Source organism: Methanoregula sp. (assembly GCF_052325125.1).
Classification (GTDB): domain Archaea; phylum Halobacteriota; class Methanomicrobia; order Methanomicrobiales; family Methanospirillaceae; genus Methanoregula.
The window spans coordinates 1-56,970 of the sequence record NZ_JBKQWO010000001.1 but is presented as its reverse complement, the minus strand read 5'-3'; the positions used below and the strand labels follow the sequence as shown (position 1 = coordinate 56,970).

General features: G+C 56.5%; 57 protein-coding genes (1 of these 57 only partly in view). 43 read left to right on the top strand and 14 right to left on the bottom strand.

Annotated features, from left to right (window positions below):
- Positions 1–616: the 3' portion of a radical SAM protein gene (locus tag ACLQMU_RS00285; RefSeq protein ID WP_422150600.1), read on the top strand. The gene continues 470 nt to the left of window position 1, outside the view; the window shows 616 of its 1,086 coding nt (coding positions 471–1,086); its start codon lies off the left edge, out of view; the stop codon is at positions 614–616.
- A gap of 23 nt (positions 617–639) precedes the next feature.
- Here ACLQMU_RS00285 and dapF read toward each other — a convergent pair whose 3' ends face one another.
- Positions 640–1,458, bottom strand: coding sequence for a diaminopimelate epimerase (gene dapF / locus ACLQMU_RS00280; protein ID WP_422150599.1), 819 nt, complete (start codon positions 1,456–1,458; stop codon positions 640–642).
- Between the two features lie 130 nt (positions 1,459–1,588).
- Entirely contained in the window at positions 1,589–2,551 is a 963-nt protein-coding gene (locus ACLQMU_RS00275) for a ribose 1,5-bisphosphate isomerase (RefSeq protein ID WP_422150639.1), read from the bottom strand.
- A 59-nt stretch (positions 2,552–2,610) separates the two neighbouring features.
- Between ACLQMU_RS00275 and ACLQMU_RS00270 the strand changes: the two genes are divergently transcribed.
- From ACLQMU_RS00270 to ACLQMU_RS00220, 11 genes are all read left to right on the top strand, one after another.
- Positions 2,611–3,441, top strand: a complete 831-nt coding sequence (locus tag ACLQMU_RS00270) for an HAD family hydrolase (RefSeq protein WP_422150598.1) — start codon at positions 2,611–2,613, stop codon at positions 3,439–3,441.
- 62 nt (positions 3,442–3,503) lie between these two features.
- On the top strand, positions 3,504–5,123 hold the full coding sequence (atwA, locus tag ACLQMU_RS00265) for a methyl coenzyme M reductase system, component A2 (protein ID WP_422150597.1): 1,620 nt from the start codon (positions 3,504–3,506) through the stop codon (positions 5,121–5,123).
- A gap of 9 nt (positions 5,124–5,132) precedes the next feature.
- Positions 5,133–6,659 (top strand): methyl-coenzyme M reductase-associated protein Mmp3, encoded by a 1,527-nt coding sequence (mmp3, locus tag ACLQMU_RS00260; protein ID WP_422150596.1) that lies wholly within the window; start codon positions 5,133–5,135, stop codon positions 6,657–6,659.
- A complete protein-coding gene (locus ACLQMU_RS00255) occupies positions 6,656–7,114 on the top strand; it encodes a methanogenesis marker 6 protein (protein WP_422150595.1) in 459 nt (152 codons plus the stop codon). The genes mmp3 and ACLQMU_RS00255 overlap by 4 nt, the downstream gene beginning before the upstream one ends.
- 2 nt (positions 7,115–7,116) lie before the next feature.
- Positions 7,117–7,563 carry a methanogenesis marker 5 protein gene (locus ACLQMU_RS00250; protein WP_422150594.1) on the top strand — a complete coding sequence of 149 codons (447 nt, stop codon included), beginning with the start codon at positions 7,117–7,119 and terminating at the stop codon, positions 7,561–7,563.
- Entirely contained in the window at positions 7,560–8,813 is a 1,254-nt protein-coding gene (locus ACLQMU_RS00245) for a methanogenesis marker 15 protein (RefSeq protein WP_422150593.1), read from the top strand. The genes ACLQMU_RS00250 and ACLQMU_RS00245 overlap by 4 nt, the downstream gene beginning before the upstream one ends.
- Complete coding sequence (locus ACLQMU_RS00240; RefSeq protein ID WP_422150592.1) at positions 8,800–9,381, top strand: methanogenesis marker 17 protein; 582 nt, start codon at positions 8,800–8,802, stop codon at positions 9,379–9,381. The genes ACLQMU_RS00245 and ACLQMU_RS00240 overlap by 14 nt, the downstream gene beginning before the upstream one ends.
- A complete protein-coding gene (locus ACLQMU_RS00235; RefSeq protein ID WP_422150591.1) occupies positions 9,378–10,316 on the top strand; it encodes a methanogenesis marker 7 protein in 939 nt (312 codons plus the stop codon). The genes ACLQMU_RS00240 and ACLQMU_RS00235 overlap by 4 nt, the downstream gene beginning before the upstream one ends.
- Positions 10,317–10,325: 9 nt before the next feature.
- Entirely contained in the window at positions 10,326–10,820 is a 495-nt protein-coding gene (locus tag ACLQMU_RS00230; RefSeq protein WP_422150590.1) for a carboxymuconolactone decarboxylase family protein, read from the top strand.
- Between the two features lie 518 nt (positions 10,821–11,338).
- Entirely contained in the window at positions 11,339–13,174 is a 1,836-nt protein-coding gene (gene asnB, locus ACLQMU_RS00225) for an asparagine synthase (glutamine-hydrolyzing) (protein ID WP_424040837.1), read from the top strand.
- 102 nt (positions 13,175–13,276) lie between these two features.
- Positions 13,277–14,626: a mannose-1-phosphate guanylyltransferase/mannose-6-phosphate isomerase gene (locus ACLQMU_RS00220; RefSeq protein ID WP_424040838.1), complete on the top strand. Its 1,350-nt coding sequence runs from the start codon at positions 13,277–13,279 to the stop codon at positions 14,624–14,626.
- 68 nt (positions 14,627–14,694) lie between these two features.
- On the opposite strand, the gene ACLQMU_RS00215 is transcribed toward ACLQMU_RS00220, so the two are convergent.
- The 5 genes from ACLQMU_RS00215 to ACLQMU_RS00195 all read right to left on the bottom strand — a co-directional run bounded on the left by ACLQMU_RS00215 (position 14,695) and on the right by ACLQMU_RS00195 (position 20,787).
- Positions 14,695–16,536 (bottom strand): YgiQ family radical SAM protein, encoded by a 1,842-nt coding sequence (locus tag ACLQMU_RS00215; RefSeq protein WP_443673478.1) that lies wholly within the window; start codon positions 16,534–16,536, stop codon positions 14,695–14,697.
- A 22-nt stretch (positions 16,537–16,558) separates the two neighbouring features.
- Positions 16,559–17,152: a PPC domain-containing DNA-binding protein gene (locus tag ACLQMU_RS00210; RefSeq protein ID WP_422150586.1), complete on the bottom strand. Its 594-nt coding sequence runs from the start codon at positions 17,150–17,152 to the stop codon at positions 16,559–16,561.
- A gap of 135 nt (positions 17,153–17,287) precedes the next feature.
- Positions 17,288–19,117 (bottom strand): DUF2207 family protein, encoded by a 1,830-nt coding sequence (locus ACLQMU_RS00205; RefSeq protein ID WP_422150585.1) that lies wholly within the window; start codon positions 19,115–19,117, stop codon positions 17,288–17,290.
- Between the two features lie 14 nt (positions 19,118–19,131).
- On the bottom strand, positions 19,132–19,701 hold the full coding sequence (locus tag ACLQMU_RS00200; RefSeq protein ID WP_422150584.1) for a LemA family protein: 570 nt from the start codon (positions 19,699–19,701) through the stop codon (positions 19,132–19,134).
- A gap of 114 nt (positions 19,702–19,815) precedes the next feature.
- A complete protein-coding gene (locus tag ACLQMU_RS00195) occupies positions 19,816–20,787 on the bottom strand; it encodes an EF-Tu/IF-2/RF-3 family GTPase (RefSeq protein WP_424040842.1) in 972 nt (323 codons plus the stop codon).
- 164 nt (positions 20,788–20,951) lie between these two features.
- Here ACLQMU_RS00195 and ACLQMU_RS00190 point away from each other — a divergent pair, with 164 nt between their 5' ends.
- From ACLQMU_RS00190 to ACLQMU_RS00180, 3 genes are read left to right on the top strand one after another with little or no spacing between them, the layout of a single operon-like run.
- Positions 20,952–22,124 (top strand): hypothetical protein, encoded by a 1,173-nt coding sequence (locus ACLQMU_RS00190; protein WP_443673477.1) that lies wholly within the window; start codon positions 20,952–20,954, stop codon positions 22,122–22,124.
- Complete coding sequence (locus ACLQMU_RS00185; protein WP_422150581.1) at positions 22,124–22,735, top strand: class I SAM-dependent methyltransferase; 612 nt, start codon at positions 22,124–22,126, stop codon at positions 22,733–22,735. Before ACLQMU_RS00190 ends, ACLQMU_RS00185 begins: the two co-directional genes overlap by 1 nt.
- Positions 22,736–22,767: 32 nt before the next feature.
- A complete protein-coding gene (locus ACLQMU_RS00180) occupies positions 22,768–23,133 on the top strand; it encodes a GtrA family protein (RefSeq protein WP_424039048.1) in 366 nt (121 codons plus the stop codon).
- A 105-nt stretch (positions 23,134–23,238) separates the two neighbouring features.
- On the opposite strand, the gene ACLQMU_RS00175 is transcribed toward ACLQMU_RS00180, so the two are convergent.
- From ACLQMU_RS00175 to ACLQMU_RS00165, 3 genes are all read right to left on the bottom strand, one after another.
- Entirely contained in the window at positions 23,239–24,348 is a 1,110-nt protein-coding gene (locus ACLQMU_RS00175) for a glycosyltransferase (RefSeq protein ID WP_422150579.1), read from the bottom strand.
- Between the two features lie 18 nt (positions 24,349–24,366).
- Entirely contained in the window at positions 24,367–25,899 is a 1,533-nt protein-coding gene (locus ACLQMU_RS00170; protein ID WP_424039046.1) for a glycosyltransferase family 39 protein, read from the bottom strand.
- 100 nt (positions 25,900–25,999) lie between these two features.
- Positions 26,000–26,872 carry a nucleoside 2-deoxyribosyltransferase gene (locus ACLQMU_RS00165; protein ID WP_424039044.1) on the bottom strand — a complete coding sequence of 291 codons (873 nt, stop codon included), beginning with the start codon at positions 26,870–26,872 and terminating at the stop codon, positions 26,000–26,002.
- Between the two features lie 30 nt (positions 26,873–26,902).
- On the opposite strand from ACLQMU_RS00165, the gene ACLQMU_RS00160 reads away from it, so the two are divergent.
- The 7 genes from ACLQMU_RS00160 (at position 26,903) to cgi121 (ending at position 34,532) form a co-directional block, all read left to right on the top strand.
- Positions 26,903–27,394, top strand: a complete 492-nt coding sequence (locus ACLQMU_RS00160) for a DUF367 family protein (protein ID WP_422150576.1) — start codon at positions 26,903–26,905, stop codon at positions 27,392–27,394.
- A 780-nt stretch (positions 27,395–28,174) separates the two neighbouring features.
- Positions 28,175–29,206 (top strand): type II glyceraldehyde-3-phosphate dehydrogenase, encoded by a 1,032-nt coding sequence (locus ACLQMU_RS00155; RefSeq protein ID WP_422150575.1) that lies wholly within the window; start codon positions 28,175–28,177, stop codon positions 29,204–29,206.
- 25 nt (positions 29,207–29,231) lie between these two features.
- On the top strand, positions 29,232–30,173 hold the full coding sequence (locus ACLQMU_RS00150; RefSeq protein ID WP_422150574.1) for a tyrosine--tRNA ligase: 942 nt from the start codon (positions 29,232–29,234) through the stop codon (positions 30,171–30,173).
- 38 nt (positions 30,174–30,211) lie between these two features.
- On the top strand, positions 30,212–30,991 hold the full coding sequence (locus ACLQMU_RS00145; protein ID WP_422150573.1) for a serine protein kinase RIO: 780 nt from the start codon (positions 30,212–30,214) through the stop codon (positions 30,989–30,991).
- A gap of 82 nt (positions 30,992–31,073) precedes the next feature.
- Complete coding sequence (locus tag ACLQMU_RS00140; protein WP_422150572.1) at positions 31,074–31,619, top strand: KH domain-containing protein; 546 nt, start codon at positions 31,074–31,076, stop codon at positions 31,617–31,619.
- 216 nt (positions 31,620–31,835) lie between these two features.
- On the top strand, positions 31,836–34,007 hold the full coding sequence (locus tag ACLQMU_RS00135; RefSeq protein ID WP_424039469.1) for an ATP-dependent DNA helicase: 2,172 nt from the start codon (positions 31,836–31,838) through the stop codon (positions 34,005–34,007).
- A 3-nt stretch (positions 34,008–34,010) separates the two neighbouring features.
- Positions 34,011–34,532 (top strand): KEOPS complex subunit Cgi121, encoded by a 522-nt coding sequence (cgi121, locus tag ACLQMU_RS00130; RefSeq protein ID WP_422150570.1) that lies wholly within the window; start codon positions 34,011–34,013, stop codon positions 34,530–34,532.
- Between the two features lie 204 nt (positions 34,533–34,736).
- Here cgi121 and ACLQMU_RS00125 read toward each other — a convergent pair whose 3' ends face one another.
- Positions 34,737–35,225 (bottom strand): MogA/MoaB family molybdenum cofactor biosynthesis protein, encoded by a 489-nt coding sequence (locus ACLQMU_RS00125; protein ID WP_424039467.1) that lies wholly within the window; start codon positions 35,223–35,225, stop codon positions 34,737–34,739.
- A gap of 636 nt (positions 35,226–35,861) precedes the next feature.
- On the opposite strand from ACLQMU_RS00125, the gene ACLQMU_RS00120 reads away from it, so the two are divergent.
- The 11 genes from ACLQMU_RS00120 (at position 35,862) to ACLQMU_RS00070 (ending at position 44,076) form a co-directional block, all read left to right on the top strand.
- Positions 35,862–37,139, top strand: coding sequence for an ORC1-type DNA replication protein (locus ACLQMU_RS00120; protein ID WP_422150568.1), 1,278 nt, complete (start codon positions 35,862–35,864; stop codon positions 37,137–37,139).
- Between the two features lie 22 nt (positions 37,140–37,161).
- A complete protein-coding gene (locus tag ACLQMU_RS00115) occupies positions 37,162–37,653 on the top strand; it encodes an Lrp/AsnC family transcriptional regulator (protein ID WP_422150567.1) in 492 nt (163 codons plus the stop codon).
- A 9-nt stretch (positions 37,654–37,662) separates the two neighbouring features.
- Positions 37,663–38,820 (top strand): aminotransferase class I/II-fold pyridoxal phosphate-dependent enzyme, encoded by a 1,158-nt coding sequence (locus ACLQMU_RS00110; RefSeq protein WP_422150566.1) that lies wholly within the window; start codon positions 37,663–37,665, stop codon positions 38,818–38,820.
- A gap of 155 nt (positions 38,821–38,975) precedes the next feature.
- On the top strand, positions 38,976–39,989 hold the full coding sequence (locus ACLQMU_RS00105; RefSeq protein WP_422150565.1) for an adenylosuccinate synthetase: 1,014 nt from the start codon (positions 38,976–38,978) through the stop codon (positions 39,987–39,989).
- Entirely contained in the window at positions 39,986–40,165 is a 180-nt protein-coding gene (locus ACLQMU_RS00100; RefSeq protein WP_424039465.1) for a methytransferase partner Trm112, read from the top strand. Before ACLQMU_RS00105 ends, ACLQMU_RS00100 begins: the two co-directional genes overlap by 4 nt.
- A 12-nt stretch (positions 40,166–40,177) precedes the next feature.
- Positions 40,178–40,753: a hypothetical protein gene (locus tag ACLQMU_RS00095; protein ID WP_422150563.1), complete on the top strand. Its 576-nt coding sequence runs from the start codon at positions 40,178–40,180 to the stop codon at positions 40,751–40,753.
- The gene (gene cbiB, locus ACLQMU_RS00090; RefSeq protein WP_424039463.1) at positions 40,735–41,691 is read left to right on the top strand and encodes an adenosylcobinamide-phosphate synthase CbiB; all 957 of its coding nucleotides are present in this window, start codon (positions 40,735–40,737) and stop codon (positions 41,689–41,691) included. Before ACLQMU_RS00095 ends, cbiB begins: the two co-directional genes overlap by 19 nt.
- A complete protein-coding gene (gene pdxS / locus ACLQMU_RS00085) occupies positions 41,688–42,584 on the top strand; it encodes a pyridoxal 5'-phosphate synthase lyase subunit PdxS (RefSeq protein WP_422150561.1) in 897 nt (298 codons plus the stop codon). Before cbiB ends, pdxS begins: the two co-directional genes overlap by 4 nt.
- Positions 42,574–43,170 carry a pyridoxal 5'-phosphate synthase glutaminase subunit PdxT gene (gene pdxT, locus ACLQMU_RS00080; protein WP_424039462.1) on the top strand — a complete coding sequence of 199 codons (597 nt, stop codon included), beginning with the start codon at positions 42,574–42,576 and terminating at the stop codon, positions 43,168–43,170. The genes pdxS and pdxT overlap by 11 nt, the downstream gene beginning before the upstream one ends.
- 18 nt (positions 43,171–43,188) lie before the next feature.
- On the top strand, positions 43,189–43,869 hold the full coding sequence (locus ACLQMU_RS00075; protein ID WP_422150559.1) for a 4Fe-4S dicluster domain-containing protein: 681 nt from the start codon (positions 43,189–43,191) through the stop codon (positions 43,867–43,869).
- A gap of 54 nt (positions 43,870–43,923) precedes the next feature.
- The gene (locus tag ACLQMU_RS00070) at positions 43,924–44,076 is read left to right on the top strand and encodes a hypothetical protein (protein WP_422150558.1); all 153 of its coding nucleotides are present in this window, start codon (positions 43,924–43,926) and stop codon (positions 44,074–44,076) included.
- A 12-nt stretch (positions 44,077–44,088) separates the two neighbouring features.
- Here ACLQMU_RS00070 and ACLQMU_RS00065 read toward each other — a convergent pair whose 3' ends face one another.
- Together ACLQMU_RS00065 and ACLQMU_RS00060 are read right to left on the bottom strand one after the other, a co-directional pair.
- Entirely contained in the window at positions 44,089–44,799 is a 711-nt protein-coding gene (locus ACLQMU_RS00065) for a DNA alkylation repair protein (protein WP_422150557.1), read from the bottom strand.
- 150 nt (positions 44,800–44,949) lie between these two features.
- On the bottom strand, positions 44,950–45,348 hold the full coding sequence (locus ACLQMU_RS00060) for a winged helix-turn-helix transcriptional regulator (protein WP_422150556.1): 399 nt from the start codon (positions 45,346–45,348) through the stop codon (positions 44,950–44,952).
- A gap of 175 nt (positions 45,349–45,523) precedes the next feature.
- Between ACLQMU_RS00060 and ACLQMU_RS00055 the strand changes: the two genes are divergently transcribed.
- From ACLQMU_RS00055 to ACLQMU_RS00030, 6 genes are all read left to right on the top strand, one after another.
- Positions 45,524–46,114: a flavin reductase family protein gene (locus tag ACLQMU_RS00055; protein WP_424039459.1), complete on the top strand. Its 591-nt coding sequence runs from the start codon at positions 45,524–45,526 to the stop codon at positions 46,112–46,114.
- A gap of 3 nt (positions 46,115–46,117) precedes the next feature.
- Entirely contained in the window at positions 46,118–46,936 is an 819-nt protein-coding gene (locus tag ACLQMU_RS00050; RefSeq protein WP_422150554.1) for a nitroreductase family protein, read from the top strand.
- 53 nt (positions 46,937–46,989) lie between these two features.
- On the top strand, positions 46,990–47,775 hold the full coding sequence (locus ACLQMU_RS00045) for a carboxymuconolactone decarboxylase family protein (RefSeq protein ID WP_422150553.1): 786 nt from the start codon (positions 46,990–46,992) through the stop codon (positions 47,773–47,775).
- 64 nt (positions 47,776–47,839) lie between these two features.
- Complete coding sequence (locus ACLQMU_RS00040) at positions 47,840–48,424, top strand: flavodoxin family protein (protein WP_422150551.1); 585 nt, start codon at positions 47,840–47,842, stop codon at positions 48,422–48,424.
- 70 nt (positions 48,425–48,494) lie between these two features.
- Positions 48,495–49,148 carry a flavodoxin family protein gene (locus ACLQMU_RS00035; RefSeq protein WP_422150550.1) on the top strand — a complete coding sequence of 218 codons (654 nt, stop codon included), beginning with the start codon at positions 48,495–48,497 and terminating at the stop codon, positions 49,146–49,148.
- Between the two features lie 72 nt (positions 49,149–49,220).
- Complete coding sequence (locus tag ACLQMU_RS00030) at positions 49,221–49,787, top strand: nitroreductase family protein (protein ID WP_422150549.1); 567 nt, start codon at positions 49,221–49,223, stop codon at positions 49,785–49,787.
- 265 nt (positions 49,788–50,052) lie between these two features.
- Here ACLQMU_RS00030 and ACLQMU_RS00025 read toward each other — a convergent pair whose 3' ends face one another.
- Positions 50,053–50,877, bottom strand: a complete 825-nt coding sequence (locus ACLQMU_RS00025) for a hypothetical protein (RefSeq protein WP_424039456.1) — start codon at positions 50,875–50,877, stop codon at positions 50,053–50,055.
- 111 nt (positions 50,878–50,988) lie between these two features.
- Between ACLQMU_RS00025 and ACLQMU_RS00020 the strand changes: the two genes are divergently transcribed.
- From ACLQMU_RS00020 to ACLQMU_RS00005, 4 genes are all read left to right on the top strand, one after another.
- Positions 50,989–51,171 (top strand): YHS domain-containing protein, encoded by a 183-nt coding sequence (locus ACLQMU_RS00020; RefSeq protein ID WP_422150547.1) that lies wholly within the window; start codon positions 50,989–50,991, stop codon positions 51,169–51,171.
- A gap of 101 nt (positions 51,172–51,272) precedes the next feature.
- Positions 51,273–51,689 carry a fasciclin domain-containing protein gene (locus tag ACLQMU_RS00015; protein WP_424039454.1) on the top strand — a complete coding sequence of 139 codons (417 nt, stop codon included), beginning with the start codon at positions 51,273–51,275 and terminating at the stop codon, positions 51,687–51,689.
- A 212-nt stretch (positions 51,690–51,901) separates the two neighbouring features.
- Entirely contained in the window at positions 51,902–54,133 is a 2,232-nt protein-coding gene (locus tag ACLQMU_RS00010) for an adenosylcobalamin-dependent ribonucleoside-diphosphate reductase (RefSeq protein ID WP_443673476.1), read from the top strand.
- 281 nt (positions 54,134–54,414) lie between these two features.
- Positions 54,415–56,856, top strand: coding sequence for a response regulator (locus tag ACLQMU_RS00005; protein ID WP_424039450.1), 2,442 nt, complete (start codon positions 54,415–54,417; stop codon positions 56,854–56,856).
- Positions 56,857–56,970 lie beyond the last annotated feature (114 nt).

The following is a 56,970-nucleotide window of genomic DNA, read 5'->3' as shown; positions in this document are numbered from 1 at the left end:
AACCGGGGAGAGCCGGCTCCGTAACCTCTCCGGGATCAAAGACTATACCGGTGATATTCTGAAACGGCTCGACTGGATCGCAGAGGCTGCACCCGGACGGCACACCACGCAGCTCGTGATCGGGGCGGCAGGAGAAACCGACAGGGAGATCTTCGACTGTGTCACCTCACTCTACGAACAGGTGCTTCCCTCGCGGATCTATTATTCGGCCTTCCGGGCGCTGCCAAAAACCCGGCTGGCCTCACGGGAAAGCACGCCAGCCTGGCGATCACGCCGCTGGTACCAGCTGGATCATCTCATCCGGGAGTACGGTTTTTCCAGGACTGAACTGCAGCCCCTGATGGACGAGAACAACACACTCCCCAATGACGACCCTAAGGCACTCCTTGCCCGCGGGCGGGAACCGGTCGATCCCAACTCTGCATCGTTCGACGATCTCATCCACGTCCCCGGAATCGGGACGGTCACCGCACACGCCATTCTGCAGGCCCGGGAACGCCGTACGATCCGGACACCCCGGGATCTTGGCGTTTCGGCTTCCTGCCTGAAACGGGCGCTGCCCTATCTCGCATTTTCCGGTGCAGCCCGGCAGGCAACTCTCGCAGGATTCCGGTAAGGACCGGCGGGCTAAAAAGAGAGTTAATAGCTGATCCGGCCGGAATAGACCGTGACGGCAGGGCCTTCCATCTTCACGCCGTCCCTAAAAGAGATCGTGAGGGGGCCGCCCCTGGTCTCGACATGGATCGTATCCTTCATGTGGCCGAGCCGGCGCACGACTGCCGCAGATGCGGTTGCACCGGTCCCGCAGGAGAGTGTCTCTTCCTCTACACCGCGCTCGAACGTCCGGATTCGCAGGGAGTCGTCACCAGTCTTCTCGACAAAATTCACGTTTGCGCCTTCGGGAAAAGTTGTATGGTGCCGGATGAGCGGGGCGGCCGCACCGATATCGACGCTGTCGACCGAATCAGCCAGGACCACCGCATGGGGAACACCGGTATTTACCGCGTAGACCTCGAACTCCCCGATTCGCTCGTGGTATTCACCATCCCCGGTGGCAGGGATCTCCTTTTTCTCAAATTTCGGCTCGGGCATGCTGATGGTCGCAGTAAACTCCTCGTCAGTATACCGGGCCGAAACCCCGACTGTCCCGGCCGGGGTCTCGACCGTAAAGGTTTCTTCCACATACCCGGCATCGGATGCATATTTGGCAAGGCACCGGACACCGTTGCCGCACATCTCCGCCTCGCTCTCATCCGGCTGGAAGATGCGCATCCTGATGTTGCAGGTTGTGGATTTTGAGAGATACAGGACACCGTCCGCCCCGATCCCGAACCTCCGGTCGCAGTAAAGAGCGGCAAACTGCGCTTTCATTTCATCGGGAATAGCCGTCTTCTCATATTCATCGATGAGTACGAAATCGTTGCCGTTTCCGTGCAGTTTGGTAAAAGGTATCTCCATCTCGCTTCCTCTGGTTTATGATGCTCTTCTCATTGGCCGGGTTTGCCGGTGCAGCCCGATTGGTGGTGATAATTCCTAAGGTTTTTTCGTCAATAAACGCATCGGCATACTGAAACAGGATATAACGTGTTCATTCCCCATTGAGACCTGCCGTCCCGAAAGTGGTATGGAACTCATCGATTCCCCACCCGAGGTAATCCCTGATGATGACATAGGCCATCTGCGGCGGGATCGCCCCCTTCTCGGTCACGATCATGTCGATATACTCAGCGGGAGTGACATCGAAGGCCGGGTTCCGGACAGTGATGTGAGGAAGCGTCCGGGCGATCTCGTCCGGGAGGACTTCGCTTCCGGCCCGCTCCTCGATTTTTATCAGTTCTCCGAGGATCGTGCGGGGCGCAAACTTGTAGGTCTCCGCGGCCACGATCACGTTGACACGGGCCTCCCGGGCGGAGTGGGCGACCTGGGCGGTTCCGATCTTGTTGACCACCGCACCGTTCACGGTTACCGCATCGGCTCCGACGATCACCAGATCAATATCGTTGATAAAGGACCTGACAGCGGAGTCCACGATAAAATTTGTTCGTATGCCCTCGTCGTTCAGGGTACGGATCGTAATGAGTCCCTGGTTCCTTGGCCGCACTTCCGTAGCAAAGACCTCGATCTCCTTTCCCTGTCGGTGCGCCACGGTGATGCACGCGAGTGCGACCTCTGAGTTGCAGTGAGTGAGGATCGTATCGCCGTCGCGGATATGGCTTGCCCCGAACTGCGCGATCCGATCCACCGCATGCTGCGACGAGCTGATGAACTCATCGGCGCGCCGGACCACCCCGGCCCGCGCCTCTTCTGCGGTCGTCGCATGGTCAAGGCCGGCCATGACGATGTGGACCGCGTTGGGGAGCGACACCGCTGTCGGGCGGGTGGCAAGGAGCGTCGCGGCTGCCTGCTCCATCTCCCGCCGGAACGCATCGGGGGCCGTGGCCCGGACCGCGAGCGCATGATCCCGGAGCGCTTCTGCGACGGCCCGTGCGATCCTTCCCGCCCCCCTGATTTCCATGCTCTTTATCTTGTCTGCAGTTTCAGGTACGATCATCAGCATCACTGATTCAATGGAGAGGGGAACCTACATAGAGTTTATTACCGGGTGAAACGATGACGACAGCCGTGGTTTTCGATAGTGCCGGGACGCTTCTTTCCACCTACCGCGTCGCAAAAGACATCGAACGGCAGGTACTTATGCCCGGGATCGAGACGACGACCCTCACCTTCACGTCGCTGGAACGTGTCCTGATCGTTCTGCCGGTCCATTCCAAGCATATCATCGCAACCCCGCCGGATATGCTGCTCTCCGCCTACCTGGTGGATAACGAGATCGGGTTTGGAATCAGCTGTACCCGCAAGATCACGACCGCGGAGGAGATCGGCGATATGCTGTATACCGACACCCGGGCGCGTGTCGGCGACCTCCAGGAGTGCATCCGTAACGTCTGGGGCGTCTGCAGGGACGAAACGATGCTCACGCTCAACAGCGGCGCCATCCTCAACATGGCACAAAAGGCCGTAGAGTTCACCATAACGGCGGGTGGATGGCCGTTTGAAGGCGCAAAGGAGACGATCACCGCACTGCACCGGATGGGCGTGCCCACGTTTATTGCGTCCGGTGATCGTTCAACCAAACTGGAGATCATGGCCGATCACCTTGGCATCCCCCGCGACCGGGTCTACGGGGTGGCGACGCCTTCGGTCAAGGCTCAGATTGTCTCGGATCTCAAAAATGAGTACGACCGGGTCGTCATGGTTGGCGACGGGATAAACGATCTCTGTGCGTTTACGAAAGCCGATACCGCTATCCTTACGGTGCAGCAGCCCGCTAACCGTCCTGAGGAACTCTTCAGGGCCGCCGATTACGTGATCACTCACGTTCGGGATGTGCTGCCCATAATCGGGACGCTGATAAGGCATCCCGGCACTTCCCGATCGTGACGACAGCGCGCATCATATAAAAGGTAATATGACACCAGTATCACATTAGGTATAAGGGAATTATGAAGGCTCCATTGATCACGGTCGACAACATCTGTATGGATTTTGACGGCACGCATGCCCTCAGAAATATCTCATTCGAGATCGCCGAAGGGGAGATCCTGGGGGTTATTGGGAGGAGCGGCGCCGGCAAAACCGTTCTTATCCACCTGATGCGGGGGGTGGAACAGCCGCCCACAAGTGGCAGGATTATCTACCATGTGTCGGCATGCCCCTCCTGCGATTATATGGACGTGGCAAGCGCAGCCGGGAAGCCCTGCCCGCACTGCGGCGGCATGCTTGCGGCACTCGATGTGGATCTCTGGAATGAGACAAACGAGGCGCTGAAAAGGCGGGTCATGCGCCGCACGGCGATTATGTTCCAGCGGACCTTTGCCCTGTACGGCGATGACCGCGTGATCGAGAATGTTCTTCACGCACTCGATGACATCGATTACCCGCAGGAGAAGGCGATCAACCGTGCAGCCGATCTCATCGACCAAGTCAGGCTCTCCCACCGGATGATGCATATCGCCCGTGACCTCTCGGGTGGCGAAAAGCAGCGTGTGGTGCTCGCCCGGCAGCTTGCAAAAGAGCCGTTTTTACTCTTTGCTGACGAGCCGACCGGCACGCTCGATCCAGGGACCGCAAAGATCGTCCACTCGATGCTCACTGAGGCGGCAAAGACCAATAATATGGGCATGGTGGTTACTTCCCACTTCTCGCAGGTGATCGAGGATGTGGCCAGCCGTGCCATCCTGCTCGTCGACGGCTCCATTGCAAAAATAGGATTGCCCAAAGACGTCATTGGCGAGTTCATGAAGGGCTGCGACGATTCGGAGACCTTCGAACACACGGAGGCGGGCGAAAAGATCGTGGGGGCGCGGGATCTTACCAAGCGCTATATCTCAGTCGACCGGGGAGTCGTCAAAGCTGTCAACGGCGTCACGTTCGACGTGTATACCAAGGAGATCTTCGGCATCATAGGAAAGAGCGGGGCAGGAAAAACAACGCTCTCCAGGATCATCGCCGGCCTCATAGAACCCACGAGCGGGGAGATCAACGTCAGGATTGGCGAGGAATGGGTGGACATGACCAAGCCCGGCATCGATCAACGGGGCCGGGCCAAGGAGTACATCGGACTGTTGCACCAGGAGTACGACCTCTACCCCCACCGCACCGTGCTCGATAACCTCACGGATGCGATCGGCCTTGAGTTCCCCAAGGAACTGGCCATGCGAAAGGCCGTAGTCACGTTAAAGATGGCCGGATTTTCCGAAGAGAAAAGTAAAGAGATCCTCGATCGCATGCCGGGCCAGCTCTCTGAGGGAGAGCGCCACCGTGTCGCCCTTGCGCAGGTCCTGATCCGGGAACCCAAGATCGTGATTCTCGACGAACCGACCGGTACCATGGACCCGATAACAAAGATCGATGTCAAGCATTCCATCATGCATTCCCGGGACGAGATTGACGAGACTTTCATTGTTGTCTCGCATGACATGGAATTCGTACGCGAGGTCTGCGACCGGATTGCCCTGATGCGGGGTGGAAAGATCGTCGAAATGGGTAAAACTGCCGATGTACTTGCATACCTGACCGAAGATGAACGCAGGATCATGAGCCAGAGCCAGCCTCCAGCGTGAGTGGCGCACATGATCCGTGTTCACCTTGACGGGGAGATCCGTGAAGAAAGCGAGGGGAGCACGCTTGGCTCCCTCATCCCAGGGCATCCTGCCGGATGTGCTGTCGCCATTATCCGGCCTGCGACAAAGGAGCAGGAGAAAACCCAAAGTGTCACGGTCACTACGACTGCCGGGGAGATCACCCTCGAACTGGCCGGACGTGAAGTGGATATTCTTGAACAGCCGGAGGCTGCCGGAACGCTTTCCCTTCACTGGACGGACCGGTACGCGGCCGCATTCGGGCCTTTTCCCTCTGGCATCCGCCCGGAGCGCAAACCCAGGCTCTACGACAGGGGCGATCTGATTCTCGGATGCGGCGGCTACAACCCGAAGACCTCATACCTGATTTTTTCAAAAACCCGTCATGTCGCGGATCATGGCGCCGACGAAACCGGCGGCGTGGCCGGCCGGGTCGTAAGCGGGAAGGCCGTGCTCGACCGGTGGGCAACCGGTGACAGAGTCATAAAAATTGAACCGGTGATCAGCTGGGCAGACACCAGCCGATCCTTTACCACTACCGACAAAAACCTCGTTCTCGAAGACGGGATGCTCATCGTGACCCGTGTCGAGGTGACCGCACAGGGGTATGTCCCGGAACGGATCACGACTGAGGCGGCCGGAAGCGTCGAGCACCTGCTCGTTGCCCTCCAGTCCGGGAAGTTTGCAGTCGGGCGGGCGACAAGCACACACATCCTTGACCAGAAACTCGTCGGGACTGAGGTGCCGGCGCAGTTCAAGCGCCCCCGTCGTGAGGGCACGGTAACGGTACGCACGGGAGGGCCTTCTGTCGGCGGGGTGTATATCTACCGCGCGGACGTCCCCAGCAGTCCTGCCCACAGCGTAGTCGGGCAGGTCGTACACGGGATCGAACTGGTAAAACTTGCAAAAGAGGGAGATCTCCTCTCTATCCATGTGGTCCCCCCACGCATTGACCTTCTCGGCCTGCCGCTCGCAGAGGCACAGAAGCTGGCGAAGGACCGGGGGATCAATCTCGTAATCGACACCGAAGGTACAGACCGGATCATCGTGTCACAGGAGCCCGGAACGACGCTGGATGTACTCAGCGAACGTTCAGCAAAAGTAACGACAGCGCCCTTTGAAAAAGTGATCGATATCGTTCTTGACGATGTACGGGCCCCTAAAAGCTGCGAGGTGTTCCGCAGGATCACCGGTCTTGCCGACCACGATGCCGGCATGATGCCGTCGTTCTTTGTCTTCGACGACGTGTATCTTTTCAAACCGAAAATCCCGACATCCGTCAGGATCAATCCGGAGAACTGTCCCACCGGTGAGGTTCCCGCTGCAGCCCTCGCCATCACCAACGATTCCCGGAAAGGAGCCGGCCTTGTGGGGGCGCGGTTATCAGCAAACCGGGAGTTTGGCCCGACATCGGAGCCGTTTGAAGGCACTAATATCATCGGGCGCGTGATCGATACGGACAAGCTAAAAGAAGTAAAGGAGCGGCAGACGGTGTATATCCGCGAGGTGAAGCAATGACTGACTACAGTCCGGCAAACGTCGGGACCGTGACCCGGTACGTGGTGGTGGAATCCTACAAGGTGACCCCGGCAGATGTCGCGACCCGGGCGTACGAAGTGGCAAAGGGAGTAATGATCAAGGAGACCTGTTTTGGCCTCGTTATCATGGGAACAGAAGAGGAGGTCAACCGGGTTATAGCCGAAGCAAGGAAGATGGACCCGGCTTATATCTTTGTCAAGGACCGGGGATTCCCGCCGGGAGATGCCCGGAGGTGCCGGGCGACGCTCGGGGGCGCACGGCCCGGGTTCCACGGGATCGAGTACGAGATGACCATCCTCCCTTACATCTCCCACGCCATCGAAGAGCTCGGTCACCGCGATGCCGCGACTGTTCCGGCGCCGGAAGCCGCGCAGACTGCACCCCGCCTGGACGTATACACCTTAAAGAAACTGATCGATGCACAGGAGCCCTGACAATGGCAAAAATATTCATCTACCCCGCAACGAGCCTGATCCTCTCCGATATGGTGACCCGGTTCGGGCACACCCCGCTTGGTTCCGCGATCGCCATCCGTGAACGCGTCCAGACCGCCGGACTTGAGTCAGCACCGCTCCAGATCACCCCGGAAGATCCCAAGAAAGGGCTTCGCTGGGCAGCCGTGGAAGTCCCCAGCGGTGTGCGCGGACGCATGTCCCTCTACGGTCCGATGATTGAGGAATGCGACGCCGCGATCATCATCAACAATGCCGACCTCGCGTTCGGCTGCATGGGCTGCGCTCGTACCAACGAGCTCCTGAAGTTTTTAATCCGGCAAAAAGACATGCCCAGACTCGAGCTGGAGTACCCGAAAAACGAGGCGGAGGGGACGCAGTTTGTCGCCGCGATCAAACGGTTCCTGACCGATCTGGGGGCAAAACCATGACCGCGCCGGTACGCATCGCCCAGCTCTCCTGCGGGCCGGACTACTCGGGCGTGCAGGAGGAGATAAACAGTGCAGCAAAATCCGTCAATGGCGAGATCTTCTTCCCGGACGTCGCGCTCAAGGATATTATACGGGACTTTGATGCATTCGGCCTTGAAGTCAGGAGCCCCGATTTGAAACTCGCCATATCCCGGGCGATAGCGCTGGTCGACGGCCGTGTTGACGCCGACGCGATCTTTATTGCGACCTGTTTCCGGTGCGCCGAGGCCGCGATCGTGCGAAACGAGCTCAGGCGGTATATCCTCGAGCATTCGAAGCTTCCGGTCGTCAGTTACTCGTTTACCGAGCGTACGACCGCGGGAACGCTCCTCACCCGTATGGAAGCGCTCACGACGATTGCCCGGAGGAGGGCGCTTCTCGCCCGGGAGGTCCAGGAGGGGATCACGCTCGGGATCGATTCCGGGTCCTCGACCACAAAAGCCGTGGTGATGAAGGACAACAAGATCATCGGCACCGGCTGGCAGCCGACCACCGAGGTGCTCAAGTGTGCACGCGAAGTCGTCGAACACGCCCTTACCGAAGCGGGAATGAAAATTGAGGATGTCCAGGCAATCGGCACCACCGGCTATGGGCGCTTTTTGGTCGGAAAAGATTTCAACGCCGACCTCGTCCAGGAAGAACTGACCGTAAACTCGAAAGGGGCGGTCTACCTCGCCAATAAGCAGCACGGACCCGCGACCGTGATCGATATCGGTGGCATGGACAACAAGGCGATAACCGTCATGGACGGTATCCCGGGCACATTTACGATGGGTGGGATCTGTGCCGGGGCCAGTGGCCGGTTTCTGGAGATGACGGCGAAGCGTCTCGGGGTCGATATCACGGAACTCGGACCGCTTGCGATGAAAGGCATGGGCGGCCGGGTGCCCATGAACAGTTACTGTATCGTGTTTGGCACCCAGAGCCTCGTGAACGCCCTCGCGGCCGGCAGCACCCGGCAGGACGTGGCGGCAGCCGCCTGCCACAGTGTCGCCGAACAGGTCTTCGAGCAGCAGCTCCAGGAAGTGGACATCAAGGAGCCCGTGATTATGGTCGGCGGCACCTCGCTTATCGAGGGGCTGGTGCACGCGATGGGAGAACTCCTCAAAATAAAAATCGTCGTCCCGCCGCACTCGCAGTACATCGGTGCGGTCGGTTCGGCGCTGCTGGCATCAGGGTTTATTAAGGACGGGACAGATGCAGGCCATTGAGTACTTTGAAGTGGAATGCACGGAAAAACTGGGCGGCGAGTACTACCGGCAGATCACCAACGACGTCCTCCTCGACCACAACCTCCTGCGGGTGATCCACAAGATCCATGTCTACATCGACCCGAAAGTCCCCATCTTTGTAGCGGTCGGGATCCTCAAAAAAGTCGCCACCCTTGTCCGGGTGGGTGACATCGCCAACGTTAACCCGCAAGAAGGGAAGATGACACTCGCGATCTCTGATGAGACCTATCTCGCACCGATGCTCAGGATCTTCTGGGACCGGTTCGGGAATGACCACGTCGACCAGCCGGACCGGTTCACGGTCATCCTGACCGGGATCACCGTCAGTGCCCGGGAGATTGAGGAAATGGCGATTGCCGATCCCAGCCAGTCGCTGTACAAGGATCTCGTCTACGCTCTCAGGTGCATCTGTCCGGAAGGGTTCCGGGTCAGGAGCGAGAACTACGGTGCCGAGAAGTTCTCGTTTGTGGCAAGCGAGGACACTCTGACCGACACCGGAGAGGCACTTGTCCGCGAGAAATTTGCACTTATGGGTGAGGCGCCATGATCCTTGTCCCGATTACGTACCGGGGTGGGATTTACCGGCACAACGAGATCATCGACCTCATAGAGGATCTCGGGGGGTACATCGTCCAGAAGCATATGATCGCGCAGGAAGTCGTGCTCCAGTGTTTCGTGCCAAAGGACGACGTGGAACTGATCCGGGCGATCGGAAAGCCGCTTGCCGGGGAAGTGACCGACTCGCCGCTCGTCGGTACCGAGATCGCGGTCGTGAGCATGAGCCTTGAGATCCACCACCTGCCGCACCCGTCCTGCGATATCGCCGAGTACGTCCGCCGGCTCGGTGCCAAAAGCAACATGATAGGGATGGCGCGGGGCCCGGGAAAGAGGATCGCGGGCCTGAACGACGAGGAGCGCGACGTCATCAACGAGCACGATATCGCGGTGTACCTGCTCGGGAATTTTGAGACCTGCATCGAACACAAGATGCCGGTGCTGCTCCGGGGGATAGAAGTGCCGGTCGTGCTCTGCGGCGGCCCGGACAAAGAGGTGCTCCAGCGTATCGTAGAGCCAAAGGTGGACGGGTACGTGGGAAACGTCGGACGTTTCATGCACCGGACAAAAGAGTCCGAAGAACTCACGAAACTTGACGAGATTATCGCGGAGATCACACGGGTTCTCTCGAAACGCCGGGAGGAACTCGCCAAGGATCCGCTCTCGGTCTCCCCGGCCCGGCTCATGGACGTCATCCGCGAGCGGGTGCCGGCCATTCTTGCGGTTACTTCGCCGACCCCCCTTACGGTGCAGATGTCAGGCCTGCGGGTGAAACTGCCGTACGATACCTATGCCGAGGTGCTCCGGAAGACCGAGATCGAGGACGGCATAAAGATTGGCGACATCGCGGACATCGAACCTTCGCGCATGCGGGATTATATTATCCTGAGGGTCAGGCCGTTCTCGGAGACAAACACGGTGATATAGGAGGATATCATGGGACGCAGACAGGAGGACGAGTTTGAGGACCGGCTGAGGCAGATTGTCGAACAGGGCGCTGACGCCACGGCCGAAAAATGGCTTAAGGTGATCGAGAACGAGTACGGCAGGGTGCCGCTGATCTTCAAGCGCATGGGGGAGCGGCCCGAAGTCCTCATCTCCCATCTCCTCTACAAAGGTACCGTGGCGGAAACCAGCCGGCTCGATCCCAAGTACGTGGAACTCATCAGCATGGCAGTCGGGGCGGCTTTAAAATGTCCTTACTGCACGAGTTATCACATGCAGGCAGCAATAAAAATGGGTGCGACCAGGGAGGAGATCCTTGAAGTGATCCTGCTCTCGGGTATGATCGCAAACTCATCGGTGCTCGCCAATGCCTACCGGGTTGTCGACGAGAAACTGGAGAAATGTTTCCCCTGTGATGTAAAAGCGGTGGAGCAGAAAAAGGCCCCCGGCAAAAAGAAGGCCGGGACTGCCCGTACGAAGAAGTGAGAGACAGTTTTTTTTTCCTTACTGGGTAGTCCCTGAATACTTCAGGGGCTTGCCTTGTTTTTTCCGGGAGACTTCCCGGGATTTTCGATGGTTATCCCAACGGTTTTTTCCGCGTGAACATTCCGGCCCGGTAATTTCCGGGACGGTGGGTACATGAGCCGGGAACATGGTGAACTGGACCCGGTCGGAGGTAACATAAATTTCCCCCTCATACCCTCCAATACCCTGATGGGTATTTCCCCTGCCAGTGAAGATATTTTATCATCGGAAAAATGTCCGATTCCGCACCGGTACCGGGCTAGGACTAGGAGGGGTCGATGGGGGTAAAATCACATTTTCGTTCGGGCGCGGGTCATGAAAATAGGGAAAAATTACAACGGAATATGCTGCGGATCCCTTGTTTATCGCAGAACAAAAATACCCCCACTGACCCATAATAACCCCGAAATGCAATTGTGAAATCGCAGTACAGGCTCCATATTACCTTTTTAATCCTCTACAGACCATAGATCAAACGAATGTGCGGGATCGCAGGGCAGTACTGCTATCAAGGCGGCAGGCCGGATCGCCGGCTCCTCGCGGACATGTCGGAGAGGCTCGCCCACCGGGGGCCTGACGGCGAGGGCACGCATATCAACAGAAGCACCGGTCTTGTCCATCGAAGGCTCGCCATTATCGACCTTTCTCCTGACGGCCTCCAGCCGATGACAAACGAGGACAGCTCGCTCTGGCTGGTCTTCAATGGCGAGATCTATAATTTTGTCGAACTCCGCGAAGAACTGGCGAAAAAAGGGCACACGTTCTACTCGAAATCAGATACCGAAGTGATCCTCCATGCCTACGAGGAATGGGGGCATGACTGCCTCGCACGATTCAACGGCATGTGGGCGTTTGCACTCTGGGACGAGAAAAAACAGGAACTCTTCTGCGCCCGGGACCGGTTCGGGATCAAGCCCTTCTATTACACCACGGCCGGCGGTTCGTTTTTATTCGCATCCGAGATCAAGGCGCTGCTTGCCCACCCGGATACCGGGAATAAACCGGACGACAAAATGCTCTGCACCTACCTCGCGTGGGGCGTGCAGGACCATTGCAGTCATACCATGTTCGATGGCATCCTCCAGCTTGCGCCGGCCCATGCCCTGGTGGTTACCAGGGATGGGATACAATCACCATACCAATACTGGGACGTGAAGGTGAACCCGGAGATTAGAGGAAACGAAAACGATGAAACGGTCGCGGCGCACTTCCGCGAGCTGCTCCTTGAGGCGGCCCGCATTCACCTGAGAAGCGACGTGGCCGTCGGCACCTGCCTCTCGGGAGGGATCGATTCCTCGACCCTCACAGTCCTGATAAATACGCTCATCAGGAGCGAAGCGCCGGAGAGTGTCGGTGCCCGGCAGAAGACCTTCTCGGTCGTCTTCTCTGATACAAAATTTGACGAGAGCCGGTACATCGACGAGGTCGTAGCGGCAACCGGGGTCGATGCGGACCGGACAGAACCCGCACCGGATCAGCTCTGGGATGACATCGACCGGCTCGTGTACCTGCAGGACGAACCCTTCGGTTCGCTCTCCATCTACGCCCAGTACTGCGTCATGCGGCTCGCCGCAAAAAAGGTCAAGGTGGTGCTCGACGGGCAGGGGGCGGACGAACTCATTGCCGGGTACCTGGGCTACCAGGGTAGTTACATCCGGGGACTCCTCCGCACGTATCACTGGGGGACGGCACTCCGTGAGATCGCCGGCAGCCTCAGAGAGCACCGGGATTTCTTCCAGTCCGCACGGCAGCAGCTGCATGTCCGCAGGACCAGAAGGGGTCTCCTGAAGTGTACCCCGGAAACGATCGACCGGTACCAGGGCACTCTCGACGAGGTCCTGCACCGGGAACTCCTCTCCACCAATCTCCCGGCGCTTCTCCACTACGAGGACCGGAACGCGATGGCATTTTCCCTGGAATCCCGGGTGCCGTACCTTGACGTGCGGCTGGTGGAGTACGTCGCATCACTCCCTCTCTCGCAGAAGGTCCGGGCCGGTGTCACAAAAGTTGCATTGCGTACGGCCATCCGTGGCAAGGTTCCTGAATCCGTGCGATGCCGCCGGGACAAAATGGGTTTTGTCACACCGGAAGAGTGCTGGATGAAAAACGAGCTCCGGCCGTTCATGCTTGAGATTTTCTCTTCTGCGAGTTTCAAATCCCGGCCCTACTGGAATGCCGGGGCGGTTACCCAGGATTATCTCGCATTCCTGGAGGGCAGATCAGCGTATTCCCCCGAAATCTGGCGGATCGCCTGCGCCGAGCTGTGGATGCGGAAATTTATCGACGCCCCTGCCGATGTTGGGCAGGCATCATAACCGGTGCCGTGCGGGATCGAGTTTTATAAGTGATAACTCCGGACACAATAAGGTACGAATACCGTACCGGGATCGCACCCGGTACCGATACCAGGCGAATGCATGAAGACAATTATCCTTGCCGGTGGCGTGGGAACGCGGCTGTGGCCCCTTTCACGCGAATATTTCCCCAAGCAGTTTATCCCGCTGGACGGAAAATCCCTGTTCCAGAAGACCTGCGAACGGGCGAAAAAACTCTCGAAGGAAGTCGAGATCTGGGTGGTGACAAACGAGATCCACCGGTATCTCGTGCGCAACCAGATAGACGATCTGGGGTATGCCATACCCGACAGCCATATACTCGCAGAATCCGAAGGAAAGAACACACTGCCCGCCATTGCATGGGCGATGCAGCAAATCAGAAAAGAGGACAAAAACGCTATCGTAGCGGTGTTCCCCAGCGATCATCTGCTTGGGGAGGCTGCGATCAGCCAGATCAGCGACGCAGAACCCCTTGCGCATGAGCATCTTGTCACATTCGGGGTAACTCCCACCTCACCTCACACCGGCTACGGGTACATCAAACCGGGTGAGGCGTTTGCCCAAGGATTTGTCGTCGACCAGTTCAAAGAGAAACCCGACGAAAAGACCGCCGCAGGCTACGTGAAGAAAGGATACCTCTGGAACAGCGGGATCTTCCTCCTTTCTGTCTCCACGTTCTTTGAGGAACTTAAAAAATACCAGCCCGGCCTCTCCGCCGCTTTTAGCGGGAGAAAAATGCCGGAATACGCGAAACTGGACTCCATATCGATCGATTATGGCCTGCTGGAACCGTCAAAGAGGGTGGCAGTGGTGCCGCTCGATACTGACTGGAACGACCTCGGAACGTTTGCGGCGCTCTACGAGGTCGAGGCGCATGATGGCGAGGGAAACGTCGGGACAGCTGAATACCTGTCGGCACGGGACAACTATGTGCATGCACCGGGCAAGCACGTGGGCCTAATCGGCGTGGACAACCTCGTGGTAGTGGACACGGCCGATGCACTCCTCATATGCGATAACCGATGCACGGAGCAGGTCAAGGACCTCGTCGGACGGTTCAAAAAACAAAACGACCCGGTCACCCGGTTCCACCGGCAGGTCCACCGGCCCTGGGGATCCTACACTGTGCTTGAGGATTCGGACAGCCACAAGATCAAGCGTGTGACGGTCAAGCCCGGGCAGAAACTCTCCCTCCAGCTCCACCACCACCGGAGCGAGCACTGGGTGGTCGTGAGCGGGACGGCCGAAGTGGAACTTAACGGCGAAACAAAACTGCTCAGGCAGGGAGAGAGTACGTTTGTCCGGAGCGGGATCCGGCACCGGCTCAAAAATCCCGGTGTGATCCCGCTCGAAGTGATCGAGGTGCAGCTGGGCGAGTATCTTGAAGAAGACGATATCGTCCGGTTCGAGGATGATTACGGCAGGAAGTAAGATCGGGCCCTTTCCTTTTTGAGGGTGGTTTTCATGATCCCGGATTATGACTGCGATCCGGCATTGGCTTATTTCCGTTGTGCTGCCGGCCCGGGCCGGAACCGGTGATCACGGCTCTCCCCGGCCACGAGGCACTTCTTCCCGCTCCCGATGAGATCTTCCCTGCCGGCCATGCGGAGCCCTTCGAGCACGAGGCCCCGGTTCTGTGGTTCCCGGTACTGCATGAGCGCCCGCTGGATCCTCTTCTCCCTCCCTTTGGGCACATGTACCGGTTCGAGCGTGAACGGGTTTAGGCCGGTGTAGTACATGCTCGTGGAGACGCTCATGGGTGTAGGAGTGAAGTCCTGCACCTGCTCGGTATAGAGCCCGCGATCCCGGATATATTCGGCGAGTTCGACCATATCGCTGACCGTGCAGCCCGGATGACCGGACATGAAATAGGGGACGAGATACTGGCGTTTGGGTTTCCCTTTCTGGAGGGCTTCGAACCGGTTAACGAACCGGTCAAATACCGAACCGTCCGGCTTATTCATTGCTTCGGTTACATGGGGCGAGATATGCTCCGGGGCGACCTTGAGATGACCCGAGACATGGCAATCGCAGAGATCGTCAAGGTACCGGGAACCAGAATCGTCGGCAAGCACAAGGTCGTACCGGATGCCGGAGCTGACGAACACCTTCTTTACTCCCGGCACGTCGCTGATCCTTTTGAGGAGATCAGCGAGCTTGCGGTGGCTTGTCCGGAGGGTCGGGCAGGCCGGCGAGCAGGACATGTCCGGGCAGGCCCCCGCAGTCCCCCAGCGATCACACTCCGTGCCGTACATATTCGCTGTGGGGCCGCCCACATCCTTGACGATCCCCTTGAATTCCGGCATCACAGCCATCCGGGTCACCTCCCGGACGATGGATCCGATGCTCCGGCTCTGGATGATCCGGCCCTGGTGATGAGTGAGGGCGCAGAATGAACAGCTCCCGAAGCAGCCCCGGTGGCTCACCACCGAGAACTGTACCGGTTCAAGCGCCGGGACGGGCTCGGGGTACGAGGGGTGTGTCCGGCGCGAGAACGGCAGTTCGTAGATATGGTCGAGTTCGGCGGCAGAAAGGGGCGGGGCCGGGGGGTTCTGGACGATCACGGTTTTCGGGTGGGGCTGGGCAAGTGTCCGCCCCCGGACCGGGTCCTGTTCCCGGTAGTGCAGGGCAAACGCCCGGGCATACGCGGTTTTGTCGGAAGAGACCTCGGAAAAGCCCGGGATCACCACGACACCCTCCGGCCGTGCGACCCGCCATTCGGCCACTTCCATGGTGCAGCAGGTCCCCGGTATATCCCGCAGTGCCCGGGCCGGTTCCCCGGCATCCAGCCGCCGGGCAATTGCTACCATCTGCCGCTCTGCCATACCATAGGCAAGAAGGGTGGCCGGGGCATCGGCAAGGATGGACTGGCGCACCCGGTCCTGCCAGTAATCGTAGTGCGCGAACCTGCGCAGGCTCGCCTCGATGCCCCCGATGACAATCGGTGTACCGGGATATGTTGCATGGACCCGGTTTGCGTACACGATGGTCGCCCGGTCCGGGCGCCGGGGAACCCCGCCGGGCGAGTACACGTCAGAACTCCGGCGTTTCAGGTTGGGGGTGAGGTTATTGACCATCGAGTCGACGTTGCCGGAAGAGATGCCAAAAAAGAGCCGTGGTCTCCCGAGGGCCGTAAAGTCCCGTTCGGTTTTCACGTCCGGCTGGGCGATGATGCCGACAGAAAATCCCGCATCCCAGAGGACCCGGCCGATGAGTGCCGTGCCAAACGAGGGATGATCGATATAAGCGTCTCCCGTGACAAGAATGATATCAAACTGGTCGATACCGCAAGCCCTGCCCTCAGCGGAGGTGAGAGGCAGAAACGGGGGTTGTGGGTTCATGGCGGCGTTCTGTTTTAAAAAATCAGGCCCGGGGGCGCCGGGTCAGGTCGCGGATGATCTCGGCAAGACCCCCCGGCACATCCTCTTCTTCCTTTTCCCCTTTCTCTTCAGGTACAGGTTCAGCGGGTGGTGCCCTGTTCGCTGAAGGCGACGGGGACTGCTGTCCGGTCCCGTCAGGCCTCCCATGGACCGGCAGGGAGACGCCGGTCTTCTCATCAGCCCTGCGGCGGATATCGAGACCGGTAAATTCGAGGATAATAACTTCGGCAACGATATAGGTGACCGCCTTCTCCCGCAGGCACCCGGTCAGTGCATGGCCGGCCCGGCCGACCGAGGCATGATAGTGGATTGCAGGGCCGTCATCGCCCGGATAGATGGTGCCGATACCCACCATTTCCCAGCCACCTTCGAACATGACATAATGAGGCTCCGGGGGAATGACAAGCTCTTCGGGACCGGTTACCATCCGCCCCTGCCTGAGTGCGCCAAGAAAAAGGATGGTGCCGGTCTGTACTGATTTATTCTGTATGAATTCCTTTGTTGCGGCCAGAAAATCTTCGCCGTCATCGATCCTCAGGACAAATATCCGGCCGAGCCGGCCTTCCGAATAGTGCATACACGCGTCCTTATATTGTATCTGGGTATTCATTGGATTGACGCGGATTTATATCTCTTTTCTCCTTTAAAGAGAGAGAAATCCGATTCCCGCCCGGAGGGGATGGGATGGGAAAGGGCGCACTGCCGCGCGAGCTCACCGTCCCCCGGCCCCGCCGCCACCGAACCCTCCTCCTCCGCCAAATCCGCCGCCAAAGCCCCCTCCGCCGAAGCCACCCCGGGGGCCGCCCTGGATCATCGGCATAAAGGTGACGATAGGCATAAAAAATGCATTCATGCCCATGACGCCCATCGGCACCCCGGTTTCAGCAACCGGGATGTTGAGCACCTTCATCGCCTGCTCCACCTTGTCGCCGACCCCCAGCGCCGTGCCATAGACCAGCCAGTCGCCCCACATCGGGAGATCTTCCGGGGCATACTTCCGGATCATGGCAAGGTCAGACAGGAAGTGAGCGAATGCATCCCATTCCAGCTTGTCCTTGTAATGATCCTCTTTCCAGTGCCCGAACAGGGTTGAGGGGGCAACCCAGGCGATAACCAGCTGGATCACGGCAATAATCATGAGCACCACGGCGGGGATCATGCTGGCAGACTGCGCAGGAAGGATAAGGGCGAGCATGAACGTGATGGCACAGGAGACTGCCCCGATCGCGATGAGCGGGGAGATATGATCCCTGCCGTCAACCATGTATTCGTAGGCAATAGTGGTGTCCGCCCGGGTCGTCACGTCGGCGAAACTCTTCTGGTACAGCAGCGCTTTTTCCTCAGCAAGGCTGTTTACCCGCGCATCTTTCACGAGCGTTTCAAGAGTACTGGTCGAGAGCACGTTGTTTTCCGAGAGACGCCCGACAAATGCGAGGACTCTCTGCTCGTAGGGATCTGTTGTCTCCGTGGAAAGAATACGGATCTCCGGGCCATTCCCGCCAGCGGATGGAGTTATTGAGATGAGTTTTCGCCGGTGCAGGTCAAGGAGGGTCGCGTAATAGCCGTCCTGATCGAAATCCAGCGCATCGCCTTTGAAGAGCAGGTTCACCTGCCAGGGTTTGAGTGCGGGGTTGGGGACGGTACTCAGGTAGGTCGTAACGGTGAACTTTTTCTCCCGCCCGTAGTGGTAATAGATAAAGAGCAAAAGGACCGGCACCAGGAGTACGGCCGCTTTCGCGAGGTATCCCAGGAGCATGGCCACTGTGTAGGGCAGGTCGTACCAGAAGTTTGCAGAAACAGTTTTTGCCTGCAGATCTGTTGCATTGGTCCGGAATCCCGGGATCTGGGCAAACCCACCTTCACCGGCAAGCATTTCAACCGCGATGTTCTCGTTTCCTGCAGCACTGCCGGTGATCGTGTAAGTATTCCCGGTCTTTTCTGTATGAAGAGTAGGTGGGTACACGTAGATCTGGTTCACACCGTCCGCCGGTACCGTGATCCTGATATCATTGTACGGGATATGGTCCGACCCGGCGAACTTGAAGTTGAGGTGGGCGGTTGTCCCGTCATCTTCTATAGGAGGGTGAACAACGTACGTGGCCTGGACCGTATAGGTGCCCGCGGCATAGTAGGCCGGGTTGAAAATACCTACCTCGCTGGTATCAGCAAGGCGGCCGATCTCGTCTTTTACGGAAGGGTCGGATGAACCGGTGATCGACACGGCAGAGGCAGCATCCTTTGCATAGCCGATCGAACCGGCGGGAGGGTCGATGGAAACAAACTGGATGTATGGCTCGGTGCTGCCTGCAAAGATCAGGGGAGCTTCCCACGACCGGTACAGCATCCGGTACTCGCCGGAGTACTGCACCTGGTAGATATACTGCTCCTGGAGGGTGCCGTTTTCGTACAGGGTCGCTTCATACGAGCTTACGGCAAGGTCTCCCTGGAGGAGGGGCGGGATGGCGGATACGATGAGCAGCCCGATGACCCCCAGGACGAGCCCGATGATGACAATGACGGCTATCTGCCTGGTTTCGCCCACGACGCATTCCCCCGTCAGAACTCGATCTTCGGCGGGGTCTTGATCTCGTCCTCGAACTGGAGATATTCAAGCTTGGGCATGCCGGTCATGTGGCCGATGAACTTCGAGGGGATAGTATCCATCATCGTGTTGAATTCCTGCGAGATGTTGTTGAAGGTGTACCGGTGCCGGGAGATCTCGTCCTCAAGGCTTTTCACCGAGTCCATGAGAGAGGTGACGGTCTGTGAGGTTTTTAATTCCGGGTAGTTTTCGGCTACGGCAAGCAGGCGCCCGAAGATGGAACGGGACTCTGCCTCAACCTTGTTCAAATCCCCCGGCCCTGCAGTTGCGACGCTTGCCCGCATCGCGGTGACTTTGGTGAACGTCTCCTGCTCGAATTTCGCGTAGCTCTTTACCGCACCGAGCAGCTGGTCGATCATATCCAGGCGCTTCTTCATCGCGACCCGGATCTGCCCGAGGGTTGCCTCTGACGAATTTTTCAGGGAGTAGAACCGGTTGTAAATACCCACGGCCCAGAGGATAAGGCCGATAATGACGATGACGATGACTGCAAGAATGATCCAGCCAATGATATCTCCAAGCATGTGTTATCAGTACACTGATGCATGCGGTACCAGATAATAGGTGAGGTAATATGGCATCAGGTAACCTCTTTTGCAAGACAGGAAAAACAAAAAATAAGGTGAAGAACCAGCGGCTTATTGCAGGGTTAGGGTTCCCACGACCCTGAGTTTACCGCCCTCAAGGTAATGCAGGACTATCCGGGCCCCGGGAGGGTACACCAGTTCTTTCTCACAGGCAAACGTGAGCTCGGGCATCCTCCAGTCCCCTTCAGCGGTTACCTTCGTGAGACGCGAGGGTAAAAACTGCATCCAGTGGCCGAGATAGATCACCATCTCTTCCTTTAAGGGTGCCGGCCAGTATTTTACCAGCTGCGCCTTTCCCATGACAACCAGCGAACTCCTGATCGCCGGATCGTTGGTGAGGACGCACCCCCGGTCAAGATCGTCGGCCTCGACTCCCTTGAGGGCAAGGCCCACACGGTCGCCGGTGACTGCACTCTCAGCATCGTCCTCGTGCTTCTGGATGGAACGGACCTGGGCGATTTTTGCAGTCGGAAGCACCTTTAAGGAGTCATGCTTTCTGATAACACCGTGCGTTACGCACCCGAGGATAACGGTCCCTACACCCTTGACATTGAAATGGTGGTCGATAGGGACCGCACCGTTGCCGGCGCCATCCTTCACTTTCTGGTGTGCCATCATCTTCGCGGCAGCATCGAGCAGCTTTTCCCGGAGACCTATGGGGTCGTTTTCAATAGTTTCGTAGTGTTCGAGCACGGTGCCTTTGATGAGCGGCGCAATCTGGTCCGGTGTCAGGTAATTCCGGAAAATGATATGCCCGTGCGCTTTGCCGGCGCACTGGAGCATCAGGACGATCTCCCCGAACGTCGCAGTGATCTCGTCCACCACGAGAATGACACGATCAGCAAGGGAAATCGCATAAAAGAGTGAGGAAAGTTTTTCCGGGTAGCGCGTGGGCTCGATGAAGGTGACCGTAGACTCTCCTCTCTTGAGGTTGTAAAAGGTGATATCGCTGGTCGTCCCCTTCTTACCCAGTGCATCGGAAAAGCCGTTCGGGGCGAGGACGGCGACGGTGATATTGGACATGATTCAATGTATGGGAGTTCATTGGATATGAAAATGAAGATTCAAAAGGAAACTGGGACTTTTGGGAAAATTTCAGTGTATTTCAATTTAGGTTATGATTTTTTATTATCCAAAAGAGATACCTATCTATTATCTTTACACTTGATCACAGGAGATCATTCGTTATGCATTTGCCGGCAATCAGCCCCAAACATCGGAATTATCTTATCGCAGCATCAGTATCAACAAAGCTTTTTCTTCTCGGTCTTTTGGTATTTGTATTCCATTCATTACCGGATATGTTTGATTACCAGAACTATTATGTGGCGATGCAGAATATTGTGCAGGGACTTGCACCTTGGGCAAATGGAACCAGCGTGATGTTCCCGCCACTCGCATACATTCCGATGGGCATTGCATACATTATCTCTCTCTTCTCGGGATTTTTCGGGTTCGTCCTGACAATGTGGGTAATGGAAGAAATCTGCGATCTTATCATTATCTTCTGCATCTACGAAATCGGGGTAAAATTATACTCGCAACGAACAGCGTTTATAGCCGCATTACTCTATGCAACCTCAATTTCAATTGCATTTTATTCGATGAGCAAGTTCGATGCGTTCCCGACAGCGGTAATGATGATCGCCTTAACAGTAACAGTTTATGGGGATAAGACAAAAGGGTATCTGGCAAGCATCGCCGGTTTTTTTGTAAAGTTGTGGCCGGTTGTCCTCTTCCCGTTCTTATGGATTTACAATTCCCGGAATTCTTCGTTGTTGATTGAAGGAAAAAAACGGGTTGGTTTAATAATCGGCGTATCCGTTATAATATTTATAGGAATGTTGGTTTTAGGATATAATCTCCTCGTAGGGTATGCGAGTCTGGTTTTCTGCAACACGATTCAATACGCATTCTTGCAATATTGCCAAATTGCCGGTATTCCATTCTCACAATCCATTCTAGAAAAAGCATTCTGGGGACTCATGGTATGCGTCATTCTTGCCGGGATGTACACGCTCTATAAAAGTCCAAAAACAATCACAATTCTTTTAAAATGCATTCTGGTTTCAATCATGGCGATAGTATTCCTGATGCAGTATCGATCTCCTCAGTATATCGTATGGTTTATGCCGATTTTGGCAATACTGGTAGCAGATCGGATTGAAAGTATTCTGATATTTATCGTAGTTCAGATTCTTGCATTCATTGAGTTCCCGTTGGCATTCTATTTCCTCTACACCAATACCCAATATACGTCACCCTGGGCATTGGCATTCTTCACAATTTATTTTGCTGCGTTCGGATTATTGTTATGGCAGGCATTAAAATTTAACGGACAAAAAGGAGTACCAGCATAATGGGATTTGTTATAGCGTTTTTGTTTTCGTATCCGTCGATATACAGTACGGTCACATGTTTTCTGCGGGGTAAAAAGAATCTCCAGACCGCGATAGATACTTACGTCCAACCGAAACCCGGGCAGAAAATCTTCGATGTCGGATGCGGCACCGGGGATTTATTACGATTCCTCCCATCGGTTGAATACTGTGGGTTCGATATGGATGAGAAGTATATCCAGTACGCCAAAAAGAAATTCGGGAACCGGGGAAAATTCTTCTGCCGAAAAGCGAGCAAAGATGTAGTTAAAGGAAATGAACTGTTTGATGCGGTTGTAGTTATGGGGGTTATCCACCATCTTGACGATAACGATGCCAAAGCAATCTCACATCTGGCATTTCAGGTTTTAAAACCGGGTGGAAGGTTCGTGATGCTGATGGATGGATGTTATGTACCAGAGATAACACTAATAGAAAAATTCTTCCTGTTCCTTGACCGGGGCGCATATATCAGGACAGAACAATGTTACCGGAACCTTATTACCGATAACTTTTCGCAGGTAAATATAACCGTCCGGCACGACATGTTCTGGATTCCGTATTCAACGATCGTTGTAGAATGCGTCAAATGATTAACATCCATTTTCCCACACTGTTCCGTTTTATGGCAGTTGGAGGAATAGGGGTATTCATCAACGAAGGAATACTCATCGCGGTTCACGGATATCTTGGATTCCCGTTACTTGTTGGTAATATCCTAGCATTTGAATCCGCACTGGTGTGCCAGTTCCAGGTAAATGACCGATGGACATTCAAATCAGCCAGCCATGTGCTCCCGGGATGGAAGCGGTTTTTGAGTTATCAGTGTATGAGTCTCGGGAGTCTGGTTATCAATTTTAGTGTGCTTTATTCGCTCTCATCATATGCGGGCATTGATTACCGGATCGCCAACATCATCGGAATTTTTATTGCGTTTGGATGGAATTTCTGGATGAATTATCATGTTACGTGGAAATCTCATCATCGATAACCCGAGGAGATATTGATTCCTGTTTGGCATTTCCATAGACTCCCGATTTTATAGTTCCGGAACGAACATGATTGGATCATGTCGGTTTTCTACGAAGCCATCAATTTATTCTGACTTTTTCCACGTCACTCGCCGGTTGACCCAGAAATTCCATGCAAACGCGACCAGGATCCCGAGAAGGTTTGCAATCCGGTAATCGATGCCGGCGAATGCCGCAAGAGCGTTGAGAATAATAAAATTGATGGCTGCCCCGCCGATGGAGACCACCTGGAACGAGAGAAGGCGCTGCCACCAGTGCGGCATGGCGTGCTGCTGCTCCGTCTTAAACGTCCAGGTATCGTTTAGGATAAAATTGCTCATGATCGAGAGTTCGATGGCAATAATGCTTGCAACCGGCAGGGAGAACTGGACATATCCCTTGAGATAGATAAGGACCCCTTCATTGACGATGATGCCCGAGAGCCCCACCGCCCCGAATCTGAACAATTTAACCCATTCCTGCCAGACGATACACTCATGGTGGTTCCAGGAAAACCGTGCATTGTCGATTACCTGTTCGGCGTACTCGATGATCGTCCGACCACCCAGCTTGCTTGATCCGGTTGCCCGGTCAACAAATTCAAACGGAATCTCCTTTGCCTTCTGCCAGGTACCTTTGCCCAGCACTTCGAGCAGGATCTTGTAGCCCCGTGGCCTGAGCGGGGCATGTTCCACAACACTCCTTTTCACGGCAAAAAAACCGCTGACCGGATCGTGGATCTCCGGGAAGAGAAGACGGCCAAGGAACGTCGCGCCCATAGAGATGATACGCCGTTTGAGCGGCCATTTTTTTATCCCGCCGCCTTCCATGTACCGGCTGCCAATGACGAGGTCGTTTCCGGCGCGGATCTCTGCAAGCATAACCGGAAGAAGTGCCGGGGGATGGGAGAGATCCGCATCCATGACAAGGAAGATATCAGACCGGGCCCTGCGGAACCCTTCGACCACGGACTGGGAGAGCCCGGGATCATCGGTCCTTACCACAAGGCTGAGATGCGGTTTTGTTTTCTGCAATTCCCTGACCTGTTCAATGGTCCGGTCCGGGGAATTATCATCCACGATGAGGATCTCCCCGGTGATCGAGTTTCGGGAAAAAACCGCATCCACACTCTCTATGATAGTGCCGATGTTGGACTCTTCCTTGAACGTGGGAATAATAACGGTCAGGTCATACATCGGAAGCACCGGAAAAAGTTAAGATCGTGTGAAAAGATAGATTAACTGCGTAGCATCTGAGCCAACATAGGTGGTGTTATTTTTGAGCCACTGAACCGCATCACCGGCCGGATCCGCTGCGCTGATATCACCGGTAACAACATAATAGATCGTGTGGTTGCCGCTCTCAGTGGTAACCCGGTCCAGGTCTGCCGCGGTCGTTGCGCCGTACTCCTTTGTCTGCGCCTTTGTTGAGGAATAGTAATAATCAAGCGGCTGGGAAATGTAGCCGGGGACAGAGATAACAACATCGCCCGGCAGGGTCTTCTGCTGGAGGGTAGCGGAAAATCCTCTCCAATCTTCCTTTGAAAACCCCGAGTAGTACCCGGCAAGGACCGGGGCGCTGATAACAAAGAGCAGGATAATAAACCCATACACAACGGCCCTGGTATTCCATAGCGAGTACACGACCCGGTAGGACACTGCAATACCGAGGAAAAAGACGATGCTCAAAAAGATAAGGTACCGGGGGAGCATCGGCATCTTGAACGAGAGAATGTAGCTGATAACAAAGGTAAGAACGGTAATCAGCACAAGGAAGATCCCCTTGTTTTTCCCGATACGGAATGCCTGGATGATCCCGACAATAAAGAGCGCAACCAGCAGGTACATTGCGATATCGTTCATGCCGGCAACCTGGATGAAGGTTTCAAGGATAATCCCCAGCCCCTGAATCCCGTAGGTGGGTGCCGATGATGTCCGGAGAACAAAAAGCTGGAGGGTGACAATAATGAGGGGGAGCGACAGGACCACAAAGACGATAATACCCGCTACCAGCATCCTGAGGTTGGCAAGTTCGGTCCGGATGCGTGGGGCCCATTCGATAAGCGCATAGAGCACCAGCGCCGCGATCATCACGAACGCGTAGAAGTGCGACCAGAAGGCCAGCGCTGAGAAGACGCCGAAGAGAATCCAGTGGATCAGGCTCCCGGACTTCATGGCCCTGAGGAAAAAGATCGTCGCAAGCGCGACAAAAAAGAGCATCATCATGTATGCCCGTGCTTCCTGCGAGTAATAGATTAAAAACGGGGAGACGGTACACGCAGCAGCAGCGATAATGCCCGCGTTCCGATCGAGGAACTCCTTTCCGATCAGGTAAAAGAGCGGGATCGTAAGGACACCGAGCAGGGCAGGGATGAAACGCAGGATGACCTCGTTATTCCCGAGCATGAGCATGACATGTTCGGCCCAGTAGAAGAGCGGCGGGTTAAACTCTCCGCTGGCGGTTACCTGCCATATACCAGCAAAGGACTTTACGGATATTGTATAGGTGCTGGCTTCGTCAAGCCACAGTGAGTTGAACCCGAGATTGTAGAACCGCAGGAAGAGACCAATGACCATGAGAACAATGAGGCTCTGGAAATAACGGCTCGCGGTAACGAGCGATTGTATGTTTTTGAGAGAAAGGTCACGGACCGTTTTGATGGGAGATACAAACCCACCGTCAAGATCGCACTCCCCGGTAAAATCCTGTTTTTTCCCGGATTCCCGCCCCTCTTTTTTCTTCGCCATCGCACTCACTACCTATTTGTCAGGATTCAGATATAACTTGCCTGTATTATACTTCTGAAAAGTACGTGGTTTTACAAAAAAACAAGGGATGGCCGGGAAATTATGCAGAGATCCTCTCCGGCCGCGGTGGGCTGGCGTGAAGTGCTCCCAGTGCGGCAAGGAGTTCGTTCCTGCTGGTCACCACCCGGGCCTCCTGTTCGAGCATCAGGTTCACCCGTTCATGGCTCCCGGCCCTCCTGAAATCCGTCCTGAGGGCAATCACGGTTTTCCTGAGCCCGGCCGCATAGCCCATCTCCCACGCGGTTCCCGAATCCGCATCTGCACCGTCGATGATGGCAACCACGATGTCCGCATCCCTTACCGCTCTTTTGTTGCAGCGGTAAATCCGGGCATAGTCCTTTTTATCCCTTACTGCGTGATCGTCACCAGTTTCCTGTGGGAGGTATACCTCGTAATAATGGGACCTGAGCAGCTCTGCGATAGCGGAATTATAGGTGCGCTCCGCCTCCGAGAAGAGCGGGGCGGCAAGGTAGATCCGGTATTTCGAAAATTCTGAAACGTCCTGTGCCGGGATATCCGGGAATTTTGCATAAAATACTCCCCGCCCGTCCCGCTTGGGAGGTTTGCCGCTTTCGGCCCCGTAATACGTGCTCGTGACCCCGCAGGTGGGCGATGAGTTCACGCCAAGGATACAGAGCGGCGGCCCCCGCTCTTTGATGATGGCATTCACCTTCCCGCGCAGCTCTTCGAGAAGCGCAGCAAACTCCGGGGTATTGAGGCGTTCAAGGTACGTGCCGGGCGCCCGGTCCGGGCCAAGGTACCGGGTCTCGGGGCAGGGAAGGGGGACGACCTCGATCCCGAACTTCTTGCAGCGCCCGATGGACCGGGCAAACAGGGCGATGTCGGAGGGGTGCGTGATGCCTTTTGCCCGGAGCGACGGGGAAAGAATACAGGGGGAACAGAGCACGTACATTATACAGTGTGTGAACGCACAGAATAATCAATGATTCCGCTGGTTGCCTACCGGGACAACAGCTGTGATCCCCGCAAATGCACGGTAAAAAAACTGGAGCGGGCCGGTTTTTTGCGGATTGTAAAAAAGATCTCGCAGATCCCCCGGAACACCCTGCTCTTAGACCCGACCGCCGAGCAGGCACTCTCACCGGCAGACAGGAATGTAAAATCCATTACCGCCCTCGATTGCTCCTGGGAGGTGCTCGATACCGGAGCGGTCAGCTCGTGGCGGATCCGGCGGGCGCTTCCCTTCCTGATGGCCGCAAACCCGGTCAACTTTGGGAAGCCCTGCAAGCTCACGTCAATTGAGGCGATTGCGGCAGCACTCTATATCCTCGGGGAACAGGAGCGGGCAGCGCAGATCCTCGGCTGCGTCAGCTGGGGGATCCGGTTTCTGGAGGTTAACAAGGAACCGCTGGAGCTCTATGTCACGGCAAAGGACAGCACCGAGGTCGTGAAGTTCCAGGCGCTGTTTCTCTGATTTTTGTACTCTGTCAGGTAATCCTGTTAAAACTGCCGGGCAGCCGGCTCTGACCCTTGATCCGGATAGGCAAACGGATTCGGTTGAAACCCTTCACGGATTTTTCGGCTCTGTAGAAATCCTCTTTTTAAGATATGCCTCCCCCCCTCTTGCGCCACCAGTCCCCCGAGGGGGACGGGGCGCAATTGCGATAGTGTGGGAATTACCTTTACACACAAACACCCCTAAACCCAAATTTGCGGACGGGTAATACATCATCATCGCAACAGGGGGATGCCACAAGCGTGCGGGGGCGGAGGCTTGCCGGAGACCTAAAAGAGCGTTTTATACGAATCTTATCATCGATTGTGGATTTCAACAGAGCTGGTTTTTCCGCACCCGGGTTTTTTAAAGAGACGCAGCAGGATGGCAAACCTGGTGTGCAGTTTTTTTATGAAAGCGAAAAAATCCGGATCTCCACAGTACTTAACCTTACAGTTAAACTGTAATGTTACAGCTCAGCTGTAACATTACAAACTGTCTCACGTCAGAGCGGGGGTGAAAAAAAGCGTGCAAACGCGAACCCGCCATCGGGCGTGATCGTGAAATCTTTGATCGGGCTGCTGCCCGGTTGTTCTTTTGCCGCATCATATCGATGGGAGGGATCGTGAAGATCCGGGATCGGTTCTTTAAATAATCCAGCAGGAGATTACCAGATTCCCGGGATTTCTGACAGCTCCCGGGATACACAAACCCCAAAACAAGCAATCTTTATCTCATCTCGCTCATACAGTTCGTTATATGATCAAGGTTGCCATCAACGGGTACGGTACCATCGGGAAGCGTGTTGCCGATGCAGTTGCAGCCCAGAAGGATATGAAGGTGATCGGCGTCTCAAAGACCCGGCCGAACGCCGAGGCGTTCATAGCAAAACTACGGGGTTACCCCCTCTACATCGCGGATATTTCAAAGAAAGCCGCTTTTGAAAAGGCGGGACTTGCGGTCGCCGGATCCGTAGAGGAAATGTGTAAGGCTGCCGATGTAATCGTAGACGCGACCCCGGGAGGGATTGGTGCATCCAACAAGCCGCTCTATGAGAAACTCGGGAAAAAGGCGCTCTGGCAGGGTGGCGAAGATCACGAAATTGCCGGGTTCTCCTTCAACTCGTCCTGCAATTTCAAGGATGCCGTCGGCCGGCAGTTTGTCCGGGTGGTCTCCTGCAACACAACCGGCCTCTGCCGGATCATCCATGAGATCGACAAGGAATTCGGCGTTGCTCACGTCCACGCGATCATGGTGCGCAGGGGATCCGACCCCGGCGAGATCAAGAAAGGGCCGATCGATGCGGTCGTCCTCGACCCGGTAACGGTTCCAAGCCACCACGGCCCTGATGTCCAGACCGTGCTCCCCCACATCTCAATCACGACCATGGCCATGATCGTCCCGACCACGATGATGCACATGCACGCGATCCGGATCACGACCAAAAAAGACGTGAACCGCGAGAAAGTGATCGAACTTATCCGGAACCATCCCCGCATGGGCCTCGTGAAGAAAACTGCAGGGATCAAGAGCACTGCAGAGCTCAAGGAATTTGCCCTGGATCTCGGCCGGCAGCGGGCAGATCTCTACGAGAACTGCATCTTTGAGGAATCCATCTACGCCAATAAGAACGAGCTCTGCTTCTTCCAGGCCATTCATCAGGAGGCGGACGTTGTCGTCGAGAACGTGGATGCGATCCGCGCGATGAACGGCCTCGCCAAGGATGCAGCAACCTCCATAAAACTCACGAACGACGCTCTCGGTTTTACTCCCATCCAGAATAACCATTAACTCCCTCCATCACCCATATTTTTTAATGGACACATTCGAACGGGTTACCCGGAACACCGTTGAAATCGTCACCGAAGACGAACTCCGCGCTCTCCTGGCCAGACCCACAAAGAAGGTATATGCAGGCTACGAGCCGAGCGGCGAGATCCACCTCGGCCACCTGGTCACCATAAATAAGCTTGTCGATCTCCAGGCAGCAGGTTTTGAAGTCACCGTCCTCTTGGCCGACCTGCACGCGTTCCTTAACCGGAAAGGGACCATGGAGCAGGTCGGGGAGCTCGCCAAATACAACCGCCGATGTTTTGAAGGGCTCGGCCTTAAGAATGTTAAATATGTCCTTGGCTCGGACCTCCAGCTCAACCGCGAGTACGAACTGCTCGTCCACCAGCTCTCCCAGCAGATAACCCTCGCCAGGGCGACCCGGAGCATGGACGAGGTGGGTAGGCAGATGGACCACCCGACCGTCTCGCAGATGGTGTACCCGATCATGCAGATGGCGGATATCGCGATGCTCGGCGTTGACGCCGCAGTGGGCGGGATCGACCAGCGGAAGATCCACATGCTCGCCCGGGAGCACCTGCCAAACTTTAACTATCCTTCCCCGGTTTGCATCCACACGCCGATCCTGAATGGTCTTGACGGGAAGAAGATGTCCTCGTCGCAGGGCAATTATATCTCGGTTGCCGACAGCGAAGATGAGATCAGGAAGAAGTGCCAGAAGGCGTTCTGCCCGCCGGAAATTGCCGAGAACCCGATCCTCCAGATCTTCCAGCACCATATCTTCCCCCGCCTCCCGGAGATCACGATAAAGCGGCCGGAAAAATTCGGGGGTGACCGGACCTTTGCCGGTTACACGGATCTCGAAGCTGCCTATGGCAAGGGAGAGATCCATCCGCTCGACCTCAAGAAGGCCTGCGGCGAGGGACTGGTCGAGATCCTTGCACCAGTGCGCGACTATATACGGTAAGGCAGAAAGATACGTGTCAGGTATAGCCGGGAGGACACGTGAGCATCGAAAAAAAAGAGGAGAACTTCGACCAGCGCCTCGCCGAGATGGGGATCCGCATAAAAGATGCGAATAATCTCAAGGTCAGCGAGAACGTCTTTGACGAGGTCACCCTCCTTGCCTTGTACAAGCTTGTCCATAAGAAATGGCTCACTGCGATCGGCGGTTCCATCAGTACCGGGAAAGAAGCCAACGTTTTTCTGGGGGACCGGGGGGATCAGGCCGTTGCCATAAAGATCTACCGGATCCAGTCGGCGAATTTCACCACCATGAGCTCGTACGTCACCGGGGACCGCCGGTTCTCCCATGTAAAAAAGTCCAAAAAGGAGCTCATCTTTGCGTGGACAAGAAAAGAGTTCTCTAATCTTGCCCGGGCAAAAGAGGCGGGGCTTCCCGTGCCGGAGCCGCTTGTGTGGGACCGGAACATCCTTATCATGTCCTTTCTTGGCGAGGGGGAGTGCCCGTTCCCCCAGCTGAGGAGCGTAGAACTGGAAGACCCGGGAGCCATCTACGCATCGGTCATCGGCATGATCGACATACTGTACAAAAAAGCAGAACTCGTGCATGGTGACTTGAGCGAGTTCAATATATTATACCATGACCACCCATATCTCATCGATATGGGCCAGTCGGTCACCCGCGATCACCCGCGTGCCCTCCAGTTCCTGATGCGGGACATCCGCAACATGAACAGGTTCTTTAAAAAGAAGGGCTGCGAAGTAAAAACTGAATATGAGATCTTCAACGCGGTGACCGGTCTCAACGTCTCACAACCATGACACACATCAGCATCATCTCCAGAAAGAACGGTATAACCTGCGATAAGAATGCCGGGCGGTCAGCCGGAAAGGTGACTAAATCATGATACAGGAACTAAAAGTTGCAACAAGCAGGGTGGGTGTCCTCATCGGAAAGGCCGGTGCGACAAAAAAAGAGCTCGAATCAAAGACCCACACGACAATTTCCATCGACAGCAAGGAAGGCCTTGTCAAGGTCGAAGGGGCAGAGGAGAACGCGATCCCGCTGCTGCGGGCTGTCGAGATCATCAACGCCATCAACGCCGGGTTCTCCCCTGAGCGTGCCTTCGAGATGATCGAAGACGAGGATCTCCTTCTCGATATCATCGATCTCTCCAGAGCGGCCGACAATCCCAAGCAGCTCGACCGGCTCCGCGGGCGGATCATCGGAAAAGACGGGCGGGCCCGCGAGCAGATCGAGAACATGACCGATGTGGACCTCTCGGTCTTCGGCCATACCGTGGCCCTCATCGGCTACCCTGAACAGATGAAGGTCGCCCGGGCGGCCATCGACATGCTCATCGAGGGCGTCCCCCACGAGAACGTCTTTGCGTTCCTTGACAAGAAGAAAAAAGAAGCCAAGCAGGACATGATCAGCTATTACTACTAAAACCACTTTCGCCTCCCGCACTCCTTCTTTTTTACGCAGTCCGGTAAAACGGTACCAGGCAGGAACCGGGCAACCTATCCGGAAACCCGCACGCTATCTGGCGCCGGGCTTTGGCTGGGGAGCGCCGTTTGCCGGGTATAATCCGCAAAAAAAATTTAACCGGCAATAAACAATTAACAGGCAGTTTAGAAAAACGCGACACTGATGGGAACCGCCATGCAGATACAGGATCTTGCCATCCCCGACACCCTCAAACAGCAGTACCTTGGGCAGGGTATCAGGGAGCTCTATCCGCCGCAGGCTACCTGTATCGAGAAAGGGCTGCTTGACGGCAGGAACCTCCTCGTCGCAATACCAACTGCAAGCGGGAAGACGCTGATCGCTGAGATGACGATGCACCGCCACATCGCAGCAGGAGGAAAATGCCTGTACATTGTCCCGCTCAAGGCCCTTGCATCGGAAAAATACGACGAGTTTGGCAACAAGGGGGTGCGGGTCGGGATATCCACCGGGGACCTCGACCGGCGCGATGATGCCCTTGGCAGGAACGATATTATTGTTGCGACGAGTGAGAAAGTAGACTCCCTGCTCAGGAACAGCGCACGCTGGATGCCGGAGATCACGCTGGTTGTCGTAGACGAAGTGCACCTGATCGATTCCCCGGACCGCGGCCCGACGCTCGAGATGGTGATCGCAAAGATGCGGTCCAGAAACCCCGGCATGCAGCTCATCGGGCTCTCGGCGACCATCGGGAACCCGAAAATGCTTGCCGGGTGGCTCGATGCGGAGCTGGTCACGAGCTCGTGGCGGCCGGTCGATCTCCGGCAGGGCGTCTTTTACGATAACCGGATCCAGTTTGAAGAGGGGACGCGGCCCATAAAACAGGTTTCAAAGAACTACGATGACCTTAACCTTTGTCTCGATACGATTGCCGAAGGGGGGCAGTGCCTCGTGTTTGTCTCCTCGCGGAGGAACGCCGAGGCATTTGCAAAACGGGCAGCCGGCGCAATAAAAAGCGAGAATCCGGCGCTTGCCGGGTGTGCCGACCGCTTGCAAGCCGGAACGCCGACCGAGATGATAAAAACCCTCGCCGCGTGCGTCGCAAAAGGCGCGGCGTTCCACCATGCAGGCCTGAGCCGGAACGAACGCTCCATCGTGGAAGAAGCGTTCCGCAAAGGCTGGCTCAAGTGCATCTCCTCCACACCGACCCTTGCTGCGGGCCTCAACCTGCCCGCCCGCCGGGTGATCATCCGGGACTACCTCCGGTTCTCCGCCGGTGAGGGCATGCAGCCGATCCCGGTGAGCGAGTACCGGCAGATGGCGGGAAGGGCCGGCCGGCCCCGGCTCGACCCGTACGGCGAGGCCGTACTGATCGCAAAGGAAGCCGAGCAGGTGCCGGAACTCTTCGAATGCTATATCGAAGCGGCCGCTGATGACGTTCATTCCCAGATCGCCGAGCCGACCGCACTCTACACCCATGTCCTCTCCCTTATCGCCTCGGGCTTTGTAGCGACCCGCAGCGAGCTCTCCGAATTCATGAACCGCTCGTTTTACGTCCACGAGCACAAGCAGGGCCGGCTCATCCACCGGGCTGTCGATGAGGCGCTTCAGTTCCTGATCGCCGCAGAGATGGTCGTAGAGGTTGGCGAGCATATCGGGGCGACCGAATTGGGGACGCTTGTCTCCCGGATGTACATCGACCCGCGGAGTGCTTCGGCCATTGTTACAACCCTGCGGGAACAGGAGACATATGCGGATCTCGGCCTTGTCCAGCTCATCTGCAGCACCCCCGATATGCCGACCCTGTACGCGAAGAATGCCGATCTTGCCGCACTCTCCCGGATGCTGGAGGTCCGGGGAGCTGACCTCTGGCTGCCACTGCCAACGGATGAGGATGAGGCCGAAGCCTATTACCGTGGAATAAAGACCGCGATGCTCCTTTCCGACTGGACCGACGAGCTCCCCGAGGAAAAAATCTGCGAGCGGTACGGCGTCGGACCGGGGGACGTGTACGGGATGGTCGAGAGCATCAACTGGCTGCTGCACGCAACAAGCCAGCTGGCCCGGATGTTTGCCCCGAAGTTCTACCCGCAGATAGCGGAATGCGAGATCTGCATGAAGAACGGGATACGGCGCGAGCTGCTCCCGCTCATCCGGCTCCGGGGGATCGGGCGTGTCCGTGCCCGGCGCCTTTTTAACAACGGTATTACATCACCGGAAGATATCCTGAAGCACAAAAAAGAAGAACTGACGATGATCCTCGGTCAGGGCATTGCAGATCAGGTTCTTGAGCAATTGCAGCCCAAAAAAAGAGATTCCGATGAGAAGACATCTATCGACGGGGAAATGCCTGCTGCCGGCCAGTCCACCCTGCTGCGTTTCGGGTGAACTATGAGCGATCCAGAGATATCCTGCCAGATACGGTATGCAGTGGTGACGATCCAGGACCGGGATGCCCTGCTTGGTGTCCTGCGGGAGATCGCCGGGCGCTCTGCCGCCCGCATTGTCTGTTTTGATGCTGAAAAAATGGCCGGTAGGGCACACGCCAAAGCAGCACTCCGGCATGCGAACCGGTCATTTACCCGGGGCAGTGCAATCTCCAATTCGTTTGAGATGGAGGCGCTGCTCTATGCTGCGGGGACCCGGCAGTGCAGCGCTGCAGTCGCGTTTGGCCTTCATGAAGGGGAGAACCATCTTTATATCTGTTGCTGCCCGACACGCCCCGGTATCTGGGACGAGCTTGCGGGATCCGTGCATTTTCTCGATGAGCCTGATGATGGCATCTCCCCACAGAAAGCTGCACGGCTTGCAGCCCTCTTTGGGATTTCCCCGATAGAACTGGATGCGGCGGGAGAGGATCGCATCCGGGACCTGGTGCTTGAGCGTGTTGCGCTCCTGAATGTAAGCAAATAAAGGCAGATTTCTCCCCGCAGCTGCCGTGCTACGCAGCCTGATGATCCCGGTTGTCCTGTCCTCAACAGGATTGGATCCGCTTGTGACTCTGCAGAGTTCCGGCGCGTCACGAAACTACGAGTTTCTTTGCCTGAAAGAGTTTGATGCCCGCTGGTTTGCAGATGGTTTCCTGGTTGTTTTTCAGGTATATAATCCCAAAAGGGGTTATTTACTGGCGTGGGTGAGGATATGGGTGATTTCCGGCACGATCAGCATTCTGGTGGCAAGAGTCACGGCAGCGGTAGACCCGGGTATGCAGAAGATGACACTTCCACGAATAGTACCGGCGATTGCCCGGGAAAGCATGGTGGACGTCCCGATCTCCTCGTAACTTTTGATCCGGAAAAGTTCCCCGAAGCCATCCATTTTCTTTTCAAGAAGCGGGGTGACGGCCTCAATAGTACAGTCATCATGAGTCAGACCGGTACCGCCATTGATGATAATACAGTTACAGGTTTTGAGCGTCTGGTACAGTTCAAATCTGATAGCTTCAATCTGATCAGGAATGATCGCATAATGCAGGACAGGGATTCCTGCTTCTGCCAGAATTGTCCGTATTGTTTTTCCGCTGGAATCCGTTTTCTCTGTCCTTGTTGAAGAGACCGTTATTATTCCGCCGGTGACGGATACGGACTGGACGTGTTCCTGCTTCATGATAATAAATGTGATGGTAACTACTCATTAATAGAAGTATAAGATTAACGAAACGCTCTTTTTTTCAGCCCGTTTTTATAAAAACAGGGTTACCCCTTTGTTTCCAGTGGAAACGCTATTGTCACTTACCCCGGCAAATGTAAAAAGGATGAAAATTACTGTTCTGAAGTCTGGATAAGATCAATGTTTGTTTCTTCCCTGTTTCTGGTCAGGAGCAGATTATAACCTGTCCCGGTATGAGCACGATATCCTTTTACAATCCGTTTTATCTTCGAGATCTGTACCTGGATGCATTTCAATTATCTTAAATAGATCTTAATGCATATTGTTAATGACTATCTCTTTGTTAAAAACTCAACCGACGGCAGGTAACCTTTCCAGAGTTCCACAAGAAACTAAGGGGTGTCCCTGTTTTTTTTGTCTTCTGAAAAGGATTTTTACTATTACTTCTGAATTCTTTATATAAAAGCAAATAAAAGGCAAAAATATAATTTTTTGAATTCTTTTAATTACACGTTGATTTTTATTTCCGCGGTTTTAAACGAAATCTCCACAGGAAGCGAAGGGGTTTATAAAGGAAATAAACCAAGTACTTTTTTAATCTCATCCCGCTAAGACTCAGCTCCACGTGTCACCATGCCAGAAACCGTAGATCCCTCAACCGGCCTATTTATAAAATATCTTTCCAATAACCGGATATTCCGCGACCGGGAAGTACTCAGGCACTCGTACCGACCGCAGATCCTTCCTCACCGCCAACCGCAGATTGATACCATTGCATCCATCCTTGCCCCATCTCTCAGGAACGAAACCCCCTCGAATATTCTGATTTACGGGAAAACAGGTACCGGGAAGACGGCAAGTGTCCGGTATGTCGGTTCGGAGCTGGAAAAAGCCAGCAGCACCATGGGGACTACATGCCGCATTGTCCACCTCAATTGCGAAGTGATAGATACACAGTACCGGGTACTTGCACAGATTGCCAAGTGTATCGACGGGTTCGAAGAAGCATCGAGTGACAAGACCCGCCTTCACATTCCAATGACCGGGTGGCCAACGGACCAGGTGTATGCGGAGCTGAAAAACCAGCTTGATACCGGTGGCGGGGTCCTCGTGATTGTGCTCGACGAGATCGACAAGCTGGTCAAAAAGAGCGGTGATGACACGCTCTACAACCTGACAAGGATCAACTCCGATCTCAAGAACTCCAAGGTCAGCATCATCGGGATCTCGAACGATCTCAGCTTCAAGGATTTCCTCGACCCCCGGGTCCTCTCATCACTTTCAGAAGAGGAGATTGTCTTTCCCCCTTATAACGCGCCCCAGCTCGTAGATATCCTGACCCAGCGTGCCACCGGTGCCTTCCTTGACGGTGCGATTGCCGAAGGTGTGGTACCGCTCTGTGCAGCACTTGCCGCACAGGAGCATGGCGACGCACGACGCGCCCTTGATCTCCTCCGGATCTCCGGTGAACTTGCCGACAGGGACGAGTCAAAACAGGTTACCGAGGAACACGTGAAACAGGCACAGGCCAAGATTGAAACCGACAGCATGATTGAGTGCATCGCGACGCTCCCCTCCCAGAGCAAGCTGATCCTCTTTTCCATGCTGACGCTGGAACACAACAGCAGGACCGTTTTTACCAGCGGGGAGGTCTCCAAGGTCTATCAGACCATCGCGCCCTCCCTCCAGCTGGATGTCCTCACCCACCGCCGTATCACAGATCTCATATCGGAGCTCAACATGCTTGGCGTGATAAACACGCGTGTCGTGAGCCGGGGCCGGTACGGGCGCACGAAAGAGATGTGGTTTGATTCCAATACCGATAAGATCCGGGAAGTTGTGCTCAAGGATCCGCGGCTCAATGGATTAAAAGAGCCCACTATAAATCCGATAGAGACCAAATGGTTTTAAAATAACAGTGGAGTGACTTGAGATGGATGACAAGGATCTCGAACTCCTCCGGATTCTTGAGGAGAACAGCCGGCTGTCTGCACAGGAAATCGGATCGATGACCAACCTTATCCCGGCTGAAGTGGAAGCACGGATCCATGCCCTTGAAGAGAACCGGATTATCCGTAAGTACACCACGGTCATAAACTGGGAAAAGGCGGGAAACGGGGAAGTTTCAGCTATTATCGAGCTGAAAGTGAGTCCCGAGCGGGACTTCGGGTACGACAGGATTGCAGAAAGGCTCTCCCGGTTCAGGCAGGTCCGGTCGCTCCGTCTCATCACCGGTACCTATGACCTTCAGGTTATGGTGAGCGGAAAGAATATGCAGGAGGTTTCCCGGTTTGTCTCGGAGCACGTCGCCCCGATGGACCGGATCCGCGAAACGGCCACCCATATTGTCATGAAGTCCTACAAAGAGAATGGCAACACCCTCTTTGAGCAGCAGGAAACCGAACGCCTCCCGTATTCGTTCTGAGGTGGCCAGATGCGAACATTTGTCTCCGATCGTGCCCTGCAGATACCACCTTCAGGAATCCGGAAATTTTTTGACCTGGCGCTCACGATGAACGACGTGATCTCCCTTGGTGTTGGCGAACCTGACTTCAGGACACCGTGGAATATCTGCGAGTCAGGTATCTATTCGGTAGAGCAGGGTGTGACCTCGTACACTTCAAACCGGGGGCTCCAGACGCTTCGCGATGCGCTTTCGGCGCATCTCGTAAGCCGGTACCAGCTCCGGTATTCGGCCGATGATGAGATGATCATCACCACCGGCGTTTCCGAGGGGCTCGATATAGCGATCCGTGCCATCATCAATCCCGGTGACGAAGTACTGATCGCTGAACCCAGTTACGTTTCCTATGCGCCCTGTGTTACGCTCGCCGGGGGTATCCCTGTACCGGTGGAATGCACAGAAAAAGACCAGTTCCGGCTCACTCCCGAGGCTCTCCAGGCAAAGATCACGCCAAAAACAAAAGCCCTTATTATCAACTTCCCCAACAACCCGACCGGCGCGGTGATGAAAAAGGAGGATCTGGCGCCGATCGCCGATATTGTGACCGACCGGGACCTTATGCTCATCAGTGATGAAGTCTACTCGGAGCTTACCTACGAATCCACCCACACCGCTGCGGCAACGGTAAAGGATCTCTGGCAGCGGACGATCACGCTCAACGGGTTCTCCAAGGCGTACGCGATGACCGGCTGGCGGGTGGGCTTCCTCTGTGCGCCAAAAGAGATCTGCGACGCGGCGCTCAAGATCCACCAGTATGTCATGCTCTGCGCCCCGGTGATGGGACAGATTGGTGCGCTCGAAGCGCTCCGTTCGGCCGAGGATGAGAAGACGAGCATGGTCAACGAGTACCGGCTCCGGCGTAACATGTTTGTTTCCGGTCTCAACAGGATTGGTCTCTCCTGCCACGTGCCCGAGGGGGCATTCTACGCATTCCCCTCGGTGAAAGGTACCGGGCTCTCCGATGTGGAATTTGCAGAACGGCTGCTCCGGGAACAGCGGGTCGCTGTGGTGCCGGGCAGCGTCTTTGGCTGCGGCGGGGACTATCACCTCCGCTGTGCCTATGCGGTCTCCCGGAAGGAGCTGACCGAGGCCCTTGGCCGGATGGAAACGTTCATCAACGGTTTGTAACCAGGAAGCGGGGCCAGAACCCGTTGGCGCCTCTCCACCGGATCCCGGGATCGGTCCAACCCTGGCAGCTCATCAGACCCGTCCTGATTCCCGTGATTTTTGGATTTCAGGGCAGACTTTATTGCCCAACCCGGCCTACACTACATGATACTCCAATGAGCTGTACAATTATCGTAGGTGGATTTTTTGGGGATGAGGGGAAGGGCAAGGTTGTTGCCCACATCGCACATGCGGATGAACCTGTCATCATCTCCCGCGGTGGTGTCGGCCCCAATGCCGGGCACACGGTTCAGGTAGGCAACCATGAATATGGTGTCCGGATGGTGCCGTCCGGTTTTGTGTATGCAAAAGCAAAACTCTGCATCGGCAGCGGGGTGCTTGTTGATCCAAGGATCCTCAAGCACGAGGTCGAGACGCTTGGCGTTAAAGGCCGGATCTTTGTCGACAAGCGCTGCGGTATCATCACCGAGGACCATATCGCCCGTGACAAGGGCAGTGCATATCTCTCAAAGAAGATTGGCAGCACGGGTTCCGGTTGCGGGCCCGCAAATTCCGACCGGGTGATGCGGATCTCCCCGCAGGCTAAGGATGTGCCGGAACTGGCCGAGTACCTGCTGGACGTCCCCCTTGCCATCAACGATGCCTTAAAAGGGGGCCAGACGGTCCTCCTCGAAGGGACCCAGGGCTTCGGGATCTCGCTCTATTACGGTACCTACCCGTTTGTCACGAGCAAGGATACCTCCGCCTCCCAGATCGCCGCCGACAACGGCGTCGGCCCGACAAAAATTGACGACGTGATCGTGGTCTTCAAGGCCTATCCGACCCGGGTGGGCGAAGGACCGTTCTCCACGGAGATGACCGCGGAGAAGTCGGACGCGATGGGTATCCAGGAGTTCGGCACGGTCACCCACCGGAAGCGCCGGATCGGCGGCTGGGACGGCCAGATGGCCCGGTACTCCGCGATGATCAACGGCTGCACGCAGGCAGCGATCACCGGTATCGACCGGGTGGACAAGACCTGTTTCGGGCTCACCGAGTACAGCAGGCTTACGAAAAAGGCAAAGGACTTCTTAAAAACCGCCGAAGACGATATCGGCTGTCCGATTACGCTCATCTCCACCGGCCCCGAGCTCTCCCAGATTATCGATATCAGGAAAGAATACGCATGAAACGTTCGCTCATGGACATCCTCTGCTGCCCTGTGTGCAAGGGTGATCTCGGGCTCCGCGTGGATGCAGAGGATGAAATGGAGATCCTTGAAGGGATCCTTCACTGCGCTGCCTGCGATGTGGACTATCCCATCCACGAAGGGATTCCCAACCTCCTTCCCCAGACCTCCAGATGACCGGTGAACGTCATGCCTCTCCTGCTGCCTGTTGGATTCCTTATGGTTGCGGACAACCCCCCGGCAGGGGAGATAATAACCGAGATATATCTCAACCGGTCGGGCATCAATACCATCGAAGTTCCCCCGCAGAATGCACATGTCGAGTGCGGGAGCACCCTTAAGATCCGGTTTGTGAACCGGGGGGCCCCCATTCATATTACGGCAACGACATCCAATGCCGGGATGTTTACCGATTTTTTCCATGAGAACATGTACGTTATCGATGAAATCATGCTGGGGGTACCCTTGCGGAAAGAATGCGCCCCGGGCTTTTTTGACATTGACATCATCGCCGGTTACGGCGCAATGAAGGCCGCCCTGCGGGTCGAGATCATGGTAAAACCCAGCCGGGGAGAACAGGCGCTGGAGAAAGAACTTCCCGTCCAGCCCCAAGCCCATGGCCGGCCGCATCTCCTTATGGTGGCGATGGCCATCGGTCTTGTCCTGTACAGCACCTGGTACTATACCAAAATCGAGATCTTCAACATCGCCGCATTCATCGCTCTTATTGTCGGTGCACTGTTCGTATGGTACCGACAGACCTGATCCTTGCCTGCGCAGTCCTTTTTCTCGCGCTTGCGGTAGATCGGTTGGCCGGCGATCCGCATTCGTCCTATCACCCGGTTGCGCTCCTGGGCCGGTTCATCGGCTGGTGGGGCCAGCCGGCGCGGTATCCCCCCGGACTGCAGCGCGCGGCCGGTACCATATTCTGGATGGCGACAGTCTGCATTTTTGCTCTCCCGTTCTTCCTTTTCGGCCGGTATGCCCCGTGGCTGGTATTTCTCGTCGGCGCACCCTTTCTCCTCAAATGCTGCTTTGCGTGGCGCTCGCTCGAGGAGCATGCGCTTGGCGTCGTGGCAGCACTGGAAAGCAGCGTGGACGCGGGCCGGAATCGCGTGAAACTGATGGTCTCCCGTGAGACGGCACAGCTCGATGATGAGCAGATCCGGTCGGCCGCGTACGAGTCCATGACCGAGAACCTCACTGACAGCATCGTGTCCCCCCTCTTTTACTTCGCGCTGTTCTCACCGTTTGGCCTCGGGCTTGCCGGGGCTGCGGTATTCCGTGCGGCAAACACGATGGACGCGATGCTCGGGTACAGGGACGAGCGGGCACGGCTCGGCTGGTGCTCAGCACGGATGGATGACGTGCTCAACTTTATCCCCGCCCGGATCACCACGTTCTTTCTCCTGGCCTGGTTCCTTACCCGGGGTACTGCTGCCCGGGCGTGGCGGGTGATGCGCCGGGACGGGAAGAAACGCCCGGGTTTCAACGGCGGTATCGTGATGGCTGCCATGGCCGGGGGCTGTGGTATCCGGTTTGACAAGCCGGGGGTTTATACGATCGGGATCGGGGAGCGGTCGCTTGAATCGGGCGGCCCGGCTATCGTGCAGGCGGTACGGGCGGTCACCCTGTCGTTTGCGGCAATTATGGCAGGTACACTTATTTTATTGGCATGGTTGATCCATAGTACTGGTATATGAAACTGGAAGAACTGAGATTTGGCACTGAGCTTCTTAAGCGCGGCTTTGCATCCATGCAGAAAGGGGGCGTGATCATGGATGTGGTAAATGCCGAGCAGGCAAAAATAGCCGAGGCAGCCGGGGCCGTCGCAGTCATGTCGCTGGAACGGGTCCCGTCAGATATAAGGAAGCAGGGCGGTGTCGCCCGTATGGCAGATCCGGAAAAAGTTCTGGAGATTATCGACGCAGTTTCTATCCCCGTGATGGGGAAGGTCAGGATCGGCCACTTTGTCGAGGCACAGGTGCTCGAGGTGCTCGGCGTCGACATGATCGATGAGAGCGAAGTGCTTACCCCCGCCGACGAGGAATACCATATCGACAAGAAACAGTTCAAGATCCCGTTTGTCTGCGGGGCTCGCAACCTCGGCGAGGCGTTGCGCCGGGTCAACGAGGGTGCTGCGATGATCCGTACCAAAGGGGAGGCAGGGACCGGCAACGTCGTTGAAGCCGTGCGCCATATGCGGGCGATCATGGGCGACATCCGCAAGGTGCAGGGCATGGACGAACAGGAGCGCATCAGCTATGCCCGGAGCATTGAGGCACCCGCTGAACTTGTCATCGAGTGCGCACAGCGCGGTCGTCTCCCTGTCGTGAACTTCTCGGCCGGCGGTATTGCCACGCCTTCGGATGCTGCCCTGATGATGCAGCTCGGGGCTGACGGGGTCTTTGTCGGGTCCGGGATCTTCAAGTCCTCGAATCCTGAGATGATGGCAAAGGCTATCGTGGAAGCGGTCAACCACTTCAACGATGCGAAGGTGATCGCGCAGGTCAGCACGGGCCTTGGCGACGCCATGCCGGGCCTGGATGTCCACACCTTAAAACCCGACGAGGTGTTGCAGACCCGTGGGCGGTAAGTCCGTCACCGTTGGCGTGCTCGCGCTTCAGGGAAACGTGAGCGAACATATCGATGCTTTTGCCGCTGCATTCCGCCAGCGGGGCAGCGGCGAGGCCTCTGTTATTGAAGTCAGGAGTCCCGCGGATCTTTCCGGTTGCGCAGCGCTTGCAATCCCGGGTGGCGAGTCGACGACCATATCCCGGCTGATCGACAGGAACGGGCTCTACGAACCGATCCGCACCTTCCCCGGCGGGATCTTTGCGACCTGTGCCGGCATGGTGCTGATGGCGACCCTTGTGGCCGACCCCCGGGTGCATACCCTCGGGCTCATGGACATGACCGTGGACCGGAACGCGTTCGGCCGGCAGAAGGAGTCGTTTGAGGCGGATATCACGGTTGCGGGGCTCGATGGCGGCCCCTTCCATGCAATCTTTATCCGGGCCCCGGTGGTAACTTCTGCCGGAACCGGCGTGCGGGTGCTCTCGTCCCTCGATCAGGGTATCGTCGCAGCAGAGAAGGGCAGGTACATGGCTCTTGCCTTTCACCCGGAGCTTGGCGGGGATCTCCGGCTCCACGAGCGGTTTTTGCGGAACCTCGGGATCTGACCGCTTCATGGGACGAATATGACACAGGATACCGCAGGAATCAGGGAGCAGGCCCGCCGGCTCGGGGCGGATTTTGTCGGTGTTGCCGATGTCGCGGGATTCCTGAGCCCGGACTATACCGGGAACAGGCCGCAGGATCTCATGCCCGGGATCCGCTCCGTAATCGTCATCGGTGTCGTGATCCCGAAGGGATGCATCCAGCCCCTTCCCAAAGGCAGGCCGGAATACACCAACACGCTGATGGCAGGAACCGCGACGCTGCGGGTGATCGCTTTCCGCCTCGCCCGGGACCTTGAACGAAAAGGGTACCAGGCCGCGCTGGTTCCCACGGAGGGAAGTGAATTCGGGATGTGGTACGCTGACAAGGAAACGCTGAGGGCGGACATTTCCCTGAAGTACGCCGCATGGCTTGCCGGCCTTGGGACGTACGGCCTCAACCAGCTGCTGATCACCCGCGAGACCGGCCCCCGGATCAGGATGACGGCAATCCTGACCGATGCGCCACTGGACGCGGATCACCCGGTGGAAGAAACGTTTGTCAGACCCGAATGTGCCGCATGCCAGAAGTGCGTAAAGGCCTGCCCGGTCGGTGCAATCAATGCCGACGGGACCATCCGGGCCCAAGCCTGCCGGGACTATATGTTCTCGACGCTTGGCGGCCTCCGGTGTGGCATGTGCATCCGGGTCTGCCCTCTGTAAACCCCATTTTGAGGTACTATCCTTATCAGCCTCCGGCGCAGTATGTTCGTGTATATGGCAAAAAGAGGCTATCCCTCCACCACAATACCGGGATTACCGCGGGAGGAACTCGTGGCGATGCTCTCTGCAGCGGTTACAAACCACGACGATTTTGTCCTCGCATGGGAAGTGCGGCACCGGGGACAGAGCCGGTGGTCCACGTCATGACCGTGAACCTGGTCACACCTTTCTCATCGCTTCTGCCCTCATCTCTTTTGGCATCAGCTCGATCGCATACCGCAGGGCTGTCCGGGGCATGACCTGCCGGTTCTTCACTACGTATGCGAACACCTCTCTTTGGTGGTGCCGGCCCGCCTCCTTTAAGAGCCAGCCATAACCTTTCTGTACCATGTCGTCCTTATCGGTCAGGAGCAGGTCGGCGATTCCAAGAGCCTCGTCAAGGAATTTGCCGTGCTTTGCCGGGACGATCAGCGAGACCGCGGCAGCCCGCCGCATCCACCGGTTGTTTGACTGCGCCCATCGTTTCAGTTCGGCGATACATTCGGGATACTGCTCGATAAAATCCCCCACAGTGTGATTGCAGAATCCGTCGCACGAGGCCCAGTTGGTGATGAACGTATCAATCCAGCGCCTGAACACCGCAAGATCCTCCTTATCATAACGGCCGGAGAGGGCATGGGCCCAGTTCGAGACGACAAAGGATTCCTCCAGGTATCCCGAATGGTAGAGCTCTTCGCAGAGCGCGAAGATCTCCTGTTTTTCCTGGTGTTTGATCTCTTTCCAGTATTTTTTTGCAATCGCCATGACGGTCGCCGTTTTCAGGCCGTAGCACCTGATCTCTTCCCTGAAAAACCGCCGGGATGTCTTCTGGATCTGCGGATCTGCCTGCGCTTCGAGTTCCTGCCGGATACGTACGATCACCGTGTCCATGAATCAGCGTTGGGTGGGAGGAAGGATAAGTGATAGGTGTGGCCAGGCGTACCCGTCCCGATTCCACCGGATGGCGTCATGACATCCGGCTCGCCAGTCATTACCGATAATAAGAGTGGTAAAAATTGCGGCACGGGACCATCCCGCTTTTTAGCCGGCCACTTCTTTTTTCTTTCCTGTTTTTGCCGGGCACTGGCCGGCAGAGCCGCCCGTGCCGCCATTTTCAGTATCGAGGTACAGTGCTCCCCATGTACAGAGGGCCTGCAGGATCGGGATCAGGGTCTTGCCAAACTCTGTTATCGCGTATTCCACCCGGGGCGGCACCTCAGGGTAGACCTTCCGTCGGATCACACCGTCTTCCTCAAGCTCGCGGAGCTGTTTGGTGAGCATCTTGCCGTTTACCCCGGGCAATGCTCGCTGCAGTTCGCCGAAACGCATCACATTGTCGCCGAGGTGCCAGAGGATGAGGGGTTTCCACTTACCGCCGATCACATCCAGTGTGGCCTCAACAGTGCAGTGGTAAGTCTTGCCGTTCTTCGTATAGGTCATAGTTACTCCAAAGAAAGTCTGTTACCGGATTAATGGTATTTCCTATTTATTTTGTTGAGGCACATTTTATCTTAATGGTTCAGATTGGCACCTGCGAAAAATTTTTCACTAGCATGGCGGAACAGGGTGTTTTGTCTGGACACACCACGCTCCGCGGTGAGTGAGGAGGACAGGTATGGAAAAGGTACAGATCGGAAACAATTTTTTCATCCCGATGCCGGTGGTCCTCGTAGGGACGCAGGTAAAGGGAAAAGCGAATTTTATGACCGTGGGCTGGTGTGCCCGGGCAAACGCGAATCCCCCGATGATTCTCTGCGGGATAGGGAACCACCATTACACTCCGCAGGGAATTTTTGAGACAAAGACCTTCTCGGTGAACATTCCCTCTTCGGCTCTTCTGGAGAAGACCGACTACTGCGGGCTCGTCTCCGGTGAAAAGACCGATAAATCCCGTGTTTTTGATGTGTTTTATGGATCGCTCGGAACCGCACCGATGATCCGCGAGTGCCCGGTTTCGCTTGAGTGCCGGCTTGAAACGGCCGTCCCGCTCCCGACCAACACGCTTTTTGTAGGCGAGATCATGGGAGTCTATGCGGACGGGAATGCGATCAAGGACGGGAAACCGGACTTTACCGCCATCGACCCGCTCTTTCTGACCATGCCGGATAACCGGTACTGGACGCTCGGAAAGCGCGCAGGGGACGCGTGGAGCGCCGGGAAGAATCTGGTACCACCCTTCCACAAAAGTACACAAAAAGGACGGTGAAAAATGGCAGCCCTTCTCGTTAACCAGGATCTCTGCACCCGGTGCGGGATCTGCTCTGCGGTCTGCCCGATGTCGATTGTCGACCCGGCGGACGAGAATACCCTGCCGATGGTGCAGGATGCGAACGCCGGTCTCTGCATCCGGTGCGGGCACTGCGAGGTTTCCTGCCCGTCGCAGGCGCTCCTCTTAAATTACCTTCCGGATGAGAAAGCCACCCTGCCGGCAGGGACGGGGACGATCTCTCCTGAAGATCTCGGGGTCTACCTGAAAAAGCGCCGGTCAGTCCGGCATTTCACCAGGGAGCCGGTGCCGAGGGAAAAAATCCTGCAGATCCTCGATATTGCCCGGTACGCAGCTTCGGGCGGCAACGGCCAGCCGGTCCAGTGGCTTATCGTTCACGATCCAAAGGAAGTCCGGTGGCTTGCCGGCCTTACCATCGACTGGATGAAGACGTTAAAAGGCAGCGGCCACCCGATGAGCGGGTATATTCCCTCGCTCGTTGCCGCATGGGAAGCCGGGGATGACCCGGTCTGCCGCGGGGCGCCCCACCTCGTGATAGCCCACATCCCGGAGGGCAACCCGGTCGCCACTGTCGATGCACTGATCGCGCTGACCCATTTCGATATCGCCGCGCCGGCATTCGGGGTCGGAACCTGCTGGGCAGGATTCCTCTCGATGGCCGCTGCCGCGTACGAGCCCCTGCAGGAAGCGCTCGCACTACCGGCGGGCCGCACGTACGCCTGCAGCCTGATGTTCGGCCACCCGCAGTACAAGACCTATGGTATTCCGCGCCGCAACCCGGTACAGGTTACGTGGCGGTAAGGAATGGCGCCGTACGCAGGAATTTTTAATACAACGAACGATCAGGAGGACGTATGACTGACTATGCAACTATCGGAAGGAAAAAATTGCTCGAGATCGATGGGGAGGCCGGTGTCAGGGTCGAAGAGACGCTAAACGGCATCTGCCCGGACCTTGCCCGGTACCTCATCGAATATTCGTTCGGGGAGATCTATGCCCGGGAGATCCTCGATAATACGACAAAAGAACAGGCGGTCGTCGCCGCCCTCACCGCCATGGGTACGGCCGCCCCCCAGCTGAAGGTTCACATCCACGCAGCTCTCCATGTTGGCTGTTCTCCCGAAGAGATCCGGGAGATCATCATCCAGATGTGCGGGTACGCCGGGTTCCCGGCGACCCTGAACGCGATGGGCACACTCATGGAGGTTTTGAAAGAGACCGGGCGGACGCTCTCCAAAGAATCGGTCCATGCCGGATCTGAGAACAGGTACGGGCGCGGGAAGGAGCTGCTCGCACAGATCGCACCGGACCAGGAACGGGTGCTCAGGGAAACCTTCGACACGATCAACCCCGATATCACGCGGTACGTTGTCGAATTCGGGTACGGGGACATCTACGCCCGGGGTATCCTGCCTATCCGGAGCCGGCAGGTGGCGACGATTGCGGCGCTTGCTGCAAAAGGCACGGCCCCCTCGCAGCTCCGGTTCCATATCGGCGGCGGGCTCCGGGCCGGCCTCTCCGAGGCAGAGATCGTGGAGATCATGCTGCTGGTATCCGTGTACGCGGGATTCCCGGCGGCATTGAATGGCATTCTCGCCACCCGCGAGGTGGCAGAGGCCTTAAAAGATGAAAAACAGTAAGCGGGGGAAATACCCGGGGTGCCTCCCCGAACCGGGAAAAGAAAGGAAGATCTGGTGATCGAATATGGCAAAAGTCGTTGCATTCAATGGAAGCCCGCGGAATGACGGGAACACATCCATCCTTATAGGGCATATGTTTGAGGAACTGGAGAACGAAGGGATCGCAACCGAGCTCGTGCAGGTCGGCAAAAAGAAGGTCCGGGGCTGTACCGCCTGCATGAAGTGTTTCGAGAACAAGGACGGGCACTGCGTCTTTGACGATGACATCGTCAATGGCTGCATCGACAAGATGGTCGAAGCGGACGGCATCATCCTCGGATCGCCGGTGTACTTCCTGGACGTGACCGCGGAGATGAAGGGACTGATCGAACGGGCAGGATTTGTGTCCATGGCAAACGGGGGCCTGTACCGCCTCAGGGTGGGTATGGCCGTAGCAGCAGTCCGGCGGTCCGGGGGCAGTCGCACGATCGATACCATGCTCCACTTCCTGCTTGCCGGCGGCATGGTTGTCCCGGGATTCCCGGTCCTCGGAGTGGGAAGAGAGATCGGGGACGTGAACAAAGACGAGGAAGGCATCGGCCGTGCCCGGGATGCCGCAAAGAACATGGCCTGGCTGATCAAGACGATAAAAAAGGCACAGGAATCCTGAAGGAACCGGCACGGCCGGACATACCTGATACCCAAAAATCCTGCACAGAACCTTACAAAACGGTGAACCCATGACACAGGTTATCGCAATCAACGGAAGCCCGCGCACAACGTGGAATACCGCAACGCTGCTTGAACACGCCCTCGAAGGGGCGGCATCGGAAGGGGCAGAGATAGAGATCGTGCACCTGTACGATCTGGACTACAAGGGATGTACCAGCTGCTTCTCCTGCAAGCTCGTGGGCGGGAAGAGCTACGGGAAATGCGCTGTGAAGGACGGGCTCACTCCCCTCCTTGAAAAGGTCGCCAACGCTGATGCCCTCATCCTCGGCTCGCCGATCTATGTCGGAACGGCGACCGGCGAGATGAGGTCCTTTTTGGAACGGCTGGCATTCCCGTACATTGTCTACGACGCGGCGCGATCCTCCCTGTTTCCGAAAAAGATGCCCACCGGTTTTATCTACACGATGGGCGCTGACGAAGGCCGGGTAAAGGATATGGGGTACGAAGCACAGTTCCGGCTGACCTCGTCGCTGCTGGAACGGATCTTCGGCTCCTCCGAGTGGATCATGGTGACTGACACCCTGCAGTTTGACGATTATTCAAAATATGTCTCGTCAGGGTTTGACCCGGAGGCAAAGGCCCGCAGGCGCCGTGAGGTCTTCCCGGAGGACTGTAAGAAAGCGTTTGAGATGGGCAAAAGGCTCGGACAGGCCGGCCGGTAAACGGTCCCCCGTGCGACGCAGGGAAAAACCCTGCCGGTATCCGGCCGGCAACGGGAAAAACGGAGGAAAACCATGGAAGCACTTGACGCAATCATGACACGCCGCAGTGTCAGGAAGTTTGAGAAGCGGCAGATCCCCGACAAGGATCTTGAGAAGATCATCCGGGCAGGCACCTATGCCCCCTCAGCCCTTGCCCTTCAGCCGTGGGCATTCGTTGTGGTGCAGGACCAGACGTTCTTAAACAAGGTCTCAGACTACTGCAAACCCCGCATGATCTCGCTTATGAAGGATGCGCATGACGGGATGTCCGATGCATTCCGGGCGATGCTGGAGAGCCCCGGATACTCGATTTATTACGATGCACCGACGGTCATCATGATCGTCGGGAAGACTGCGAGCCGGTTCCGGGAGATCGACTGTTCGCTGTGTGCTGAGAATATGATGCTTGCCGCCCATGCGCTCGGCATCGGCAGTTGCTGGGTAGGATCGACGGAAGTTGCATATGAGAACAAGGAGCTCATGGCAGGATTCCGGATTCCCGAAGGATACAGCCCGGTCGGGACAATTGTGTTCGGGTACCCGACCGAGTCCCCGGAAGCCCATGACAAGCATGCACCAAAAGTGACCTGGGTCAGGTAGCGCGGGTTACTGCACCTTCCCAAAATCCAGAAATTACAGTGAACTTTTGACTATCAGCGTACCCTTTCGTGACAGGTCCTGGGGGTCTCATCCTTTTTAAAAAAAATTTGGTCGGCCCGGACTTTTTCAAAAGAGGGGACCCCCCCACCCCCTCCGGCCCGGCCGTCCGGCGTGAAAAGAAAAAATTTTATCAGATGTACAATTGATAATAAAGTGTACATCTGATAATCAAATGATCAACTGACAACCGGTTTCCGGGATTTTTTCACGCGAGCTGCATTGCCAGGGTGCCTGATGCCGTAATCCGGTAATATTTTTCCTTCCGGTTTCCGGCCGGGCCCGGCACTTCCTGTACCAGATCAGCGCTGGCAAGCGTGTTCATCATGCTCGAAAACGTCCCTTGGCTGAGAACAGGGATCACCGCCCGCTTCCCGGTGGTGGCATCCGTTTTTGTCGTCGAAGTATTCGTTTTCACGCCCTTTGTCCGGACCGGCACATAGAACGGTTCCAGCTGGGTAAACAGGTACGACCGGGGCAGGATCCGGGGAGCAGTCTCCGCTTTCCCGGGGGGATCGGAAAGCACTGTGAGGATCCTCAGGTAATTCGGGTTTGCCGCGATGTCCCGGAGCGGGATCTTCGGGACTGCCAGTTTTTCCGACGGACCCGCCCCCCTCGGCCCGGCATACGCATAGTACGCATCGCCTTCCAGCCAGAGCGAGACCTGGAAGAGAGCAAGGGAGAGATCCTTTGAGCCGCCGGAAAGATCGAAGGTGCAGCGTGCGCCGGGATACCCGCTTTTGATCTTCTGTACCGCTGCGGCCACCGTTCCGGATGCCGGCGGATCGATATACACAAGCGATGCAGGTATTTTCAGGGATGCGGCAAGGGCTTTTGTGCCATTGACCGCCACCCGGACCGCCGTCTTGTGCGCTTTTGTCCGCTCGTCGTCGCGGGAAGAATTGGAATAGAGTTCGCTGTCCGCAAAGACAAATATCCGGGTGATATCCTGCAAATCCCGGATGGCTGCCGCACAGGCCGCTCCGATCTCCTCCCCCGCGCCGATGATATGGATGTGCTCCTGCCGGTCCATGACAAGTCAGAGGACGCCGGATGAGAAAGTCCTGTTTGTCCCACCATCCGTTTCCACACCTTTATCTGGAAGGTATGCCAGATGGAAAGGTACGAACAAGGAGAACGTGTTATGGCCACCGATCCGGTCTGTTTTATGATAATCGACGAAGACACCGCCCAGTTCAGGAGCACGTACAGGGATACCGAATACTATTTCTGCTGTAACTACTGCAAGAAACAGTTCGATGCTAACCCGAAGCGGTACAGCCGGCTCGCAAACGATATGACGGTAGATCTGGGATCCGGCTGCTGAAGGATACGAGTGTATACCGGCGCGTAATGTGCGGCCGGAAAAACAGGTTTTTTGCCGGGCACGACAACAGACGTACCCGGACTTTTTACAGGATACCTGACATGACCTTACCAGATACGATCACAAGAACGCTCGCAACCGACAGCCGGTTCTCCCTAATGGCGCAGGCCCTCCGGGCCGCCGGCCTTGACACGGTGCTTGCCGGGAAAGGGCCGTTTACGGTCTGTGTGCCCACCGATGAAGCATTCCGGGTGCTGCCTCCGGCAACCCTTGCCGCGCTCATGGCCGATCCTCAGGGGCAGCTGCTCCGGGTCCTCCAGTACCATATCCTCTTTGGCAACCTCTCGTGCAGCACGATAAAGAAACTGAACTTCCCCAAGACCCGTCTCGGCATCACCGTCGAGATAACAGAAAAAGACGGTGTCGTGATCTTCGGCGGCGCTGCCGTAACCATCCCGGATATTTCCTGCACAAACGGGATGATCCATGGCATCGACCGGGTGGTTATTCCCCGGTAAGACCGGGTTCGCGGACGGGACGAGATACTGGCCGCGTACCGGATGCACCTTGGACACCCCGCGGTTCCCCTGGACAGGTATATTCTCCTGACCGGAAGAACCGCCGGTTCCCGATTACATCGCGGACAACAACCTATAACTTATTCCATGAGCAATATTTCATCCGTTAAATTAGTCCTTTTCATCCTTTACACCACAGCACAGGTCCAGCCATGAACCCACCATCAGTCGTCGACAGCATCCTCTCTGCCCGCTACCTGCGGAAAGGGGAGAAGGATTTTTGTGATATCTGCCGCCGCGTAGCCTCGGCCCTGGCAGAAAATGAAACCGAAAGAGCCCGTTTTTATGAGGCGATGATCTCGCTGCGCTTCCTTCCCAACTCCCCCACCCTCATGAACGCGGGAACCGAGATCGGGCAGCTCTCCGCCTGCTTCACCCTCCCGGTCCCGGACTCCATCGACGGGATCTTTGATGCGATGAAGGAAGGGGCGATCATCCACAAGACCGGTGGGGGGACCGGGTACAACTTCTCGCACATCCGGCCGGAAGGCTCGCCCGTCCAGTCCACTGACGGTGTCGCATCGGGCCCCATCTCGTTCATGCGGGTCTTCAACGCGGCTACCGACGTGATCAAGCAGGGCGGGCGCAGGCGTGGGGCCAACATGGGGATCCTCAACGTCTGGCACCCGGACATCCTCGCATTTATTGCCGCGAAGAAAAAAGAGGGTGAGATCGCCAACTTCAACATCTCCGTGATGGTGAACGACAGGTTCATGGACCTTGTTGCGGGGAAGCAGTTTGACACGGTCTGGCTCACCCGCGAGGGCTCTGGCGAGAAGATCACGGTCGGGCAGATCTGGACCGGCATTGTGGAGGGGATCTGGAAGAATGGCGAGCCCGGCATCCTCTTCTACGACGAGATCAACCGGCACAACCCGACGCCCTTAATCGGCGATATCGACACCACGAACCCCTGCGGCGAGCAACCGCTCCTTCCTTACGAGAGCTGCGTTCTTGGGAGCATCAACCTTGCCGCCTGCGTTCACGATCGTTTGCTCGATGGAAACCTGCTCGGGGAGACGGCACGGATGGCGACCCGGTTCCTCGATACCGTGATCGATAAGAATGTTTTTCCCATCCCGCAGATCGGTGAAGCGACACGGAAAACCCGCAAGATCGGCCTCGGCGTCATGGGCGTCCATGATGCGATGCTCATGATCGGCCTTGCCTACGATTCGACGGAAGGACGGGCGTGGTGCGAGCAGGTCATGAAACTCGTGACGGATACCGCCGTGGATGAATCGCACAGGCTGGCCGAAGCAAAGGGGCCCTTCCCCGCGTGGAAAGGAAGCACCTGGAAGGATTTCACCGTCCGGAACGCTGCGATGACCACAGTCGCCCCTACGGGGACGATCTCGCTCCTGGCCGGGTGTTCGAGCGGTATCGAACCGGTCTTCTCGTTTGCCTACACGAGGAAGAACACGGTAGGCAAGACCTTTGTTATTGTCAACCCGGTGTTCAGGGAGGCGCTCGTCCGCACCGTCTCCGACATGGGTTTTGCCGGGGAGGAGCGGGAAAAGAAGGCAGAAGAGGTTATCGCCCATGTCCACGAGACCGGGACGATCCAGGACCTGCACTGGCTTCCGGAGGGGTTTCTCGCACTCTTCAAGACGGCGCTCGATATCCCGTGGCGGGACCATATCCTGATGCAGGCCAGTTTCCAGAAGCATGTCCATGCCTCGATCAGCAAGACCATCAACATGCCCTGCTCGGCCACAAAGGAGGACTGCGAGGAGGCGCTTCTCATGGCGTGGAAGCTCGGCCTCAAGGGGATCACCATTTACCGTACCGGGAGCAGGGACGATGTCGTGCTTGCCCTTAAAGAGAAGAGCCCTGCCGCCCCGACCGTTCAGGGACTAGGCGAACCAGCCACGGCCGCGGCGGCCATGCGGGCGGTGCCGGAGAAGATCCCGTCGCTTTCCATCGACCGGCCAAAAGAGCTGGCCGGCCGGACGTACCTCTGCCAGTCCGGGTGCTGCCGTCTCTACGTGACGGTAAACCTGCTGGAGGGAAAACCCATGGAGGTCTTTATCCGGACGGTCGGGAGCGGGGGGTGCGACGCGAACAGCAGTGCGCTTGGCCGTGCGATCAGCACCGGCCTCCAGAATGGCGTGCCCTACGGGAAATTTGTCAAACAGTTCGCAAAAGTGAACTGCATCTCCGCGATCAAGAACCCCTCCTCGGAAGGCCACTCCTGTGCGGACGTGGTCGGGCGGTGCATCGAGCTTTCGGCCAAAAACCAGAGCGTCGCCACGCTCAGCGACTGGAATATCAGAAAGACCGGGGAGCAGCGGCTCTGCCCCGAGTGCCACAACCCGCTGGACTTCGGCGAGGGCTGCAACCAGGGGATCTGCAAGCACTGCGGCTGGACCGGGTGCAGCTAAAAACAATCTCCCTTGTTTTTCCCTCCGTTACCTGCCGTTTCCCTGCCCCTTCCCGGCATCCCGGAGTATCGTTTCTGACCGGGAAGCTTGCGGTTTTTCATCAGGTATCCCGGGGGCACCACGGTCCTGCGCGGCGGTCTTTTCTCACGGTCACAACACTGGGGATCTTAGGATTGGGGGGGGTTACCGGGCGTGCAAAATTTTTTTGCAGGATCAAATCGGTTGGCATTTATTCAGTGGAGTAATAATAATAATCCACTCTGCAAAATGAGGTAACGCGTATGCTCTCAGTGCTGTATGTCGATGATGATCCCTCACTCCTCAATCTCGGGAAGATCTTTCTTGAGATGTCAGGAAAACTCCGTATCGATACGGCCGCGTCCGTGGGGGAGGCTCTCGACAAGGTACAGCGGAGGAAGTACGATGGCATCATTTCAGATTATGAGATGCCCGGCATCAATGGCCTTGAATTTCTCCGGCATGTCCGGTGTCACTACCGCGATCTCCCTTTTATCCTCTTTACCGGGAAGGGCCGGGAAGAGATTGCCATTGAAGCCCTCAACAGCGGTGCCGATTTCTACCTCCAGAAAGGCGGGGAGCAGAAGCCCCAGTTCGTCGAACTTGAACACAAACTCCTGACGGCTATCGATCGGAACCGGATGCGGGACGATCTCAAGGAATCCCGTCAGCAGTTGTCTGATCTTATCGATTTTCTCCCGGATGCGACATTTGCGATCAACCGCGAGAATAAAGTGATCTCCTGGAACCGTATGATGGAGAAGATGACCGGGGTGCCTCCCGATGCAATCCTTGGCACCGGCAAGTACCTGGATGCGCTTTCGGTAATAAACGAGGAGCCTGTCCCCCTGGTGGATATCGTCCTCAATAACGATAAAACATGTGAGGACGCACACCCGAATCTGGTTTGGAACGGCGATAAACTTACCTCCGAATTGTACAGTCCGAAAGTCTATGAGGGCAAAGGCGCGTTTCTCTGGAGGATTGCATCCCCCCTCTATGATTCGGGTGGCACCGTGATTGGTGCGATTGAGACAATCCGTGATGTCACGGGCAGGAAAGAGGCCGAAGAGAAACTGAGATCGACGCACGAGGAGCTGAATGCGGCCTACGAGCAATTGACGGCGACCGAGGAGGAACTGCGCCAGAACTATGACGAGCTGACCCGGAACCAGCAGGCGCTCGTCCAGAGCGAGGAGCGGTACCGGAATGTGGTGGAGGACCAGACGGAGTTTATCTGCCGGTTTTCCCCGGATGGCAGGCTCACGTTTGTCAACGGGGCGTACTGCCGGTATTTTGGCCTCGACGCAAAAACCTGTCTCGGGAAGCCGCACACGGTCGTAATCCCCCCGGACGACCTGGCCCGGGTAAAACAGCACCTTTCGGCGCTGACCCCGGAAAATCCTGTCGGGATCATCGAGCACCGGATTACCATGCCCTCGGGGGATGTGCGGTGGCAGCGCTGGAGCGACCGGGCGGTCTTCGATAAGAACGGCAGCATTGCCGAATACCAGTCGGTCGGCATGGATATTACCGGGCAAAAGACCGCGGAAGAGAAACTGATATCCACACATGAGGAGCTGAATGCGGCCTACGAGCAGCTGACGGCGACCGAGGAGGAACTGCGCCAGAACTACGACGAGCTGACCCGGAACCAGCAGGCGCTCGTCCAGAGCGAGGAACGGTACCGGAACGTGGTGGAAGACCAGACGGAGTTTATCTGCCGGTTTTCGCCGGATGGGAGGCACATTTTCGTTAACAATGCGTATTGCCGGTATTTCGGGAAAACCCGCGAGGAACTTATCGGGCACAAATTTGTCCCGGATATCCCAAAAGAAGATCATCCGCTCATTGCCGCTCACTTTGTATCGATTCGCCCCGATCATCCGGTACAGACGGTCGAACACCGCATCCGTATGCCGTCAGGAGAGATCCGGTGGCAGCAGTGGTCGGACCGGGCGATTTTTGAAAAGGACGGGCGGGTGACGGAGTACCAGTCCGTGGGCCGGGATATCACGGACCGCAGGCACAAGGATCAGGCACTACACGAAGCAAACAAAAAACTCAACCTTTTGTCCTCGATTACCCGGCATGATATCATCAACCAGCTGACGGCACTCCAGGGCTATTTCGCGTTACTGGAAGGCAGGATCACGGATCCCGGGGTCCGGGACCTGCTCAAACGGGCGATGCAGACGGGTGAGGTGATCCGGGGCCAGATCCTGTTTACCCAGCAGTATGAGGATATGGGGCTGCAGAACCCCTCCTGGCAGGACATCCCCACAACCATTGCGGCAGTACTCGGGGATGGGGGCTTTTCTCCTGTAAACGTTGATGCATCCCTCAACGGTATCGAAGTCTTTGCCGATCCGCTGTTAAAACAGGTGTTTTACAATCTTTTTGAGAATGCCTTCATGCACGGGGAACATGTAACGCGGATAGAGGTACTGGGGCACGAGGTTCCCGGCGGTTTTGACCTTGTTGTTGCCGATGACGGGTGTGGCATCCCGCCTGCCGACAAACAGAACATTTTTGTCAAGGGTTTTGGTTCGCATACGGGTCTTGGCCTGTTCCTCACTCAGGAGATCCTCACCATCACCAGCCTGACCATACGCGAGACCGGTGAGTATGGCCGGGGGGCCCGTTTCGAGATCCATATTCCGGCCGCGAGGCTGCGTAAGGCGTCTGGTCGGGCGCTTTTTTAGTCTTTGTATTCCTTTTGCATAGACGGGGTTGTGCAGGGATCTGCCCGGATGTATGATGGTCCGGGAACCGGAAGATCCGGTCACCGGATCGGGGAAGTTCCGGCATGGCGTGCA

Coding starts and splice junctions, on each gene's coding strand:
- ACLQMU_RS00005 (WP_424039450.1), top strand. CDS start 54,415: ATGCTCTCAGTGCTGTATGTCGATGATGATCCCTCACTCCTCAATCTC.
- ACLQMU_RS00025 (WP_424039456.1), bottom strand. CDS start 50,877: ATGGACCGGCAGGAGCACATCCATATCATCGGCGCGGGGGAGGAGATC.
- ACLQMU_RS00045 (WP_422150553.1), top strand. CDS start 46,990: ATGACTGACTATGCAACTATCGGAAGGAAAAAATTGCTCGAGATCGAT.
- atwA (WP_422150597.1), top strand. CDS start 3,504: ATGAAGGCTCCATTGATCACGGTCGACAACATCTGTATGGATTTTGAC.
- ACLQMU_RS00070 (WP_422150558.1), top strand. CDS start 43,924: ATGGCAAAAAGAGGCTATCCCTCCACCACAATACCGGGATTACCGCGG.
- ACLQMU_RS00115 (WP_422150567.1), top strand. CDS start 37,162: ATGGATGACAAGGATCTCGAACTCCTCCGGATTCTTGAGGAGAACAGC.
- ACLQMU_RS00185 (WP_422150581.1), top strand. CDS start 22,124: ATGGGATTTGTTATAGCGTTTTTGTTTTCGTATCCGTCGATATACAGT.
- ACLQMU_RS00110 (WP_422150566.1), top strand. CDS start 37,663: ATGCGAACATTTGTCTCCGATCGTGCCCTGCAGATACCACCTTCAGGA.
- ACLQMU_RS00275 (WP_422150639.1), bottom strand. CDS start 2,551: ATGATCGTACCTGAAACTGCAGACAAGATAAAGAGCATGGAAATCAGG.
- ACLQMU_RS00120 (WP_422150568.1), top strand. CDS start 35,862: ATGCCAGAAACCGTAGATCCCTCAACCGGCCTATTTATAAAATATCTT.
- ACLQMU_RS00020 (WP_422150547.1), top strand. CDS start 50,989: ATGGCCACCGATCCGGTCTGTTTTATGATAATCGACGAAGACACCGCC.
- mmp3 (WP_422150596.1), top strand. CDS start 5,133: ATGATCCGTGTTCACCTTGACGGGGAGATCCGTGAAGAAAGCGAGGGG.
- ACLQMU_RS00180 (WP_424039048.1), top strand. CDS start 22,768: ATGGCAGTTGGAGGAATAGGGGTATTCATCAACGAAGGAATACTCATC.
- ACLQMU_RS00010 (WP_443673476.1), top strand. CDS start 51,902: ATGAACCCACCATCAGTCGTCGACAGCATCCTCTCTGCCCGCTACCTG.
- ACLQMU_RS00140 (WP_422150572.1), top strand. CDS start 31,074: ATGATACAGGAACTAAAAGTTGCAACAAGCAGGGTGGGTGTCCTCATC.
- ACLQMU_RS00075 (WP_422150559.1), top strand. CDS start 43,189: ATGACACAGGATACCGCAGGAATCAGGGAGCAGGCCCGCCGGCTCGGG.
- ACLQMU_RS00250 (WP_422150594.1), top strand. CDS start 7,117: ATGGCAAAAATATTCATCTACCCCGCAACGAGCCTGATCCTCTCCGAT.
- ACLQMU_RS00065 (WP_422150557.1), bottom strand. CDS start 44,799: ATGGACACGGTGATCGTACGTATCCGGCAGGAACTCGAAGCGCAGGCA.
- ACLQMU_RS00230 (WP_422150590.1), top strand. CDS start 10,326: ATGGGACGCAGACAGGAGGACGAGTTTGAGGACCGGCTGAGGCAGATT.
- ACLQMU_RS00190 (WP_443673477.1), top strand. CDS start 20,952: ATGCATTTGCCGGCAATCAGCCCCAAACATCGGAATTATCTTATCGCA.
- ACLQMU_RS00100 (WP_424039465.1), top strand. CDS start 39,986: ATGAAACGTTCGCTCATGGACATCCTCTGCTGCCCTGTGTGCAAGGGT.
- ACLQMU_RS00095 (WP_422150563.1), top strand. CDS start 40,178: ATGCCTCTCCTGCTGCCTGTTGGATTCCTTATGGTTGCGGACAACCCC.
- ACLQMU_RS00150 (WP_422150574.1), top strand. CDS start 29,232: ATGGACACATTCGAACGGGTTACCCGGAACACCGTTGAAATCGTCACC.
- ACLQMU_RS00195 (WP_424040842.1), bottom strand. CDS start 20,787: ATGTCCAATATCACCGTCGCCGTCCTCGCCCCGAACGGCTTTTCCGAT.
- ACLQMU_RS00255 (WP_422150595.1), top strand. CDS start 6,656: ATGACTGACTACAGTCCGGCAAACGTCGGGACCGTGACCCGGTACGTG.
- ACLQMU_RS00165 (WP_424039044.1), bottom strand. CDS start 26,872: ATGTACGTGCTCTGTTCCCCCTGTATTCTTTCCCCGTCGCTCCGGGCA.
- ACLQMU_RS00105 (WP_422150565.1), top strand. CDS start 38,976: ATGAGCTGTACAATTATCGTAGGTGGATTTTTTGGGGATGAGGGGAAG.
- cgi121 (WP_422150570.1), top strand. CDS start 34,011: ATGAGCGATCCAGAGATATCCTGCCAGATACGGTATGCAGTGGTGACG.
- pdxS (WP_422150561.1), top strand. CDS start 41,688: ATGAAACTGGAAGAACTGAGATTTGGCACTGAGCTTCTTAAGCGCGGC.
- ACLQMU_RS00060 (WP_422150556.1), bottom strand. CDS start 45,348: ATGACCTATACGAAGAACGGCAAGACTTACCACTGCACTGTTGAGGCC.
- ACLQMU_RS00160 (WP_422150576.1), top strand. CDS start 26,903: ATGATTCCGCTGGTTGCCTACCGGGACAACAGCTGTGATCCCCGCAAA.
- ACLQMU_RS00125 (WP_424039467.1), bottom strand. CDS start 35,225: ATGAAGCAGGAACACGTCCAGTCCGTATCCGTCACCGGCGGAATAATA.
- ACLQMU_RS00170 (WP_424039046.1), bottom strand. CDS start 25,899: ATGGCGAAGAAAAAAGAGGGGCGGGAATCCGGGAAAAAACAGGATTTT.
- ACLQMU_RS00135 (WP_424039469.1), top strand. CDS start 31,836: ATGCAGATACAGGATCTTGCCATCCCCGACACCCTCAAACAGCAGTAC.
- ACLQMU_RS00015 (WP_424039454.1), top strand. CDS start 51,273: ATGACCTTACCAGATACGATCACAAGAACGCTCGCAACCGACAGCCGG.
- ACLQMU_RS00210 (WP_422150586.1), bottom strand. CDS start 17,152: ATGCACTATTCGGAAGGCCGGCTCGGCCGGATATTTGTCCTGAGGATC.
- ACLQMU_RS00235 (WP_422150591.1), top strand. CDS start 9,378: ATGATCCTTGTCCCGATTACGTACCGGGGTGGGATTTACCGGCACAAC.
- ACLQMU_RS00155 (WP_422150575.1), top strand. CDS start 28,175: ATGATCAAGGTTGCCATCAACGGGTACGGTACCATCGGGAAGCGTGTT.
- ACLQMU_RS00175 (WP_422150579.1), bottom strand. CDS start 24,348: ATGTATGACCTGACCGTTATTATTCCCACGTTCAAGGAAGAGTCCAAC.
- ACLQMU_RS00245 (WP_422150593.1), top strand. CDS start 7,560: ATGACCGCGCCGGTACGCATCGCCCAGCTCTCCTGCGGGCCGGACTAC.
- cbiB (WP_424039463.1), top strand. CDS start 40,735: ATGGTACCGACAGACCTGATCCTTGCCTGCGCAGTCCTTTTTCTCGCG.
- ACLQMU_RS00220 (WP_424040838.1), top strand. CDS start 13,277: ATGAAGACAATTATCCTTGCCGGTGGCGTGGGAACGCGGCTGTGGCCC.
- ACLQMU_RS00240 (WP_422150592.1), top strand. CDS start 8,800: ATGCAGGCCATTGAGTACTTTGAAGTGGAATGCACGGAAAAACTGGGC.
- ACLQMU_RS00040 (WP_422150551.1), top strand. CDS start 47,840: ATGGCAAAAGTCGTTGCATTCAATGGAAGCCCGCGGAATGACGGGAAC.
- ACLQMU_RS00030 (WP_422150549.1), top strand. CDS start 49,221: ATGGAAGCACTTGACGCAATCATGACACGCCGCAGTGTCAGGAAGTTT.
- ACLQMU_RS00215 (WP_443673478.1), bottom strand. CDS start 16,536: ATGAACCCACAACCCCCGTTTCTGCCTCTCACCTCCGCTGAGGGCAGG.
- ACLQMU_RS00050 (WP_422150554.1), top strand. CDS start 46,118: ATGGCAGCCCTTCTCGTTAACCAGGATCTCTGCACCCGGTGCGGGATC.
- ACLQMU_RS00035 (WP_422150550.1), top strand. CDS start 48,495: ATGACACAGGTTATCGCAATCAACGGAAGCCCGCGCACAACGTGGAAT.
- ACLQMU_RS00055 (WP_424039459.1), top strand. CDS start 45,524: ATGGAAAAGGTACAGATCGGAAACAATTTTTTCATCCCGATGCCGGTG.
- asnB (WP_424040837.1), top strand. CDS start 11,339: ATGTGCGGGATCGCAGGGCAGTACTGCTATCAAGGCGGCAGGCCGGAT.
- ACLQMU_RS00200 (WP_422150584.1), bottom strand. CDS start 19,701: ATGCTTGGAGATATCATTGGCTGGATCATTCTTGCAGTCATCGTCATC.
- ACLQMU_RS00270 (WP_422150598.1), top strand. CDS start 2,611: ATGACGACAGCCGTGGTTTTCGATAGTGCCGGGACGCTTCTTTCCACC.
- dapF (WP_422150599.1), bottom strand. CDS start 1,458: ATGGAGATACCTTTTACCAAACTGCACGGAAACGGCAACGATTTCGTA.